Raw genomic sequence first — 54,409 nt, forward strand, 5'->3', positions numbered from 1 at the left:
GCCAGCAGCAGCGTGAACAGGAAGCCGACGGTGCCCGCCGCCAGCAGCGCCGCTCGCACCGCCTCGGCCGAGGGTGCCCGGACCCACAGCACCCAGCCCGCGCCCGGCACCGCGCGCCGGGCCGAAACCTGCCCGGCCGGGATCGGCGGCAGCGGCGCAAAGCGCAACTGCGGCGCGCTGGACAGGATCACCTGCCCGGCCGCGTCCGTGACCAGCGTGGTCTCGGCCGCCTGCGCCCAGCCCTGCTCCATCGCGTCGAATTCCACCTTCACCACGATGACGCCCAGGGGCTCGCCCATCTGCGGCACGTCGTGGGACAGGTAGAGCCCCGGCCGCCGGCTGACGGTGCCAAGCGCGAATTGGGTCGCCTCGCCGCGAAGCAGCGCCTCGCTGAAATAGCTGCGAAAGCTGTAGTCCGAGCCGACGAAACTGTCGGGATCGTGCCAGTTCGAGGCGGCGATGGCGACGCCGTCGCGATCGAGCAGATAGATCACCGCGCTGCTGGTCTGCTCCTGCAACCGTTCCAGCTTTTGCGACACGCGCGAGACATTGGCCGGCGACGGCTCGGCCAGTGCCTGCAGCACGGCGGCATCGTCGGACAGGACCGTGGCCACGGCGCGCTGCTTGGCCAGCACGCTTTCCAGCGTCTGCACCCGGCTTTGCGCGCTGATCTCCAGCCGCTCGGTCAGGGCGCGGGCGGCATTGCCATGGGCCAGCCGAAAGGCCAGCGCCAAGGCCGCCAGCATGGCCAGCGCCACGGTCGCCGCGACCAGCAGCCGCCACAGCATCGGGCCGGGCCTTGCGCCTTGCGAATCGGTTGTGGCGGCCATGCTTCCCCTGGCGGACGGACGTTGTGCGGGTTTCCACACTAGCAGATCCGCCCTGTGTGGAAAACCACACGGATTTGCTCGGCCGCTGGCGACAAAAAGCCATGATTACAACGCATTGCTGTCATGCGCCCGGTTTTTTGGCGCCAGGGCCCGCGAATTTATCATGGCGGTCACATCACCGTCATACGCAGGTTGGAGGAGGCCCCATGCACATCGACACCACGGCCGCGCCGGTCGCTCACGCACCGCGGCCCTTTTACAGACATCTCTATTTCCAGGTTCTGTGCGCCATCGCCGCCGGCGCGCTGATCGGGCATTTCTATCCCGAAACGGGCGAGGCGCTGAAGCCCCTGGGCGACGCCTTCATCAAGCTGGTCAAGATGATCATCGCCCCGGTCATCTTCCTGACCATCGTCACCGGCCTTGCCGGCATGGGCACGCTGAAGGGCGTGGGCTCGGTCGTCGGCAAGGCTTTCGGCTATTTCCTGACCTTCTCGACCCTGGCGCTGATCGTCGGGCTGATCACCGCCAACGTCATCCGCCCCGGCGCCGGCATGAACATCGACCCGGCGACGCTGGATGCCAGCAAGGTCGCGGACTATGCCGCCAAGGCGCATGACTCCTCGCTGACCGGGTTTGTCATGGACATCATCCCGTCCACGATGACCTCGGCCTTCGTCGAGGGCAACATCCTGCAAGTCCTGTTCATCGCCATCCTGTTCGGCATCGGCCTGATCCTGATCGGCGACAAGGGCAAGCCGGTCGTGGCGCTGTTCGAGGCGATCAGCCACGCCGTCTTCCGCATGGTCGACATCCTGATGAAGGCCGCGCCCATTGGTGCCTTCGGGGCCTTCGCCTTTACCATCGGCAAATACGGCATCGCCTCGGTGGTGAACCTGGCGACGCTGGTCGGCACCTTCTACCTGACCTCGGCGCTGTTCGTCGTCGTGATCCTGGGCACGGTCTGCATGCTCAACGGCTTTTCCATCTTCCGGCTGATCTCCTATCTCAAGGCCGAGATCCTGCTGGTGCTGGGCACCTCCTCCTCGGAATCGGCACTGCCCTCGCTGATGGAGAAGATGGAGAAGGCCGGCTGCAAGCGCTCCGTCGTCGGGCTGGTCGTGCCCACCGGCTACAGCTTCAACCTGGACGGCACCAACATCTACATGACGCTGGCGGCGCTGTTCATCGCCCAGGCGACGAATACCGACCTGACGCTGCAACAGCAGATCCTGCTGCTGCTGGTCGCCATGCTGTCGTCGAAGGGCGCGGCGGGCGTCACCGGGGCGGGCTTCATCACCCTGGCCGCGACGCTGTCGGTGGTGCCGACCGTGCCGGTCGCCGGCATGGCGCTGATCCTGGGCGTGGACCGCTTCATGTCGGAATGCCGCTCGATCACCAATTTCATCGGCAATGCGGTGGCGACCGTGGTCGTCAGCCGCTGGGAAGGCGCGCTGGACCGCGACCAGTTCGACCGCGTGCTGGCCGGCGAGGCGGGGGGCCAGGTCGCCCCGATCCACGACCTGCACGGCGCCCCCGCCGGGCTGCGCCTGAACGAGGCCAGCGCCGACTGACCCGCCGCGACTGCAACAAGGGGCGCCCCGCCGCGGGCGCCCTTTTTCCGTTCAGGGCGGCGGGGCCGTCGTCTCGCGCAGCATCAGCCGCGGCGCCAGCAGGGTCACGGGGGGGATCTCGCGCCCGGCGATGCGGTCCAGGATGATCCGCGCCGCCTTGCGGCCGATCTCGCGCTTGGGCTGGCGGATGGTGGTCAGCGCCGGGGACAGGTGCGAGACCAGCTCGATGTCGTCGAAGCCGACGATGGACAGGTCGCGCGGCACATGATGCCCTGCGCGCTGAAGCCCGGACATGAAGGCGCAGGCCATCTCGTCGGAAAAGGCAAAGATCCCGGTCGGCCGGTCGGCCGGTGCCAGCGCCTGCCAGGCCAGCGCCGCCTGCTGGCCGGATTGCATGGTGAAGTCGCCGGGAAACTCGGTGATCCGCGCCCCGCCCGCGGCCTCATGCGCGCCCTGCCGGCGCGCCTTGTGCAGCACGTTGCCGGGCGGGCCGCCGATCACGCCGATATGGGCGTGGCCAAGCGCGCGCAGATGCGCAACGGCCAGCCGCCCGCCCTCGCGATTGTCCAGCATCACGCGGGGCAGGTCAGCGCCCTCGATCCATTCGCAGGCGGTGACGACCGGCGGCAGGTCCGCCCGCCCCGCCAGGTCGCCAAAGGGCGCCAGCCCGTCCAGCAGGATGATCCCGTCCGCGCGCGAGGGGTCCAGGAAACGGTCCAGCCGGGTATGGCGGCCGCTGTCCTCCAGCGTGTCGGCGACCAGCAGGTCATAGCCGGCGGCGGCCAGTTCGCGCCCCATCCCGTCCAGGATCTTGGCAAAGAAGGGATTGCCCAGGTTCGGCACCAGCGCCACGACGCAGCCGGTCCGCTGCTTGCGCAGGTTCCGCGCGGCGTGGTTCATGCGATAGCCGGTCTCGGCCACGGCCTGCATCACCGCCTCGCGCGTGGCCTTGGCCACCACCGCCGGATTGGACAGCACCCGGCTGACGGTCGAGGCCGACACGCCCGCGCGCCTTGCGACATCCGACAATCTGGCCCGTCCGGGCGGGATCTGGCTTTCCATCGCCAAAGGTTACGCGCCCCGCGCGATGCGGTGCAAGAAAATGTTTGCAATCGATTGCAGAGCGGTGCAGCCTGACCCTTGGGGAGAGAGGGGATCATGCAGACCATCAAGGGACCGGCGCTGTTTCTGGCGCAGTTCATCGGCGATACGGCGCCTTTCGACAGCTGGGACGGCATCACCCGCTGGGCGGCCGATTGCGGCTATCTGGGCGTGCAGGTGCCGACCAGCGACCCGCGCATGCTGGACCTGGCGCGGGCCGGGGAGTCGCAGGACTACCGCGACGAATTCCTGGGCATCGCCCGGCAGAACGGCGTCGAAGTGACCGAGCTTTCGACGCATCTGCAAGGCCAGCTCGTCGCCGTGCATCCGGCCTATGACGCCGGTTTCGACGCCTTCGCGCCGCCGGCCCTGCGCGGCAATCCCCCCGCGCGGCAGGAATGGGCGGTCGATCAGGTCGCCCGCGCCATCCGGGTCAGCCGGCTGCTGGGCCTGGACCGGATGGCGACGTTCTCGGGCGCCCTGGCCTGGCCCTACCTCTACCCCTGGCCGCAGCGCGCGCCGGGGCTTGTCGAGGCGGCGTTCGACACGCTGGCCGCGCGCTGGCGCCCGCTGCTGGACCTGGCCGAGGATCACGGCATCGACCTTTGCTATGAGATCCATCCGGGCGAGGATCTGCATGACGGCGCGACCTTCGAGATGTTCCTGGACCGGATCGGCGGCCACGCGCGGGCGAACATGCTTTACGATCCCTCGCATTATGTCCTGCAACAGCTTGATTACCTTCAGAACATCGACCTCTATCACGACCGCATCCGCATGTTCCACGTCAAGGATGCCGAGTTCCGCCCGACCGGCCGGCAGGGCGTCTATGGCGGCTATCAGCCCTGGGCGGATCGCGCCGGCCGCTTCCGCAGCCCCGGCGACGGGCAGGTCGATTTCCGCAGCGTGTTTTCCAAGCTGACGCAATACGGTTTCGACGGCTGGGCGGTGGTCGAATGGGAATGCGCGCTGAAACACCCCGAGGACGGAGCACGGGAAGGCGCGCGTTTCGTGCGCGACCATGTCATCCGCGTGACACCCCATGCCTTCGACGATTTCGCCGCCAGCCGCGTGGACCGCGCGGCCATCGACAGGGCGCTGGGGCTATGAGGCCGGTTCGCCTGGGCATGGTCGGCGGCGGCAGCGGCGCCTTTATCGGCGCCATCCACCGCATCGCCGCGCGCATGGACGGGCGCTTCGCGCTGGTCGCGGGCGCGCTGTCCTCGGACCCTGCCCGCGCGGCGGCCAGCGCGGCCGAGCTGGGCATCCGCAGCTATGGCGATTTCGCCGAGATGGCGCGGGCCGAGGCGGCGCGCGAGGACGGGATCGAGGCGGTCAGCATCGTCACCCCGAACCACCTGCATGCCGCCCCCGCCGCAGCCTTCCTGCGCGCCGGCATCCATGTGATCTGCGACAAGCCGCTGGCGGCCACGCCCGAACAGGCGCACGAGATCGCCGAGGCCGCGCAGGCCAGCGGTGCGCGGTTTTTCCTGACCCACAACTACTGCGCCATGCCCATGGTGCGCGAGGCTCGCGCGCTGGTGGCCGAGGGCGCGTTGGGCGACATCCGGGTGGTGCAGGCCGAATATCTGCAAGGCTGGCTGGCCGACCCGGCCAAGGGCAAGCAGGCCGAATGGCGCACCGATCCCGCCCGCGCCGGGGCCGGCGCCATCGGCGACATCGGCACCCATGCCTGGCAGCTTGCGCAATTCGTCACCGGCCAGACGCCCGCGTCCCTGTCGGCGGAACTCTCCAGCATGGTGCCGGGCCGCGCGGTCGACGACGATGCCCGCATCGCGCTGCGCTACGGCTCGGGCACGCGGGGCGGCATCTGGGTCAGCCAGGTCGCCGTCGGCCAGGAAAACGGGCTGTCGCTGCGGGTCTTTGGCACCAAGGCGGCGCTGGAATGGCGCCTGCCCGACCCCGAGCGGCTGATCCTGTCGCCCAAGGACGGCCCGGCCCGCGTCCTGACGCGGGCGCAGGACCGCAGCGCCTCATATCGCACCCCGCCCGGCCACCCCGAGGGCTACCTGGAAGGTTTCGCCAATCTATACCGTGATATAGCGTCGATCATTCAAGGAGATTCCAGCCTTGCAGACCGCGTGCCGGGGCTGGATGCCGGGCTGTCGGGCATGGGTTTCATCGCCGCCGCACAGGCGTCCTCGGCACGGGGCGGCGCATGGGTCGAGGTCGGGCCATGACCGTTCTGGCGCTCGACAACGTCTCGAAACGCTTCGGCCCGATCAAGGTCCTGCACGGCGTCGACCTGGCGCTGGAGCCGGGCGAGGTCCATGCCCTGATCGGCGAGAACGGCGCCGGCAAATCCACCATCATGAAGATCCTGGGCGGTTTCCTGGACCCGACCTCGGGCCAGGTGCTGCTGGACGGCCAGCCCGTCCGCTTCGCCAGCGGCCCCGAGGCCGAGGCGCAGGGCATCGTCGTCATCCACCAGGAGTTCAACCTTGCCCCCGACCTGACCGTGGCGGCGAACGTGTTCCTGGGGCGCGAACCCGGCGGCTGGCGGCTGGACCATGCCGCCATGCGGGACGCCACCGCCGCGCTGCTCAAGCGGCTGGACACCCGCATCGACCCCGATGCGCGCATCCGCGACCTGTCCGTGCCCGACCGCCAGATGGTCGAGATCGCCAAGGCCCTGTCGCGCAAGGCCCGCGTGCTGATCATGGACGAACCCAGCGCCGTGCTGACCCATCGCGAGGTCGGCTCGCTTTACCAGCAGATCGACCGGCTTCGGGCCGAGGGGGTGGCGATCCTTTACTGCTCGCACCGGCTGGAGGAGGTGGCGCATCTGGCCGACCGCATCACCGTGCTGCGCGACGGCCGCGTGGTGCGCCAGGCGCTGCGCGGCGAGCTGACCGAGGACGGCATGGCCACCGCCATGGTCGGGCGCGAGTTGCAGGATTTCTACCCGCCCAAGGGCCAGCCGGGCGACGCGCCTGCGCTGGAGGTGCGGGGTCTTTCGGTGCCCGGCCGGGTCCGCGACGTCAGCTTTACCCTGCGCCGCGGCGAGGTGCTGGGCATCGCCGGCCTCGTCGGCTCGGGGCGCACCGAACTGGCCGAGGGGCTGGTCGGCCTGCGCGCATCGCAGGGCGAGATCCGGGTCGAGGGCCGGCCGGTCGCCATCCGCAGCCTGCGCGACGCCTTTGCCGCCGGCCTCGCCTATCTGACCGAGGACCGCAAGGAAGCCGGCCTGCTGCTCGACAAGGGGCTGCGCGAGAACCTGACGCTGGCCACGCTGGAGCGCTTCGGCACCTGGCGGCTGGACACCAAGGCCGAGGACGCCGCGCTGGACAGCGCCACGCGCGAATTCGACATCCGCGCCCCACGCCGCGACATGCCGGCCGGAAAGCTTTCCGGCGGAAACCAGCAGAAACTGTTGCTGGCCAAGGTTATGCTCCCAGATCCTCGAATCATTCTTATCGATGAGCCGACGCGCGGCATCGACGTGGGCACCAAGCGCCAGATCTATGCCTTCATCCGCAAGCTCGCCGCCGAGGGCCGCAGCCTGATCGTCATCAGCAGCGAGATGACCGAGGTGATCGGCCTTGCCGACCGCGTGCTGGTCATGCGCGAGGGGCGGCTGGCCGGCGAACTCGACGGCGAGGACATGACCGAAGACCGCATCGTCCGCCTGGCCATGGGTGTGACCGGAGAAGCCGCATGAAACTCGACCTGCATACCCTTGGCCCGCTTGTCGCCCTGGTCGCCCTGGTGATCCTGGGCGCGGTCCTGAACAGCGCCTTCCTGGCGCCGGCGAACATCACCAACGTGCTGGCGCGCTCGGCCTTCATCGGGCTGATCGCGGTCGGCATGACCTTCGTCATCACCGCGGGCGGGCTGGACCTGTCTGTGGGGTCCATGGCCGCCTTTCTGGCCGGGATCACCATCATCGCCATGAACGCCGCCCTGCCCGGCCTGGGCAGCAACTGGGGCACGATCCTGCTGGGCATGGGCGTCGCGGTCCTGGGCGGCATCGCCGCGGGCTACCTGAACGGCGCGCTTGTCACCAAGGCGCGGATCGAGCCCTTCATCGTCACGCTGGGCACCATGGGCATCTTCCGCTCGCTGGTGACATGGCTGGCCGACGGCGGCACGCTGAGCCTCGACTACGGGCTGCGCACGCTCTACCGGCCGGTCTATTACGGCGGCATCGGCTGGATCACCTGGCCGATCATCGTCTTTGCCATCGTCGCGGTCCTGGGCGAATGGACCATGCGCCATTCCCGCTTTGGCCGACATGTCGAGGCCATCGGCTCGAACGACCGCGTCGCGCGCTATTCGGCCATCGACGTGAACCGGATGCGGCTTCTGACCTATGTGCTGCTGGGCGTGCTGGTCGGGCTGGCCGTGGTGCTTTACGTGCCGCGCCTCGGCTCGGCCTCGGGCTCGACCGGGGTTCTGTGGGAGCTTGAGGCCATCGCCGCGGTCATCATCGGCGGCACGGCGCTGAAAGGCGGGCGCGGCCGGGTCTGGGGCACGGTGGTCGGCGTGCTGATCCTGTCGCTGATCGACAACATCCTGAATCTGGCCGACCTGGTCAGCCCCTATCTGAACGGGGCGATCCAGGGGGTCATCATCGTTCTTGCTGTCGTCTTGCAGCGGGAGAAACGCACCGCCGAGGAGCGGTGACTGGGGAGGAAGCAACAGATGAAACGCAGAAGCCTGATGAAAGCCGCCGCGCTGATGGCCGCGATGGGGATCGCCGCCCCCGCCGTCGCGCAGGAGGCCGAGAAGAAGATCATCGGCGTGTCGATCCCGTCGGCCACGCATGGGTTCATGGGCGGGCTGAACTGGCACGCGCAGGACACGATCAAGCGGCTGGGCGCAACCTATCCCAACCTTGAATTCGTGCTGTCCACCGCCGGCGATCCGGCCAAGCAGGTCAACGACATCGAGGACATGATGGCCACGCGCAACATCGACGCACTGGTGGTGCTGCCCTTCGAATCCGAGCCGCTGACCGCCCCGGTCAAGGCGGTCAAGGATGCGGGCAAGTTCGTCACCGTGGTGGACCGCGGGCTGAGCCAGGAAGGGATCGAGGATCTTTACGTCGCCGGCGACAACACCGCCTTCGGCCGCGTGGCGGGGGAATATTTCAAGGGAAACCTTGAGCCCGGCGCCAAGATCGTGGTGCTGCGCGGCATCCCGACCACGCTGGACAACGAGCGCGTCGATGCCTTCCGCGCCGCGCTGGAGGGCTCCGAGGTCGAGATCCTGGACATGCAGCACGGCAACTGGAACCGCGACGACGCCTTTGCGGTGATGCAGGACTACCTGGCGAAATACCCGCAGATCGACGCGGTCTGGGCCGCCGACGACGACATGGCCATCGGCGTGCTCGAGGCGATCTCGGCCGCGAACCGCCAGGACGAGATGTGGGTGATCGGCGGCGCCGGCATGAAGGAGATCGTCAAGCGCATCATGGAGGGCGACAAGCAGCTGCCGGTGAACGTGACCTATCCGCCGGCGCTGATTTCCTCGGCCATCGAGATGACGGCGCTGAACTTCGTGTCGAACGCGCCGATGACCGGGCGCTTCATCATCGGCAGCCAGTTGATCACGCCCGAGAACGCCGAGCAGTTCTATTATCCCGACAGCCCGTTCTGAACGGGCCGCCCGCGCAGCCCCCTTGCCTCGGCGGGGCTGCGTCCGGCGATGCGATCAGGCCACGCGGGCCCCCTGCACCCAGGCGCCGCGCAGCGCGGCGCCGCGGCCGATGCGGGCGACACGGATCACGTCGGCCCGCGTGCCGGGGGCAAGCCGGCCGCGGTCGGCCAGCCCGGTCGCCTGGGCCGGGCCCTGGGTCACGGTGGCGATGCCGCGCGCCATGTCCCCCCACAGATCGCCCAGCAGCAGCGCCGCCGACAGCAGCGACGAAGGCACGTAGTCCGAGGACAGGATGTCCAGAAGCCCCGCCTCGGCCAGGTCCGCCGCCGCGACATTGCCCGAATGGCTGCCGCCGCGGATCAGGTTCGGCGCCCCCATCATCACCCGGATGCCGTGGTCGCGGCAGGCGCGCGCGGCTTCGGCCGTGGTCGGGAACTCGGCGAAATGCGCACCATGCCCGGCCGAGACCGCGACCTGCGCCGCCGTGGTGTCGTCATGGCTGGCCAGCACCGCGCCATAGCGCCGCGCCTCGGCCACCGCCGTTTCCTCGTGCACCGCGCCCAGCCTTTCGCGCAGGGCGCGCTGGCTGGCGACATGGTCGGCAAAGCCTTCGTCCGACAGGCCGTGCTTGCCGCAGACGTAATCCTTGAGCTTGGAGATGTCGCGGAACTGCCGCTCTCCGGGCGTGTGGTCCATCAGGCTGACGATGCCGATGCGGTCCTGGGGACCGAACTTGGCCATCTCGGCCACCAGGGTTTCGGAACAGACCTCGGCCCGCAGGTGCAGGTAATGGCTGATCTTCAGCGCGCCCATGGCGCGCAGCTCCAGGATCTCGTCGGCCAGGGCGCGGGCATATTCGCCGTAATTCGCCTTGCCGTCCGACACGACCGACCCCACGCGCAGCGCGTCGAAGACCGTGGTGATGCCCACGCTGGCCAGTTCGCCGTCATGGGCCAGGATCGCCGCCTGATGCGGCCAATGCACGCGGGGGCGGGGCTGGATATGGCGCTCCAGATTGTCGGTATGCAGCTCGATCAGCCCCGGCATCACCAGATCGCCGCCGCAATCCACCGCGCCCTGGGGCACGGTCGCGCCATGGTCGATGGCGCTGATGCGGCCATCGGCCATGCGCAGCGCCCCGCGGATCACCTCGCGGGGCAGAACGAGCGTGGCGTTTGCAAGGATCGTCTCGGTCATCTTCTGTCGTCCTGTCTTGCGTCCGGGTCCATGGACGGGCTGAATGCCAGCGCCGTGTCACAAGCCTGTGACACGCCAGCGATAAGAGCCTGCGCATGGACATGATGAAGCGTTACGCCGTCTATTACGCCCCGCCCGAGGGCGCATTCGCCAGCCGCGCCAGCGCCTGGCTGGGCTGGGATGCCGCCGCGGGCCAGCCGCTGGACCCGCCCGACCTGGGCCTGCCGGCCGCCGAGATCACCCGCGATCCGCGCAAATACGGCTTTCATGGCACGCTGAAGCCGCCCTTCCGGCTGGCCGAGGGCCGGGATGCCGACGAATTGCACCGCGCCGTGGCGGGGCTGGCCCGGCGGCTTTCGCCCGTCACCCTGCCTGGCCTGCGGCTCGCCAGCCTGGGCGGTTTCCTGGCGCTGGTGCCCGAGGGCGACGCAGCACCGCTGCAAGCCCTGGCCGCGACGGTGGTGGCGGCGCTCGACGGCCTGCGCGCGCCCCTGACCGAGGCCGAGATCGCCCGCCGCCGCCCCGATCGCCTGACCCCGCGCCAGCGCGAATTGCTGCGGCTTTGGGGCTATCCCTATGTCATGGAGGAATTCCGTTTCCACCTGACCCTGACCGACCGGCTGGAGGAACCGCTGGCCACCCAGGCGGCGCAGATCCTGGATGCGCATTTCGCCCCGGTCCTGCCCCGGCCCTTTCGCATCGCCGACCTGTGCCTGTTCGGCGAGGCCGAGGACGGGCGCTTTCGCCTGCTGCATCGCTATACCCTTTCCGGCTGAAGCGCGGCCAGAAAGCGCGCGAGCCCCTGTTCGGGCGTGCCGTCGTTCACCACCACCCGCGGCACGATGCCCGGCGGCAGCGGAAAGCCCGCCCGCGCCAGCCGCGCCGCCTGGTCCGCGCCGCTTTCGCGCCCGCGCCCGGCCAGCCGCCGCGCCAGCACCTCGGGCGGCGCCGTCACCAGCAGCACCGCCAGGTCGGGGAACCGCGCCTGCGCCTCGGCCAGCACGGCGCGGCTGGCGTTGATGAGCAGCGTGCCCTGCCCGGCCAAGGCCTCGGCCGGGATGCCGTAGCCCAGCCCATGCGCGCGCCAATGCAGGGCGAATGCGCCGGCCTGCCGGCGGGCGGCAAACTCGGCCTCGGTCACGCCCTCGAAATCCTCGCCGCCGGCCTCGGCCGGGCGGGTAACGACGCGGCGGGCGGCGCGGATGTCGGGCCGCGCGGCGCAGGCCAGCGCCATCAGCGTGTCCTTGCCCGCGCCCGAGGGGCCGACCACGGCAACCAGCCGCCGGCTCATGCTGCCAGCCCCGGCGTGAAGCCGGTCACGTCGACCAGCCGGTCGCAGACCCGGTCCCGCGCGCGCTCGTCGTGAAAGATGCCCAGGATCGCCGCGCCGCGGGCCTTGGCCTCCTGGATCAGGCACAGCACCACCTCGCGGTTCTGCGCATCCAGGCTGGCGGTCGGCTCGTCCAGCAGCAGGGCCGGATAGTCATGGGCAAAGCCGCGGGCGATGTTCACGCGCTGCTGCTCGCCGCCCGAGAAGGTGGTGGGCGACAGCCGCCACAGCCGCTCGGGGATGTTCAGCCGCGCCAGCAGATCGGCGGCGCGCGCCCGCGCCGCCTGGGGGGCGATGCCCAGCCGCAACAGCGGCTCGGCCACAACCTCCAGCGTGGGCACGCGCGGCACGACGCGCAGGAACTGGCTGACATGGCCCAGGACCGCGCGGCGCAGCGCCAGGATCTGGCGCGGCTCAGCCGTGACCACGTCGACCCCGCCGATGCGGATCGACCCGCCCCCGGCCAGGTAGTTGCCATAGACCATGCGCATCAGCGTCGATTTCCCGGCGCCCGAGCGGCCGACCAGCCCGACGCATTCGCCAGGGCCCACGCGCAGATGCCCGCCCGCCATCACCGGGATCGCCACCCCGCCCTGGTTGTGCAGGGTAAAGCTTTTCGAAAGGTTCCGGATCTCGATCATGGTTCACACCTGCAGGACAGAGGACACGAGAAGCTGGGTATAGGCGTGCTGGGGATCGTCCAGCACCTGGTCGGTCAGCCCGGTTTCCACCACCCTGCCCGACTTCATCACCATCAGCCGGTCGGCGAGCAGCCGCACCACCGCCAGGTCATGGGTGACGATCACCACCGACAGGCCAAGGTCGCGCACCAGCCCGCGCAGCAGGTCCAGCAGCCGCGCCTGCACGCTGACGTCAAGCCCGCCGGTGGGTTCGTCCATGAACACCAGCCGCGGCCCCGTCACCAGGTTGCGCGCGATCTGCAAGCGCTGCTGCATGCCCCCGGAAAAGGCCGAGGGGCGGTCGTCGATGCGGTCCGCCGCGATCTCGACCCGGCCCAGCCAGTCGGTGGCGCTGTCGCGGATGGCGGCATAGTTGCGCGCGCCCACGGCCATCAGCCGCTCGCCGACATTGCCGCCGGCGGAAACGCCCATGCGCAGCCCGTCGCGCGGGTTCTGGTGGACATACGCCCAGTCGCCGCGCAAGAGCCGGCGCCGCTCGGCTTCCGAGAATGCCAGCACATCGGCACCGTCGAACAGGATCCGCCCCTGGTCCGGGCGCTGGTGCCCGGCCAGGCAGGACAGCAGCGTCGATTTCCCCGAGCCGCTTTCGCCGACGATGCCCAGCACCTCGCCGGGGTAAAGGTCGAAGCCGACATCGGCGCAGCCGATCCGCGGGCCGTAGCGTTTCGTCAAGCCCTGCACCGACAGCAGCGGTGCGGCGGTGATGGCGTTCTGCATCAGGGTCATGGCGCGTCTCCTTGCGGCGACAGGCGGCCGCGATGCCCCTGCGCCTGGCGCGCGGCGCAGAAATCGGTGTCGGAACAGACGAACATGCGCGTGCCGCGGTCGTCGGTGATGACCTCGTCCAGATAGCTGCTGCCCGAGCCGCACAGGTCGCATGCGTGATCGGCCTTGGAGGCCGTGAAGGGGTGGTCCTCGAAATCCAGGCTGACCACATCGGAATAAGGCGGCAGGGCATAGATCCGCGCCTCGCGCCCGGCGCCGAACAGCTGGATCGCCGGATTGCCGGCCAGCTTCGGGTTGTCGAACTTCGGGATCGGCGAAGGGTCCATGACATAGCGCCCCTCGACCCTGACCGGATAGGCATAGGCGGTCGCGATCTCGCCATGCCGGGCGATGTCCTCGTAAAGCTTGACGTGCATCAGCCCGTATTCCTCAAGCTCGTGCATCTTGCGCGTCTCGGTCTCGCGCGGTTCCAGGAAGCGCAGGGGTTCGGGGATCGGCACCTGGTAGACCAGGATCTGCCCCTCGGCCAGCGGCTGTTCGGGGATGCGGTGGCGGGTCTGGATCACCGTGGCGTCAGTCGTGCGCTCGGTGGTTGCGACCCCCGCCGTGCGCTGGAAGAAGCGGCGGATCGACACCGCGTTGGTGGTGTCGTCGGCGCCCTGGTCGATGACCTTCAGCCGGTCGTCCGGGGTCAGGCAGGCCGCCGTCACCTGCACGCCGCCGGTGCCCCAGCCATAGGGCATCGGCATCTCGCGGCTGGCGAAGGGCACCTGGTAGCCGGGGATCGCCAGCGCCTTCAACAGCGCGCGGCGGATCATCCGCTTGGTCTGTTCGTCCAGATAGGCGAAATTATAGGCTTGGTCGGTCATTCCGCCGCCTCCTGCATCTGCATCGCCTCGCGCCGCATGCGCCGGACCAGTTCCAGTTCGGCCTGGAAATCGACGTAATGCGGCAGCTTGATATGTTCGAGGAAACCCGTCGACTGGATGTTGTCGCAATGGCTTAGCACGAATTCCTCATCCTGGGCCGGGGCGCCGGTGAAATCCTCGCCCAGTTCCTGCCAGCGCAGGGCGCGGTCCACCAGCGACATGGAAATCGCCTTGCGCTCGGACTGGCCCATGACCAGGCCATAGCCGCGGGTGAATTGCGGCGGCTCGGTGCGGGAGCCCTTGAACTGGTTCACCGTGTCGCATTCGGTCAGCTCGACCTCGCCGATCTCGACGGCAAAGCCCAGCTCGGGCAGATCGACCTGAACCGCGACGCGGCCGATGCGCAATTCACCGACGAAGGCATGGGTGCGGCCGTAGCCGCGCTGCGTCGAATAGGCCAGCGACAGGGTGAACCCCTCGTCCGCCCGCGCCAGCGCCTGCAGGCGCAGCGCGCGCGAGGCCGGCAGTTCCAGCGGCTGGCGCGTCAGGTCGGGGGCGGGCGTGTCGTCCGCCGGCTGCCCCTCGATCAGCCCGTCGCGGTCCAGCAGGCCGGTGACATGCGGCACCGGCTCGTCCCGCGCAGGCGCCTGGGGCGCGGGCGGCGCCTCGCCCTCGGCGGCCAGCGCGAAATCCAGCAGGCGGTGGGTATAGTCGAAGGTCGGCCCCAGCACCTGCCCGCCCGGCAGATCCTTGAAGGTGGCCGAGACGCGGCGATCGACCGCCATCGCCGCCGTGTCGACCGGGCGCGAGGCGCCGAAACGCGGCAAGGTGGTGCGATAGGCGCGGATCAGGAACACCGCCTCGATCAGGTCGCCGCGCGCCTGCTTGATCGCGAGCGCGGCCAGGTCGGGATCGTAGAGCGAGCCCTCGGCCATCACCCGGTTCACCGCCAGCGCCATCTGCTCGCGGATCTGGGCCACGGTCAGCTCGGGGATGGCGGGGTCGCCGCGGCGTTCCTCGGCCAGCCAGGCATGGGCGGCGTCGATGGCGCGCTCGCCCCCTTTGACGGCGACATACATCAGGCGTCCTCCACGATGGTGCTGCGCGGCAGGGCGGCAAGGCGCGCGCCGCAGGTCAGGATGCAATCGAAGCCCAGCGGGAACAGCGCCCGGTTGGCGCGGAAGGCGGCGGTCTCGGGCAGGGACAGCCGCGCCTCGGTTTCGATGCCGGGACCGGTCAGGCAGGCGCCCTCGGGCTCCAGCCGGTCCATCTCGACGATCAGCGTGGCCGAGCGGTCGGGATAGGACGGCTCGCCGATGCGGAAGCGGCCGATGGGGTGCAGCGCCTGCCATGTGCCAAGCGCGAATTGCGCCTGTTCGGCCGCGACCAGCGGGGCGCCGGTGTGAAAGCCGATCCAGCCCCGCAGCGCCTCGCAATCCGCCGCACCCGCCAGATGCAGAGGCGTGGTGGCATCGGTCAGGGTCAAGAGCGCCACCCCGGCCGCGACCGAGAGGGGCGCGGGCGGCCGGGCGCCCTCGACGGCAAGGATGCGGCCGGGGCGCGCCATGGCCTCCAGGAGAGCGCGGAAGGCATGGGCGGATTGGGTCGAGGGGTCGGCGAAGCCGCCGGTCAGGATGGCGTTCATGCGTCCTCTCCGCGCAGCATGGTGAAGAATTCGACGCGGGTCGCGGCGGCCTTGGCGGCGCGGCTGGCGCGGGCCTGGGCGGCCTCGGCCCGCAGGGGGGCCAGCACCTGCGCCTCGATCCGCGGCGCGGCCCCGGTCTGCATCAGCGCATCGGCCAGGGCGGCGCGGGCGGCATGGGCCTTGTCGCGGCCCTGCACGCAGGCATGGCCCACCGCGCCCTCGGCCAGCCGGACCGAGCAGCGGGTCACGGTCATCTCGCCCAGGTTGAAGGGCGCGCCGGTGCCGCCGATGCGGCCCTGCACCATGACGGTGCCGATTTCGGGCGCGCGCAGCATCTCATGCGCAGGCAGGTCGGAGAGCAGCGCCGCCAGCCGCCCCGGCGGCGCCTTGGCCAAGGCCGAGATCCAGTTGCGGCGCAGGGCGGTTTCAGATGGGGATGGTTGGGACATTCCGGGCCTCGACAAGCTTGCGGGTTTGTCTAGATTCCTATACAACTAGACAAGTGATAGCCCGCCCGCCGATTCTGCTCAAGGGGCGGCATCGTGAATTTTTGGTGACGGAGGCGACATGGCCCGCAGTCCGATCTGGAAATCCATCGCCGACACGTTGGCGGCCGAGATCGCCGAGGGGCATTACCGCCCCGGCGACAAGCTGCCCTCCGAGGCGGTGCTGGCCGCGCGGTTCGGCGTCAACCGCCATACCCTGCGCCATGCGCTGGCGGCGCTGGCCGAGGCGGGGACGCTGCGCTCGCGCCGCGGCGCCGGGGTCTTCGTCGCGGCGCGGCCCACGGATTACCCGCTGGGCCTGCGGGTGCGGTTTCACCAGAACATCACCGCCTCGGGACGCACGCCCTCGCGCCGGCTGACGCTGGCCGAGACGCGCGCCGCCAATGCCGAAGAGGCCGAGGCGCTGCACCTTGCCCCCGGCAGCCCGGTGCATGTGGTCGAGGGCGTGTCGCTGGTCGATGGCCAGCCGGTGGCGGCGTTCCGCTCGGTCTTCGATGCCGGGCGTTTCCCGGAACTGCTGCGGCATGTGGCGGCGATCCCTTCGGTCACGGCGGCGCTGGCGGAATGCGGGCTCAAGGACTACACCCGCGCCTCGACCCGGCTGACGGCAGAGCTTGCGCCCGCGGTGATGGCGCTGGCGCTGGAGGTGGCTGAGGGCGCGCCGGTGCTGCGCTCGGTCGCGGTGAACGTGGATGCGGGCGGCGTGCCGGTCGAATACGGCACCACCTGGTTCGCCGGCGACCGGGTGACGCTGACCCTGCGCCCCGAGGACGGCGGCCAGGGCGTCGGCACCTTGCCGTCCACCGGAAAGGCCCCGCGCAACTCATAGCCGCCCGCCAGCCCATGCGATGGGCAGGCCGCCGCGAACGCAGTCCCCGGCGGCGGAGATTTGCAGCGGCTGCGCCAGCCCTGCGCTTGCTCTGCAACGGGCTCGATCGATTGCCCCTAGCCCACGGCCCGGCGGTAAAGGTGCCATGTTGCGTGGCCGAGGATCGGCAGCACGATGATCAGCCCGGCAAAAAGCGGGATCATCCCCAGCACCAGCGCGCCGGCGACGATCAGCCCCCAAAGCGCCGTCGCGCCAGGGTTGCGGCGCGCGACGGCAAGCGAGGTCGCCAGCGCCACCGGCACCCCCACCGGGCGGTCGATCAGCATCGGGAACGACACCAGGCTGACGCACAGCACCACGGCGGCAAAGACGAAGCCGACGCCGATCCCGGCAAGGATCATCGCCCAGCCCGCGCCGGTGGTGAAGCTGTCGCGCAGCAGGACGAGCAGGCTGTCATAGGGCCCCGGCCCCAGGGTGACGACCCAGATCGCATGCGCGGCAAGCAGCCAGCAGGCGAAGATCACCGCGAGCAGCAAGCCCAGCATCAGCACCGGCCCAAGCACCCGGCCGGTCAGCGTCGCCAGCACCGCGCCCCAATTCGTATCCTCGCCCCGCTCGCGCCGCCGGCTCATCTCGTAAAGGCCGATCGCCGCGACAGGTCCGATCAAGGGAAAGCCCGCGGCCAGCGGGAACAGCAGATGCACCTGCCCCGCGTTGAACGCCCAGGCGGCAAGGACGAAGCCGATCACCGGATAGAGCGCCACCGCGGTGATCACGTCGGTGCGCAGCGCGGCGAAGTCCTCGACGCCCTTGCGAAGCGCCGCGCGGATGTCGCCCCAGCCGATCTGGTTGACCGTGGGCACGGCTCTTTCGTGGCTGCCGATCCCGTCCACCGCCGCCCCGGCGCTGCGGCCTATGCCGGCCAGCCTCTGCGCGCTCCAGCTCAGCGGGTTTCCAATCGTCTCTCGGTGCATGGCTGCATCCTCCCTTCCTGGAGGGCCCGCGATAGGGCGAGGCGTCAGCCGGGGAATCCGGCCCCCCGCCCGCGAACATGCCGGGCCGAACCGTCCTCGACGGATAGTCTAGCAGATACAGCGCAAGGTTGCACTCGGGGAATCGCGTGCCTTGTCCCTTGCCGCCACCCCGTCGCCGAGGGAGAGGCCGCCGCGCTCAGGGCATGGTGTCCATGGCGACCTGCCGCCGCACCGGGCGAAAGGCGGCCTGACGGCGGGTGCAGGATCGGATGGCGGTCGCTCGCCCAGGCACGGCAGCGCGTGGGCCGGCGGCGTCATCCCTGAGAAACCGGCTGACGCCGAGGCCGAATTCGGGATGACGTTGCCGCCCCTGCTCCTTCAGGCACCGCATGGGGCTGCGGTCAGAAAGTCCTTCAAGGCGATGTCGAAGCGCGGCGCCGATTCCCGGTTCACGATATGCCGCCCCGGCAGGGACAGGTGACGCCCGCAGCGCACCGCTTTGGCGATCATGGCCAGTTCGGCGGGCGGGCAGACCGGATCGTCGTCGCCGGAAATCGCCAGCAGCGGATTGGCGATCTGGGGAAGGCGGTCGCGAAGATCCGCGCTGGCAAGCGCGGCGCAGCATCCCACATAGCCATCGACCGAGGTGGCGGCGAAACCGTCCAGGATCGCCTTGACCGTGGCAGGATGGGTCGCGCGAAAGCCGGGCGTGAACCAGCGTTCCGCAGTCGCGGGAACAAGACCGCCAAGGCCGTTTGCCCGGACCTCGTCGATGCGGGCATGCCAGCTTTCGGCGGTGCCGATCCGGGCGGCCGTCGCGCAAAGAACCATGCGCCCAAGCCGCGCGCCGGCGTGGATGCCCAGCCATTGCCCGGTCAGCCCGCCGATGGACAGGCCGCAGAAATGGCTGCGCCTGATGGACAGCGCGTCCCACAGCGCGATCACGTCGCCGCCCAGATCGGCCAGGCCATAGGGCGGCACCGGCGCGCCGGACCTGCCATGGCCGCGGCGATCATAGCGCAGGATGCGGAAATCCTGGGAAAGGCTGGCGACCTGGGCGTCCCACATGTGCAGGTCGGTGCCCAGGGAATTGCAGAAGGTCAGCCATGGCTTCTTCCCTGCCGCGCCGTCGATGCAATAGTGAAGCCGGTGGGTGGGCAGGTCCAGATAGGGCATGGTCGGCCTTTCATGCGGATTTGGACGCGCGGCCGGAACCGCGCGCCTGTTTGCGGTGATGCTCAGGCGGCGGCAAGCCGCGTCGCGTCGCGGGCGCGCCCGTTGGCAAGCGCAAAGACCAGCATCGCCAGGGCCGAGAGCGCCGCCGGGATCGCGAAGAGCATGAAGTTCTGCTCCAGCGGCAGTTCCCGCGCCAGCAGCACCCCGCCCAGCGTCGGCCCGACGATGGCGCCGATCCGGCCCACGCCCGAGGCCCAGCCAAGGCCCGTCGAACGGACCGACAGGTTGTAAAGCTGCGCCACGCTGGCATAAAGCAGGATCTGCGTGCCGATAGTCGTCGCACCCGCGACGAAGACCAGCAGGAACAAGAGCCCCGGCGCCGGGTTGAAGCCGATCAGCGCAATCGAGACCGCCGCCGCGGCAAAGAAGCCCACCACGACCTTGGGCAGGCCGAAGCGGTCGCCCAGGCGTCCGCCCATGATCGCCCCCGCCATGCCGCCGAAGTTCAGCGAGAACAGCGACAGCAGGCTGGCCCGTTCGGCATAGCCGGCCTCTTGCAGCACCTTGGGCAGCCAGGACGACAGCAGATAGACCAGCAGCAGGCAGCAGAAGAAGGACAGCCACAGCATCAGCGTGCGCAGCGTCCGGCCGTGGCGGAACAGCTCCGCCACCGATGCCGATGCGCCCTTGGCCTCGGCAAAGACCAGCCGGTCCTCGGGGGCCAGCGGCGTGGCCGGGTCGATGCGGGCAAAGATGCGCCGCGCCTCGTCCTGCTTGCCCTGGCGGATCAGGAAGCCCAGCGATTCCGGCAGTTTCCACAGGACCAGCGGCAACATCAGCAGCGGCACGGCGGCGATGAAGAACATCGGCCTCCAGCCGAAGCTGGGGATCAGGCCGATGCCCAGGCCCGCCGCGACCATGCCGCCGACCGAATAGCCCGAAAACATCAGCGCGACCATGGTGCCGCGCAACCGCCTGGGCGCATATTCGTTCATCAGCGCCACCGCGTTCGGCATCAGCCCGCCGCAGCCCAGGCCCGCGATGAAGCGGAAGACCTTGAACTGCTCGGGCGAGTTGGCAAAGCCCGTCAGCACGGTGGCCGAGGTGAACAGCACGAAGCTGATCGCCACCCCCTTCTTGCGGCCGATCCGGTCGGCCAGCGGGCCAAGGATCAGGGCGCCGAACATCATCCCGAACAGCGCCCAGGCCTGCAGCGCGCCCGCCTGCGGCTTGGTCAGCCCCCATTCCGCGATCAGTGTGGGCAGCACCGTGCCCGCCACGAACACGTCGTATCCATCGACCACCAGCAGCGCGCCGCAAAGCGCGACCACCCTCCATTGAAAGCTGCCGAACGGGCCTTGGTCGATGGCCTCGTTCACGTCTATGCTGCGCATTCCTTGTCTCCTCCCTGTCTCGTCGTTGAAATCGCGGTCAGCCGCTGTCGCCCCCCGCGACGGGCAGGACCGAGCCGGTGATGTAGGACGCCTCGTCCGAGGCCAGGAACAGGATCGGCGCGGCCTGTTCGTCGATGCTGCCGTAGCGGCGCATGAAGGCGGATTGCCTGACCTGGTCCACGACCTCGGCCATCCAGCGCCGTTCGTCGGCGCTGTCGCCATCGGCATTGCGCGGGACGCGGCGCGGCGGCGCCTCGGTCCCGCCGGGGGCGGTCGCCACCACGCGGATGTTCTGCGCCGCCATCTCCATCGCCAGGGATTGCGTGATCGCGTTGACGCCGCCCTTGGCCGCCGAATAGGGCACGCGGTGGATGCCGCGCGTCGCGTTCGACGAAACGTTGACGATGGTGCCGCCGCCGCGCGCCAGCAGATGCGGCAGGACCGCATGGCAGCAATACAGCGTCGGCATCAGCGACCGGCGGATCTCGGCGTCGATCTGGGCCGGTTCGAATTCGGCAAAGGGCCGCATCCGTATGGCGCCGCCGACATTGTTGATCAGGATGTCGATGCCGCCGAAGGTGCGGGCCGCATGGCGCATCGCCGCATCGGCGCCGTCCCAGGTTTCCAGGTCGGCGGTGAAGGCCGCGGCACTGCCGCCCGCTTCCGCCGCCACCTCGGCCACGAAATCGGCACGGTCCACGAAGAGCACCCGCCCCCCTTCGGCCGCCGCGCGCAGGGCGACGGCGCGGCCGATGCCCTGCGCGGCCCCGGTCACGACCAGCACCTTGCCCGCAAAGCGACCGGCAAAGACGGCCCCGCTCATGCGATGGCCTTCAGCGGCGCGTTGGGGGTGAACTTCTCGTAATGGAAGCTGGCGGGCTGTACGCCCTGCCCGTCCAGGTAATGCCGCACGGCATCGACCATGGGCGGGGGTCCGCAAAGATAGACATCGACCCCGCCGGCGGCCAGCATGTCCTCGGGCATGTGCTGCGTCACCCAGCCCCTGCGGGGATGGCCGGATGCGGGATCCGCCACCACGGTCGCAAAGGTGAAGTTCGGTAGGCGGCCGGCATAGGCGGCCAGCTCATCGACCAGCACCAGATCCTGATCGCGCGTCACGCCATAGACCAGGTGGATCTGGCGCCGCGACCCGGCCCGCGCCAGAACCTCCAGCATCGACAGGAAGGGCGCCAGGCCGGTGCCGCCCGCCAGGAACAGCAGCGGGCCGTCGCCGTCGCGCAGGTAGAAGCTGCCCATCGGCCCGGTCAGGTCCAGCCGGTCGCCCGGCTTCGCGCGCGCCAGCCAGTTGCCCATCAGCCCGCCGGGGATCTTCTTGATCAGGAAGCCCAGGCTGCGCCCGCCCGGAGCGGAGCTGAAGGAATAGGACCGATGATCGCCGCTGCCCGGCACGGCGATGTTGACATATTGCCCCGGCAGGAAGGCGGGCGCCTGCGCCTCGTCGTCCACCGCCAGCTCCAGCACCACGGCGGCGTCCTGATGCGGCTCGATCCGGGTCACGGTGGCGGCGAAGACCTGCTGGCCGGTCTTGCAGGCCAGCGAGGTCGTCGGCACCGACAGCACGCAATCCGAGGACGGCACCATCTGGCAGGTCAGGACCAGCCCCTCGGCGGCCTCGTCCTCGGTCAGGGCGTCGTCGATATAGTCGTCGCCCATGTCATAGGCGCCGCTTTCGGCGCGGCACTTGCAGGTGCCGCAAACACCGTCCGAACAGTCCATCGGCAGGTTGATCTTGTTGCGGAACGCGGCGTCGAGAACCTTCTCGCCCGGCTTGCAATCGACGAAGCGGGTGATCCCGTCCTCGAAATTCAATGCGATGCGATAGCACATGGTCGCCTCCTCCTTGCGGTTGTGCTGGGACGGGTCAGACGTGGTAGACGTCGATGACCTGGCGGATGTAGTCGTTCTTCAGGACGATCTTCTTGGCGGCGATGACCAGCCCGCCGCCGTCCCTGCGCAGGGTCACGAAGATGGTGCCGAAGAACTGGTCGGTGACCTTGTAGCGGTGGTTCAGCGTGTGGAAGTTGTAGCGCACGTCCACCTCGGAGCCGCGGTCCTCGACCACCTCGACGTTCAGGACGGCGTGGCTGGTGCGCGGCTCGGGGGTGGATGCGCCCGAACGCTCGGTCTTGATGCGAAAGACGCGATCCTCCAGCCCCTCGCGGTTCGGGTAGTAGATCAGCGAGATCTGGGATTGCGGATCCTCGGTGATCTGGTCGTTGTCGTCCCAGGCGGGCATCCAGTAGGGCGCATCGGGGGCATAGCAGGTCAGCCATTCGTCCCATTGTCGGTCGTCGAGCAGGCGCGCCTCGCGATAGAGGAAGGCGCAAATGGCATTGTAGTCCAGGCGGGTTGCGGTGTGATCCAGGCTCATGCCGCCTCTCCCTGCTTCTCGGCCGCGAGCGCGCTGCGCATGACCTCGGCCCAGTATTCGTGCTGGCAGACGAAAAGCCCCTCGTCCTCGCTGCGTTCGCCCGACAGCAGCGGCTTCAGCCCCATGCGCCGGGCATTCTCGTCCGGCCCGTCGATCCACAGCGGCGCGCCGCGCGACATGTCGTTCCACAGCGCCAGCGTGCCGGCGTAAGCGGTCTGGCAGGCGCGGAATTCCTCGAGATCGTCCGAGGTGCCCATGCCCGAGACGTTGAAGAAATCCTCGTATTGGCGGATGCGGTGGGCGCGGTCCTCGGCGGACTCGCCCTTGGGGGCGAAGCAGAAGATGGTGACTTCGGTCTTGTCCACGCCCAGCGGGCGCACGACGCGGATCTGGGTGCTGAACTGGTCCATCAGGAACACGTTCGGATAGAGGCACAGGTTCCGGGTCTGGTTGACGATGAAGCCGGCCTTCTCCTCGCCCAGGCGGGCGGCGATTTCCTCGCGGCGGTTCCAGACCGGGCGGACCTCGGGGTTCCTGGTGTTGGTCCACAGCAGGATATGGCCGTTCTCGAAGCCATAGACGCCGGCGACCGACTTCGACCAGCTGTTGGCATCGACCGCCTTGGTGCCGGTCTCGCTGCGCCGGTCCATGGTGGTGGCATAGTTCCAATGCACCGAGCTGACATGGTAGCCGTCGCAGCCGTTCTCCATCTGCAGCTTCCAGTTGCCGTCGTAGATGTAGGAGGAATTGCCGCGCAGCACCTCCAGCCCCTCGGGGGCCTGGTCGACGATCTGGTCGATGATGACCTTGGTCTCGCCCAGGAAATCCTCGAGCGAGGCCACATCGGGATTGAGGCTGCCGAACAGGAAGCCGCGATAGCTTTCGAAGCGCGCCACGCGGGTCAGGTCGTGCGAGCCGTCCTTGCCGAACTGCTCGGGATATTGCGTGGTCTTGGCGTCCTTGACCTTCAGAAGCTTGCCGGTGTTCGAAAAGGTCCAGCCGTGGAACGGACAGGTGAAGCTGCCCTTGTTGCCCTGCTTGCGGCGGCACAGCATCGCGCCCTTGTGGGCGCAGGCGTTGATGACCGCGTTCAGCGCGCCGGTCTTGTCACGGGTGATGACGATGGGCTGGCGACCGATCCAGGTGGTGTAATAGTCGTTGATTTCGGGGATCTGGCTTTCATGCGCCAGATAGACCCAGTTGCCTTCGAAGATGTGCTTCATTTCCAGCGCGAACAGATCTTCGTTGGTGAAGATGTCGCGGCGGCAGCGGTAGAGGCCGGCCTCCTTGTCGTCCTGCACGGCAACGGCCAGCAGTTGTTCCAGATCGCGTGCCTTTTCGATGATCGCGGACATGAGTTCTCTCCCCAGGGGGAGGCACGTTTCGCGCGCCAGCCCCTGCCAATGTCGGTGATGAAAGGTGGGTTCGGGCCGGGCGGCCGCCCCCCGTCCGAGGGGCCGCCCGAAGACGCGGGTCAGGCGACGGCGCGGCGGCGCTGTTCGTTGACCTGGTTGTCCACGCCGTCGATCAGCGCGGTCAGGTGGATGTCGAACTGGATCTCGGCGAAGGGGCCGTTGAGGTTGTTGGCGTGGATGCTGGCCTCGTCCGTGCGCTCGACGACCTTCGGCACCAGCCCCTCGCGGGTCGCATAGGCGAAGTCGTCGTCGATCAGCGGATCGCCCTCGATGTTGATCTGCGTGGTCAGCTTGCGGTGGCTGTCGGCGCTGATGAAGAAATGGATATGCGCCGGGCGCTGGCCGTGGCGGCCCAGGGCGGACAGCAGCTTTTCCGTCGGGCTGCCGGGCGGCACGCCATAGCCGCTGGGCAGGATGCTCTGGAACTTGTAGCGGCCGTCCTGGTCGGCGATGATGGTGCGGCGCATGTTGAACGGCGCCTGCTTTCCGGTCGGGTCGAAATGCGAATAGAAGCCGCGGGTATCGCAATGCCACACCTCGACCTTGGCGCCGGGCAGCGGCTTGCCGTCCGCGCCATGCACGGTGCCATGCATGATCAGCGTGTGCCCGTCGGCATCCGTGCCGTCGTCCAGCCGCGCAAAGCCCACCGATTCCGGGGCGCCGGCGACGTAAAGCGGGCCCTCGATGGTGCGCGGCGTCGGATTGTCGATCCCCAGCGCGGCGTCGATGGCGTCGAGCCGTTCGTCCAGGAAATGGTCGACGCCGAGTCCGGGCGAGATCAGCCCCGCCTGCCCGGCCGCGCCCAGATCGTTCAGCCAGGCCACGCCCGTCCAGTATTCGTCGGGGGTGATGTCCAGGTCGTCGATGGCCTTGAACAGGTCGGACATCAGCCGGTGGATGATCTGCTTCATGCGCGGGTTGCCGCTGTCGCTGTTCTGCCCGCTGAGTTCGCGCAGGAACGCCTGCACGTCGGGCCGGTCGAAAATCTTGACAGTCATGGTCTCTCCTCCTGGATTCTCGTGGAAACTGGGACGGGTCGGCTCCTCCGCCGGCCCTTTGGGAATGATGGCTCTAGCGGTCGTCCTCGCGGATCGAGGACGGGTGGCGCAGCAGCGGCGTCACCTCGATCCTCATGAAGGGAAACAGCGGCAGGCCCGACAGGATCTCGTGCAGCTCGGCATTGTCCCGGACGTCGAGGATGCTGAAATTCGCGTATTCGCCCGCGATGCGCCAGATGTGCCGCCACTTGCCGCTGGCCTGCAGCGCCTGCGAATAGGCCTTTTCCCGCGCGATGATCTCGGCCGCCTCGTCGGCGGGCAGGTCGCGGGGGATGTTCACATCCATCCGAACATGGAACAGCATCGTCATCCTCCTTGGCCGGCGGGGCGGGTCTTGCGGTGCAGGCCGTCGCGGGCAAAGAACGCCACGCGGTCGTCATCCAGCTGGATGCCGAGCCCCGGCCCGGACGGAACCGTCAGCGCGAAGTCGCTGTAATCCAGCGGCTCGCGCAGGATCTCCTCGGTCAGAAGAAGCGGCCCGAACAGTTCCGTGCCCCATTGCAGGTTCGCGAAGGTCGAGAAGGCATGGGCCGAGGCGATGCTGCCCACCGCGCCTTCCAGCATGGTGCCGCCGTAAAGGCCGATCCCGGCGGCATCGGCGATGGCCGCCACCCGCAGCGCGTTGAAGCAGCCGCCGCATTGCTCGATCTTGACGGCAAAGACATCGGCGCCATGCACCCTGGCGAGCTCGAAGGCCGATTCCGGGCCCGAGAGCGATTCATCGGCCATCAGCGCCGTGGGAAAGCGGCGCACCAGCCGCCCCAGCCCCGCGGCCGTGGCCACAGGCTGCTCGACCAGCTCGCAGCCGGCATCGGCCAGCGCCGCCATGCCATGGGCCGCCTCGGTCTCGTTCCAGGCCATGTTCACGTCGACCCGCACCGCGGCGCGGTCGCCAAGCGCGCGCTTGATCGCCGCGACATGGGCGATGTCGTCGCGGATGTCGCGGGCGCCGATCTTCAGCTTGAAGATGCGGTGGCGGCGCAGGTCCAGCATACGCTCGGCCTCGGCGATGTCGGTCGCGGTATCGCCCGAGGCCAGCGTCCAGGCCACCGCCAGCCGGTCGCGGCGCCGGCCGCCCAAAAGCTCGCTGACCGGCAGGCCCAGCCGCTTGCCATGCGCATCCAGAAGCGCGGTTTCGACGGCGCTCTTGGCAAAGCGGTTTTCCTTGACCGCCTTGCCGATGCGCGCCATCAGCGCCTGGATGCGGGTCGCGTCCTGGCCCAGCATCACCGCCGCGAAATAGGTGTCGATCGCCAGCTTCATGCTTTCGGGGCTTTCGCCGCCATAGGCCAGCCCGCCGATCGTCGTGCCTTCGCCGATGCCGACCACGCCGTCGCTGCAATGCAGCTTGACCAGCATCAGGGTCTGGCCGTTCATCGTGGCGACCGACAGCTTGTGCGGCCGGATGGTGGGCAGGTCGACCAGGATGGTCTCGACCCGGTCGATGACCGGGCTGACGGCGTTGGTCGGGGCAAGGGGTGCGAATGTCTGGTTCATGCCGGCAAGATTGCGGCCGGCCATGCCTTTCGTCCAACACCGTTTGGGTTTGATACTATACTTTGAAGGTATTATACTGCGAATTATCCCGCATTTCAGCGGGTTGATCCGCCGCCAAATACCCAGGACGCGCGCAAGATTCGTCTGGCAGACAGGAGGGGGTTTCCATGGATTTGCGGCAGTTGCGCTATTTCGCCGCCGTCGCGCGCGAGCGCAACTTTACCCGCGCAGCCGAAAGCCTGCACATCGCCCAGCCGCCGTTGAGCCGGCAGATCCAGCTGCTCGAGGAAGAGCTGGGCGTCGTCCTGATCATCCGCAAGAGCCGGCCGATCAAGCTGACCGATGCCGGGCGCCTGTTCTATGAACAGGCCCTGCAGGTGCTGGGGCGGGTCGACCAGATGAAGGACGCGACGCGGCGGGTGGGCATGAACCGCAACCGGGTGCTGTCCATCGGCTTCGTGGCCTCGACGCTTTATGGCGGCCTTCCGTCGCTGATCAGGAAGCTGCGCCAGAACGCGCCCGAGCTGGATATCCAGCTGCTCGAAATGCTGTCGATCCAGCAGATACCGGCGCTGAAGGAAGGCCGCATCGACATCGGCTTCGGCCGCCTGAAGCACAGCGACCCGAATGTCGTCAGCACGCTCATGCGCGAGGAACGCCTTGTCGTCGCGCTGCCCGAGGGCACGCCCCTGGCCCAGGACGACGCGCCGCTGCCGCTTGCCGCCGTCGCCGGCCAGAAGCTGATCGTCTACCCCAAGGAGCCGCGCCCCAGCTATGCCGACCAGGTCCTGAGCCTGCTTCAGGACGAGGACATCCGTCCCTCCGAGGTGCTGGAGGTCCGGGAGATCCAGACCGCCCTTGGCCTGGTCGCCGCGGATTCGGGCGTCTGCATCATACCGTCGTCGGCCCGGCAGATGCGGTCCGACGTGCAGTATCGCCTTATCGACAGCCCGCGGGCGGTGTCCCCGGTGATCCTTTACCACCGCGCGGGCGATGCGTCGCGCCATCTCGACCTGGTCAAGCGGCTGATTGGCGACATGTATGCCGAAAAACCGGCCTGGCTTGAAGCCAACAACCTTCGCCCGCCACCTTCGGAAGGCCGCAGGCCCAACCGCGCGTAAGGCCATGCGCCGGGTTCGCCCTGGGGTGCCTGCCCTCACGCGGGGACGCAAGCAGGACTGGGGCCGGGGTGCGGTTTCTGCCGCCTTCCCGCCTTGCGCGTTGATCGACGGCGCTAGCCCTTGATGAGCCTGCGGCGCAGCCAGCCCGAGAAGCTGTCCATCGCCATCACCATCAGCACGATCAGCACCATGTAATAGGCCACGTCCTCCCAGTCCTTCTGGGTCTGGATCGCCTGCGTCAGCAACAGGCCGATGCCGCCGCCGACGATGGCGCCGATCACCGTGGCGCCGCGCGTGTTCGATTCCAGGAAATACAGCACCTGCGACAGCAGCACCGGCGTCACCTGCGGGATCACCCCGAACCGCGCCCGCTGCACGGCGCTCGCGCCGGTCGAGCGGATGCCCTCGACCTGCTTTTCGTCGATGTTTTCCAGCGCTTCCGAGAACATCTTGCCAAAGCTGCCGGTATCGGTCAGCAGGATGGCCAGCGCCCCGGTCATCGGGCCGGGGCCGAAGGCGCGGGCCAGCACGATGGTCCAGATCAGCCCGTCAACGCCGCGGATGAAGTCGAAGACCCGGCGCAGGCCAAAGCGCAGCGCGCCAAAGGGCATCATGTTGCGCGCCGCCATGAAGCCCAGCGGCAGCGCGACCAGCGCCGCGCCGAAGGTGCCCAGGAAGGCCATCAGCACCGTCTCGAACATGGCCCAGATCACGTCGCCGTGCCGCCACATGGCGTTCGTCCAGAAGTCCCGCGCCATGGCGGCGACATTGGGCAGGCCGGGATCGACGCGCGGCCCCCAAAGCGCGCTGGCGGCGATCTCGGGCCAGCTCATGTAGTGGAACGGGCTGTCGAGGGTAAAGAAGAACAGCGCCCAGCCCGGCTGGTAGCGAAAGGTCTCGACCTTGGAGCGGGTATAGGCGAAGCGCCCGGCCGGGGTGGTGACGCTGACCCGGCTGTCCGAGGCGTTGATCCAGTCGGGCAGCGGCTGGGGCGCGGTCAGGTGCAGCCCGCCGTCCTGGGGGCGGATGTCGATCAGCCCATAGCCCGGCACCTCGTAGCGCGCGCCCTGCGCGTCATAGGTGACGACATGGCCCTGGCCCAGGTCGATGCGGGTGGCGTCGCCCTGGGTGGCGATCCAGCCCGGCAGGCGGTCCGGCGGATAGGTGCCCTTGGCCTCGCCGTCGATGGCGACGCGCAAGGCGCCCGAGCGGTTGTCCCGCGTCACATGGGTCTTGTGCTGCCAGAAATCCGACAGCAGCACCGCGGCATTGTCCATCCGCGCCCGCCCGGCCAGCCCGGCGATGTCGAAGGCCATGGCGGCATAGGCCAGGTAGGCCAGGATCGCCAGCGGCACCGCAAAGGCCGCCAGCCGGCGGCGGGCGAAACGGGCCAGCACGGTATCGGCCAGGGCGGGGGAAAGCGTGGCAGCGGTCATGGTTCAGCCCCTTACCAGCCTGCTGCGTGCATGGTCCGACAGCCGGTCGATGGCGACGATGGCGACGAAAAGCAGCGCAAAGATCGCCACCACCTCGTCATAGCGGCCCATGCCCCATTGCATCGCCAGCTTCAGGTCGTAGCCGATGCCGCCCGCACCGACGAAGCCCAGGATGGCGCTGGCGCGCAGGTTGATCTCGAACCGCATCAGCGCATAGGACAGCCAGTTCGGCGCCACCTGCGGCAGGACGCCCAGCCCGACCTGCTGGCCCCAGCCGGCGCCGACCGAGGCAAGCCCCTCGACCGGCTTCAGGTCGGCATTCTCGGCCACTTCGGAAAACAGCTTGCCGAGCGCGCCGGCGGTATGCAGCGAGATGGCGATGACCGCCGGCACCGGCCCGCCGCCGAGGATATAGATCAGCACCAGCGCGACCACGATCTCGGGCACGGCGCGCAGCGCGTCCATCAGCCGGCGAAACAGCCCCGTCAGCCGCGGCCAGCGCGCCAGCCCGCGCGTGGACAGAAGCGCCAGCCCCATCGCCATCAGCCCGCCCATGAGCGTCGAGACGGCGGCGATGTTCAGCGTCTCGACCAGCGAGGGCAGATGCTCGGCCAGCAGGCCGGGCAGGTTCGTGCGCTTCTGCCATGCCTCGGCCAGCACCTCCGAGGGGAAGGCCAGCAGCATCGGCAGCCCGTCGACGAAGCCGCCGGCATTGCGGCTTTCGGCCAGCCGGAACCCGGCCGCCATCATGGCGACGAAGATCACCAGCAAGAGCCCGCCGTAAAGGCGGCGGCGGCGCGTCAGTTCCAGATAGGCGTCGCGGATGTCGTCCGGGGCAAGGGCGGCCATGAAGATCCTGCGGATGAAATGCGGATGCCGCGCCCCCTGGGGGACGCGGCCGGGGGGGGTGCTTTACTGCGCCGTTTCCTGCAACTTGCGCGCGGCGACCACGCCCAGATAGGCGTCATGCGTCACCGGCACGAAATCCATGGCCTCGCCATGGGCGACGCCATAGGCGCAGTCCTTGTCGGTCTCGTGCAGGTCGGCGGTCAGTTGCGTGACCTTGTCCTTGACCTCTTGCGGCAGGGCCTTGCGCAGCACCATCGGCCCTTCCGGGATCAGCTTGGACTTCCAGATCTCGACCAGGTCGTTCATCTCGACCAGCCCGGCATCGGCGGCCTTGCGGAAGGCGCCCGAGTTATAGCCGTCCTCCCAGTCGCCCAGACCGTCGGCCCAGCTGACGCCGGCGTCGAAATCGCCGTTGGCGACGCCGATGATCGCCTGCTCGTGCCCGCCCGCGAAACGGACCTGGCCGAAGAAATCCTCCAGCTTGCCATGGGTCTCGGCCAGCTCGGCCCCCGGCACCAGGTAGCCCGAGGTCGAGTTCGGCTCGGCAAAGGCGAAGGACTTGCCCCTGGCGTCCTCGATCGAGGCGATGCCGCTGTCCTTGCGGGCGAAGCCGATGGCGTAATAGCCGGTCGAGCCGTCCATGTTCTGCTTGGTCAGCACCGGCTCGACCGCCTCGGGATCGGTCAGGTGGATCTTGGCATAGCCCGAGGCGCCCAGCCAGGCCATGTCCAGCGTCCCGCCCAGCAGGCCCTGGATGACGCCGTCGTAATCGGCGGGGGTAAAGACCTTGACCGGCACGCCCAGCTGGGCCTCGATGGCGGCGCGGTAGCATTCGTTCGAGGTCATGCGGTCCTGCGCGTTCTCGCCGCCCATGATCCCGAGGTTGAAGCCGGTGATCGGCTGGGCCGAGGCGGCCGAGATCAGGCCGGAGGTCAGGGCGGTGGCGGCGGCAAGCGCCAGGGCAAGCGGTTTCATGGTCTCTCCATGGGTTGCGGTATTGCGGGAAGCGTCAGGCCATCAACCGCGCGGCATAGGCCGCATCGGCGATGGCATCGGCGGGAATGGCGGTCGAGGTCGCGGCCTCGTTGAAGCTGTGGTCGGCGCCATAGATGTCGCGGGCGACGCCGGTCGAAAGCTGCGCCGGCGTGCCGTCGAAGACGATGCGCCCGTCGCGCATGCCGATCACCCGGTCGCAATAGCGCCGCGCGGTGTCCAGCGTGTGCAGGTTGGCGATGACCATGCGCCCGTCCTCGACATTGATGCGCTTGAGCGTGTTCATGACGATCTGCGCGTTCATCGGGTCGAGGCTGGCGATGGGCTCGTCCGCCAGGATGATCCTGGGGTCTTGCATCAGCGCGCGGGCGATGGCCACGCGCTGCTGCTGGCCGCCCGACAGCGCCTCGGCCCGCTTGGGCGCCTGTTCGGCGATGCCCAGCCGGTCCAGGATCTCCAGCGCGCGCAGGATGTCGGCGCGCGGCCACAGGTTGAACAGCGTGGCCAGCGCCGGGCGGCGGTTCAGCAACCCGTGCAGCACGTTCGAGACCACGTCCATGCGCGGCACCAGGTTGAACTGCTGGAAGATCATCGCGCATTGGCTTTGCCAGGCGCGGCGGTCGCGGCCGCGCAGCGCCAGGATGTCGCGCCCGTCCACGCAGATCCGCCCGGCCGAGGCGTCGGTCAGCCGGTTCATCATCCGCAGGAAGGTCGATTTCCCCGCCCCCGAGCGGCCGATGATGCCGACGAAGGCCGGTCCGTCCACGGCAAAGCTGATGTCGTCCACCGCGGCACGCCCGGAAAAGACGCGGGTGACGTTCTGAACTGCAAGCAAGGCGGCCCTCCATGAGCGGTTGGGGCGCTGATAGCCGGGATCGGTGACGGAATTGGCGCAGTCCGGTGAAGCTTTCTTGACGCCCGCGCCGCCCTTTCCCGAGCGTTTTTCACAGGACGCAAAATCCAAATCCGAGCGTTCGGATCAGGATCAGAACGCCAAGTAATTCTGTCAACTATATGTTTTTACAAGATTATTTCTTGACCTTCGGCGAATCGGCCTCTATATCCTTGCCAAGGTCGCCAGCCAGCCGAAAGCCAGCCAGCAACCAAGACATGCCCGCCAGACAGGAGCAACAGCCATGACCAAAACCGCCTGCAACGCCTGCGCGTTCTACGAGGATCACGTCGCCAACTCCGCCAGCACGCTGTCCGATTCCGGCCTGTGCCGCGCCAACCCGCCCGTCAACCAAAGGGACGCGGACACCAGGGGTTATTGGCCGGTCGTCAAGTCGAACGACTGGTGCGGCCAGTTCGCCACCACCTTCGCGGCCGAATAACCTTTCGCCGCACCGACGCAGGAAAGGCAGCCTCCGGGCTGCCTTTGGCGTTTATCCAACCCGAATCAGAGGGTTGCGGCAAAACCCTCGAGGAACTTGCGCAGCTGCGCGCGCGTCTTGTCGTCGGTCAGGTTGCCCTGGTCGTCGAAGAGCGATTCCGCGCGCGAGACCATCAGCCGCCCCTCGGTCCACAGCGCGGCCTTGAGCGTGCGCAGCACCGGCAGCCAATGGCTTTGCGCCAGGATGGTGCCGAAACCGCCGGGCGAGACGCCGATCACCGCCACCGGCTTGCCCACGAACATCGCCAGCCCCTCGCCGCGCGACATCCAGTCGATGGCGTTCTTGAACACGCCCGGCACGCCGTTGTTGTATTCCGGCGTCACCATCAGCAACCCGTCCGCCGCCGCAAGCTGCGCTTGCAGGGCGCGCACCGGCTGGGGCAGGCCCACCTCGGCCTCCAGATCGCCGTCGTAGAGCGGCACCTCGCGGATCGAGCCGATCTGGACGCGCACCCCCTCGGGCGCCAGGTCGGCCGCGGCGCGCAGCAGCCCGGCGTTGAACGAGGCGCGCCGCAGGCTGCCACTGAGGCCCAGGATCGTCTTGGTCATCGCTGTTTCCTTTCCTGCCTGCCGAGGGTTGCGCGGAACGGCGCCGGCTGTCGCCCAACGCCGCAGGCGCGGAAATCGACGCGATGCCCGGCAAGATTTTTCACGCCATGCCGGGACGGGGCGGATATTGCAGGCCGCGTTCGGTGACGATGGCGGCCAGCCGGATGTCGTGGGGTTGTGGATAGATCGTCGCCAGCCGGGCCGCCTGCAAGCCGACCCCGATCGCCAGCGGCTGCCGCGCGGCCAGCGTGCGGTCGAAATAGCCGCCGCCATAGCCCAGCCGATAGCCCGCGCCGTCCCAGCCGACCAGCGGGGCCAGCACCACCTCGGGCGCCACCGTCTCGGCGCTGGCCGGCACCGGGATGTTCCAATGCCCCCGCCGCATCGCCGCGCCGGGATGCCAGGGGCGAAAGACCAGCGGGCTCGCCGGGCGCACGACCTCCGGCAGGGCCGGGATGGCGCCCCGTTCGTGCAGGCGGGCCAGCCAGGGGCGCAGGTCGGGTTCCGACCGGATCGGCCAATAGCCGGCGATCACCCGGCCGCGGGGATCGGGCAGATGCGCGGCCAGCACCTCGTCCAGGGCCCTGGCGATGGCCGCGGCGGCGGCCTGGCGCGCGGCGATGCTCAGGCCCGCGCGGTGGGCCAGCAATTCCTCGCGCCGCGCCTTGCGCCAGCGCGCCACGTCGCGCGCCTGCTTTGCATCGACCGCCAGCGGGTCGAAGTAATCCGGCGCGATCCGCGCGGCCTGGCAGGGGGGCGAGCCGCCCTGCTCGTCCCCAGCGGCCCCGCCCGGTCCCGCGGTGGAAGGCTGCATCCTGGTCATGCGCGGCAGGGTAGCACGGGACCGAGCGCCGCCAAAGCCCGTGCGCAAGAATCGGCGTGACAGCGCGCCGCGCAGCGGTTATGGATGGCCCATGTCGCATCGAATGCCCTGCACCATTTCGTTTTATTGGTTCCGCTGTCCCCAGCGGAGCCGGGTGTAGCGCGAACGCGATACTGACCCCCAAGCCGCTGGCCCAAGACCGGCGGCTTTTTCAGTTCCATGCGCTTCCGGTCCGGCCTCTTGCAGAAAGTAGAGAGCCATGCCCATCCAGACCGAGAACCTGCATATCGCCACCCTGCGACCCCTGCCCGCCCCGGCCGCCCTGGCCGAATCGCTGCCGCGGGACGAGGCGGTGTCGCGCACCGTCGCCGACAGCCGCGCCGCCATCCGCGCCATCCTGGCCGGGCGCGACGACCGGCTGCTGGTGGTTGCCGGCCCCTGTTCGATCCATGACGTCCCGGCGGCGCTGGATTACGCCGCGCGCCTGGCCGAGCTGCGCCGCGCGCTGTCCGACCGGCTGGAAATCGTCATGCGGGTCTATTTCGAAAAGCCGCGCACGACCGTCGGCTGGAAGGGGCTGATCAACGACCCGCATCTGGATGGCTCGGACCGGATCGAGGACGGGCTGCCCCTGGCCCGCCGCCTGCTGCTGGAGATCAACCGCATGGGCCTGCCGGCGGCGACCGAGTTCCTGGACCCGATCCTGCCGCAGTATTTCGCCGACCTGATCGCCTGGGGCGCCATCGGCGCGCGCACCACGGAAAGCCAGATCCACCGCCAGCTGGCCTCGGGCCTGTCCTGCCCGGTCGGGTTCAAGAACGGCACCGATGGCGGGGTGCAGGTGGCGCTGGACGCGATCCGCTCGGCCGCGCGGCCGCACAGCTTCCCGGCGATCACCGCCCAGGGGGCGGCGGCCATCGCCACCACCACGGGCAACGATGCCTGCCATGTCGTGCTGCGCGGCGGCCATGACGGGCCGAATTACGACGCCGGGCATGTCGCGGCGGTGGCGGCGGCTGCGGCCAAGGCCGGCGTCGAGCCCGGCATCGTCATCGACGCGAGCCACGCCAACAGCGGCAAGGATCCGGCGCGCCAGCCGGCGGTGATTGCCGATGTCGCGGCGCAGATCCGCGCGGGCGAGGCGCGCATCCGCGGCGTCATGCTGGAAAGCAACCTGGTGGCGGGGCGGCAGGATCTGCAGCCCGGCCAGGTGCCGGTCTATGGCCAGAGCATCACCGACGGCTGCCTGGGCTGGGAAGAAAGCCGCGCGCTGCTGCTGGATCTGGCCGGGGCCGCCGCCACGCGCCTGCGCCGCGCCGCCTGACGCGGGCGTCGCCGGACGCTCAATGCCTGACGAGGGCATCGTCTGACGAGGACATCGCGTGGCGGCGGCGAAATCGCAAGGTTTTGCGTCGCACCGATCCGGGCATGGCAGGGGCCGCATGGTTTCAAGCGGCCCCTGCCCTGTCCAGCCCCGGCCCCCGCCGCTTCAGCCGCGGATGCCGGTCGCGAACATCGGCCCGCCGCGCCAGCGCGGAAAGCCGTAGCCGTGGATCTCGACCAGATCGATGTCGGCGGGAGTTTGCGCGACGCCCTCGTCCAGGATCGCCTGCCCCTCGGCCGCCATCTCGGCGACCAGATGTGCGGAGATCGCCTCGCGGTCCATCGCCGCGCCGGGGGTGATCGCGCCCGCCAGCAGCGCGGCCACCAGGGCCGAGGGCTGCGGGCGCCGCTCGCCCGGCGCATAGTCATACCAGCCGCCGCCGGTCTTTTGCCCCTTGCGGCCGGCGCGGACCAGGATGTCGCCCAGCGTCTCGGGCACCGCCTGCCCCGCCGCCCGCGCGCCCTCGCGTTGCAGGAAGGCGATGTCGAGCCCGCCCAGATCCTGCGCCTCGAACGGGCCCATGGCAAAGCCATGGCCGCGCATGGCGGCGTCGATCTCGGCAATCGCCACGCCCTGGCGGACCAGCGCCTCGGCCGCCGCGCGATAGCGCTTCAGGATGCGGTTGCCGATGAAGCCCTCGCAGATGCCGGCGCGGACCGGGATCTTCTTCAGCAGCCGTGCCAGGGCAAAGCCGGTGGCCAGCGTGCGCTCCGAGGTTTGGGGCACGGGCACGATCTCCAGGAGCTTCATCACATTGGCCGGGCTGAAGAAATGCAGGCCGATGAAACGCTCGGGGCCGGGCAGCCCCCCGGCGATGGCGCGCGGGTCGAGATAGGAGGTATTGGTCGCCAGCACCGCATCCGGCCGGCAGACCTGGGCGAGCCGGTCGAAGACGGCGCGCTTGACCCCGATCTCTTCGAACACCGCCTCGATGACCAGATCGGCATCGGCCAGCAGGGCGTAGTCGGTGGTCCCGGTGACGCCGGCCAGCCGGTCGGCGGCCTGCGCCTGGGTCAGCTTGCCGCGCCGGACGGCGCCGTCGAAGATGCCGCGCAGGTTGGCCATGCCGCGTGCCACCGCCTCGTCGTCGCGTTCGACCAGCACCACCGGCAGGCCGGCGTCGCGCAGGGCAGCGGCGATGCCCGCGCCCATGGTGCCGCCGCCGACCACCGCCGCGCGGCGCAGGGGCAAGGGCTCGACATCGCGCAGGGCGGCCGGGCGCGGCGCGGCGCGCTCGGCGAAGAAGACGTGACGCAGCGCCGCCGCCTGTTCCGAGCTGCGCAGCTCCAGGAAGGTCTCGCGCTCGAAGGCCATGGCCTCGGCAAAGCTTGCCTCGGCCGCCTTGCGCAGGCAGGCCAGCGCCCGCAGCGGCGCGGCGGCGCCCTTGGCGGCCTTGGCGACGGCCTTTTCCTGCTCGGCCCAGAAGGCCGGGTCGGGCGCGGCGACGGGGCGGGCCGAGCTCGGCTGGGGCAAGGGCCGGGTCAGCGCGTGGCGGGCAAAGGCCACGGCGCCTTCCAGCAGATCGCCCTGGATCACCGCATCGACCAGCCCGGCCTCGGCGGCTTGCGCCGCCCGCAGGGGCCGGCCCGAAGTCACCAGTTCGACCGCGGCCGGAACGCCCACCAGGCGCGGCGTGCGCACCGTGCCCGAAGCGCCGGGAACGATGCCCAGGCTCACCTCGGGCAGGCCCAGCGAGGCACCCTGCGCGGCCACCCGGAAGCGGCAGCCCATCGCCACCTCGAGCCCGCCGCCAAGCGCCGAGCCGTGGATCGCCGCGACCCAGGGCTTCGCGGCCGCCTCGATCCGGTCCACCAGGTCGGGCAGGTGCGGCGGAACAGGCGGCTTGCCGAATTCGGTCACGTCCGCGCCGGCGATGAAGGTGCGGCCGGCGCAGACCAGGACCACCGCCGCGACCGAGCCGTCGGCGTCCAGCGTCTCCACCGCGTCCCACAGCCCCTGCCGCAGCGCCGCGGACAGCGCGTTGACGGGCGGGTTGTCCACGGTCACGGTGGCGATTTCCCCTTGGCGGGCGATGGTTACGGTCATTTCCTCATATCCCCAGATAGGCTTCGCGGATGCGCGGATCGGCGATCAGCTCCTCGGCCGGACCCTGCATGGTGATCTGGCCGGTTTCCATGACATAGCCGCGGTCGGCGATCTTCAGCGCGCCGAAGGCGTTCTGCTCGACCAGCAGCACGGTCACGCCGAGCGCCTTGAGCCCGCTGACCACGTCGAAGATCTGCTGGACGATGATCGGCGCCAGGCCCATCGAGGGCTCGTCCAGAAGCAGGCAGGACGGACGGCCCATCAGCGCCCGCGCCATGGCCAGCATCTGCTGCTGGCCGCCCGACAGGCCCCCGGCGGCAAGGTTGCGCTTCTGCTTCAGGATCGGGAACATCTGGAAGGCGTCTTCCATGTCCTTTTCCACCCGCTCGTCGCTGTAGAGGAAGGCGCCGAGGCGCAGGTTCTCCTCGACCGTCAGGTTGGTGAAGATCTGCCGCCCCTCGGGCGATTGCGCCAGGCCCCGCGCCAGCCGCCGATAGGCCGGCACCGGGGCCAGCGGCTCGCCGCGGAAGGTGATGGTGCCGGCCGAGACCGGCTGCACCCCCGACAGGCAGCGCAGCAGCGTGGTCTTGCCCGCGCCATTGGCGCCGACCACGGTGACGATCTCGCCGGAATCGACATGCAGGTCGATGCCGTGCAAGACCTCGATGCGCCCGTAGCGCGAGCGCAAGCCCTCAACCGTCAGCATCGGCACCCTCCTCGGTTCCCAGATAGGCGGCGATCACCGCCGGGTTGCGGCTGACCTCGGCCGGCGCGCCCTCGGCGATCTTTTCGCCATGGTCCAGCACGACGATATGGCTGGAAATGCGCATGACCATCTTCATGTCATGCTCGACCAGCAGGATGGCGGTGCCGGAGGCGGCGACCTCGGCGATCAGGTGGTCGATCTCCTCGGTCTCGACGGCGTTGCAGCCCGCCGCCGGCTCGTCGAGCAGCAGCACCTTGGGCCGCATCGCCAGCGCCCGCGCGATCTCGAGCCGCTTGAGCGAGCCATAGGACAGGTTCCCCGCCTCGCGGTCCGCCGCGCGCTCCAGCCCGACGCGGGCCAGCAGTTCGCGCGCGCCCGCCTCGGCCGCGCGGGCCCGGCGGCGCGAGGATGGCAGGTGCAGGAGATCCGCCAGCACCGGCCCCCTTTCCTGCAGGTGAAAGCCCGAGATGGCGTTTTCCAGCACCGTCATGTTCTGGAAGATCTGCAGGTTCTGGAAGGTGCGCGACATGCCGCGGCTTGCCAGACGGAACGGCGCCATGCCGGTCACGTCCTCGCCCTCCAGCACGACGCGGCCCGATCCGGGCTGGTAGACGCCCGAGATCATGTTGAACAGCGTGGTCTTGCCGGCGCCGTTCGGGCCGATGACCGAGACGATCTCGCCCGGCTCGACCTTGAAGCTGACATCATGCACGGCCTTGATGCCGCCGAAGCTGATGCCCAGACCCTCGACCGAAAGCAGCGTCATTCGCCCCTCCCCCGCAGCTTGCGCAGGATCGAGGGCAAGAGCCCCTCCCGCAGGAAGATCATCACCAGCATCATCACCAGGCCCAGGACGAGCTGTTCGTATTCGGCAAAGACGGTCAGCACCTGCGGCAGCAGCGTCAGGATGCCGGCGCCGAAGATCGCGCCCAGCACCGAGCCGGCGCCGCCCAGGACGGCCATCGTCACCATCTCGATCGAATGCATGAAGCCGGCGACGTCGGGGGTGATGAACTTGTTCTGAAGCGCCACCAGCGAGCCCGCGACCGAGGCATAGACGGCCGAGATGACGAAGGCCTGCAGCTTGACCCGCGCGACATCGATGCCCACGGTGCCCGCGGCGATTTCCGAGCCGTGCAGCGCCCGCAGCGCCCGGCCGCTGGGGCTTTGATAGAGGTTCAGCGCGATCCAGGCGCCGATCAGCAGCACGATGCCGCAGAAGAAATACCAGAACTGGCCGTTGGTCAGGTCCAGCCCCCAGTCTTTCAAGAGCCCGCGCAAGCCCAGTTCGGGCACTGCGATGCCGTCCGGCCCGCCGGTCAGCTGGCGTTCGTTGTTCAGCACCATGGCGACCAGGATGCCGAAGCCCAGCGTGGCGACGGCCAGGTAATAGCCCTTGAGCCGCAGGATCGGCCGCCCGACCAGATAGGCCAGCACGCCCGAGATCACCGCGCCCAGCACCACCGCCAGCGACGGATGCAGGCCCAGATGCGTGGGCGCCAAGGCGCAGGCATAGCCGCCGATGCCGGCGAAACCGGCATGGCCCAGGCTGATCTGTCCGGCATAGCCGGTCAGGATCACGATCCCGGTCACGGCCAGCCCGTTGACGAAGATCAGCGCGCCGACGCGGTAGTAGTAGCCCGAGGGAAAGAAGAACGGCGTCACCGCGATCAGCGCGGCCAGCACCAGCAGCGTGGCGGATTTGGCGGTCAGTCTCGGCATCACACCCGCTCCGTCGATTTGCGGCCGAACAGGCCCTGCGGCATGAAGAACAGCACCAGCAGGATCACGACGAAGGCCGCGGCCTCCTTGTAGGTCGAGGACAGGTAGCCCGCGGTCAGCGCCTCGATCAGCCCGATCAGGAAACCGCCGGCCAGCGCACCCTTGGGATTGCCCATGCCGCCCAGCATGGCGCCGGCAAAGCCTTTCAGCGCGAAGCCGATGCCGACGCTATAGGCGGTCAGGGTGATCGGCGTCGCCAAGACCCCGGCCAGCGCGCCGATCCCGGCCGACAGCGCAAAGGACAGCGTCATGACGAAATTGGTGTTGATGCCGACCAGCTGCGCCGCCAGCCGGTTGTTCGAGGTGGCCAGCACCGCCCGGCCCAGGAGCGTGCGGGTGAAGAACAGCCACAGCCCGGCAAAGACCACCAGCGCGCCGCCGATCACCCACAGGCTTTGCGGCTGGATCGTCGCGCCGCCGATGCGCAGCGGCGTGTCGCCGGAAAAGGCCGGGAAGCTGTGGATCTGCTTGTCGAAGACCAGCTGCGCCGCGCCCTGCAGAAAGACCGAGGCGCCGATGGTGATGATGATGAGCGAGACGACGGGCGCGCCGCGCGCCGGCTCGATCGCCAGCTTGTTGATCGCGACCCCCAGGGCTGCGGTCGCCAGGATGGCGACCAGCGCCGCCAGCGGCAGCGGCAGCCCGGCGGCATGGGCGAACCATGTGACCATGCCGCCCAGCATGACGAACTCGCCCTGGGCGAAGTTCACCACGTCCGAGGCGTTGTAGATGATGGTGAAACCCAGGGCGACCAGCGCATAGACCGCGCCCACCGTCAGCCCTGAAAACAGGAATTGCAGAAGTTCAGACATGCCGAGGCTCTCTGGCTGGGCTCTCCCGAGCGGGCGGAAGCGGTCCCCAGGGCGGGGACCGCGCGGGGTCATTCGACGATGGACCAGCTGCCGTCCTTGACCTCCAGCATGCGGAAGGCCGACAGGTCCAGCCCCAGATGGTCCTCGGGCGACATGGTGTAGATGCCGGTCGTGCCCGCCAGCCCCGAGGTCTGCTCCAGCGCGTCGCGGATCGCGGCGGGTTCCGCGGAACCGGCGCGCGTCACCGCATCGACCAGCAGGGCGAAGCCGTCATGGGCATAGCCGCCGAAGGTGCCGACCGGCTCGTTGAACTTGCCCTCGAAGGCGGCCTTGTAGGCCGTCACCACCGGCTTTTGCGGATCGTCCTCGGCCAAGAGGTCCGCGACGAGCAGCGCGGTGCCGGGCAGGCGCACGCCCTCGGCCGCTTCCTTGCCGGCAAGCTCGATGAACCCGTCCGAGGCGACGCCATGCGACTGGTAGAGCGGCAGCTCGATGCCCAGCTGGCGATAGTTGCGCGTCACGATGGACGGGCCCTGGCCGAAGCCGGGGTTCAGCACCGCCTGCACGCCATCGGTGTTGCGGATCTTGGTCAGCTGCGCCGTCATGTCGGCGTCCTTGGGGTCATAGGTCTCGTCCGCGGCGATCTCGATGCCGTATTCGCCGACCACGTCCTTGCATTGCGCCTGCATCGAGGCGCCGAAGCCGTCGGTGCCCGAGATCATGCCGATCTTCTGGATGCCGCTTTTCTGCATGTCCTCGAAGATCTTCTGGCAGGCCATGCGGTCGGTATGCGGGGTCTTGAAGGTAAAGGGCTTGACCGGCTGGATGATGTCGATGGCGCCGGCCAGCGAGATGAAGGGGATCTCGGCGTCCTCGGCCACGGCCAGGATCGACATCGAGGTGCCGGTGGTGGTGCCGCCGATGATGGCCTGCACCTCGTCGTCCTCGATCAGCCGGGTGGCGAAGGTGCGCGCCTTGTTGGCGTCGCCGCCGTCGTCGTAAAGCACCAGCGCGATCTCTTCGCCGTTGATGCCGCCCTTGGCGTTCAGCTCCTCGACCAGCATTTGCAGGGTCTTGGCCTCGGGGTCGCCGAGGAAGGCGGCGGGGCCGGTCGCGGAAACCGAGGCGCCGATCCTGATCTCGGCGCTGGCGGCAGAGGCCAGGCCAAGCGCGATCAGCGCGGCCGGAACGGTCGTCGTCAGGGTCTTTTTCATGATGTGTCTCCTCCCAGAGAACCAGTTTACAGGGTCAGGCCGCCGCAGGCCGGCGCCACATGGCGCGCCGGAACCGGCTGGCGACGAAGGCGGTGTCGGTCAGGCAGGCATTGCCGGCCGGGTTGGCGCCGGTGACGTGGAAATCGCTGAAGGCAGCCGATTGGTTGACATAGATATTGCCGGTCAGGTTCACCGACAGGTTGACGCCGGCCGCGGCAAAGGCCTGCGCGGCGCGGGCGATGCGCGCCTCGTCCCGGTCGTAGAGCGCGGCGGTGATCGCGCCCTTGCACCGCGCCAGCTCGGCGGCCCGCGCAATGGCGGCATCGGCATCCTTCACCGCGACGACGAAGGCGACGGGGCCGAAGCATTCCCGCTCGCAGGCCGGATCGCCGTCCCGCAGCGCCAAGAGCAGCGGGGTGGCGGTCCGCCCCTGCCCCACGGGCGCCGAATCGCGCAGCACCCGGCCCAGGCCGCGCGCCTGCTGCACCCGCTCCAGCGTCGCCTGGTTGGCGATGGCGCCGCAGATGCCCGCCGCGCGGGCCGGGTCGGCCAGCAGGGCGTCGATGGAGCCGGCCAGCGCCAGCCCGACCTCGTCGAAGCTCTTGCGGCCCTGGTCGGTGTCGATGCCGCCTTCCGGGACATAGATGTTCTGCGGCGCGGTGCACATCTGCCCGGAATAAAGCGCCAGCGAAAAGGCCAGGTTGTCGCACATGCCGGCGAAGTCGTCGGTCGCGGCGATGGTGACGGTGTTCACCCCCGCCTCTTCGGTGAACAGCTGCGCCTGCGTCGCGTGGCTGCGCAGCCAGTCGCCGAAAGCGGCCGAGCCGGTATAGTCGATCAGCCGCACCGCCGGATCGGTGGCGAGTTCCTGGGTGATCTCGGCCCCGCGCTCGTCCACGGCCAGCAGCACCGAATCGGCGGGCAGGCCGGCCTCGGCCAGCACCTCGCGCAAGACCCGCACGGTCAGCGCCAGCGGCAGGATGGCGGCGGGATGCGGCTTGACGATCACCGGGTTGCCGGTGGCGAGGCTGGCAAAGATCCCGGAATAGCTGTTCCAGGTCGGGAAGGTGTTGCAGCCGATGGCCAGCGACAGGCCCGCGGGCACGATCGACCAGTGCTTTTCCAGCAGGATCGGCGCCGCCTTGCCCTGAGGCTTTTCCCAGCGCGCCTGCGGGGCAAAGCGCGTCATCTCGTCCCAGGCCATCGCCACGGCCTCGAGCCCGCGGTCCTGGGCATGCGGCCCGCCCGCCTGGAAGGCCATGGCAAAGGCCTGGCCGGTGGTGTGCATGGTGGCCTGGCCGATAAGGAAGCTCATGCGGTTGAGCCGCACCAGCGCCTCGAGGCAGGCGCCCACCCGCGCCTCGGGGCTGGCCGCCGCCAGCGCCGGCTGCGCCGCCTGCGCCGCGGCGATCAGCGTCGCGGCATCGGCGGCCGGATAGGTGATCCCCAGCGCGCCGCCAAAGGGCGAGACCTCGGCACCCAGCCGGCGCTGATTCGGATGCCCAGGCAGTTCGAAGGCGGCATTGCGCAGCGCCGCGAAGCCGGTTTCGCCGTCCTGGCGCGCCGTTTCCCCATAGATCTTGCCGCTTGGAATCTCGGGGAACGGGCTCCAGAATGCGCGCTGGCGGACAGCGTCCAGCGCGGCGTCCAGCATCGGCCGATGGCGGTCGAAAAATTCTGTCACGGCGTTCCCCCTCATTTGCCAGATTATCATTGACCGGCCGGTCGGTTTATGCAACAAAAATTTTCAGGGAGCCCCAGAAGCCGGGGCATGGGAGTTTTACCGATGACGGAAACCGTCCTGACGGCCTTGGCCGATGGCGTGCTGACGCTGACGCTCAATCGCCCCGACAAGCTGAATTCCTTCAACAAGGACATGCACCTGGCGCTGCATGCCGGCCTGCAAAGGGCGCATGACGATGCCGCGGTGCGCGCGGTGCTGCTGACCGGCGCCGGCCGCGGCTTCTGCGCCGGCCAGGACCTGGGCGACCGCGACCCGCGCAACGGCGGCGAGGCGCCCGACCTGGGCCATACGCTGGAAGCCTATTACAACCCCTCGGTGCGGCTGATCCGTTCGCTGGCCAAGCCGGTGGTCTGCGCGGTGAACGGCGTGGCCGCCGGCGCCGGTGCGAACATCGCCATCGCCTGCGACATCGTGCTGGCGGCGAAATCGGCGAAATTCGTCCAGGCCTTCGCCAAGATCGGGCTGGTGCCGGATGCCGGCGGCTCCTGGTCGCTGACCCGCATCCTGGGCGAGCCGCGCGCCAAGGCGCTGACCCTGACGGCCGAGCCGCTGGGTGCGGAAAAGGCGGCCGAATGGGGCCTGATCTGGAAGACCGTCGAGGACGCGGCGCTGATGGACGAGGCCACGGCGCTGGCGAAATCGCTGGCGGCCGGCCCGACGCTGGGGCTGGGCCTGACCAAGCAGATGATCCAGGCCTCGGCCGGCAACAGCCTGGAAGAGCAGCTCGACCTGGAGCGCGACTGCCAGCGGCGGGCCGGCCACAGCGCCGATTATGCCGAAGGCGTCGCCGCCTTCCTGGAAAAGCGCAAGCCGGAGTTCAGGGGACAATGAACGACACGACCGGGAAACCCGCCGCGCAGATGACCCCGCAGGAACTGGCCGAAGCCTCGGCCAGGGCGATGTGGAACGACGATTCCGCCAGCCAGCGGCTGGGCATGAGCCTGGACCATATCGCACCGGGCGAGGCCACGCTGTCCATGACCATCACCGAGGCCATGTCGAACGGCCACGGCAATTGCCACGGCGGCTATATCTTTACCCTGGCCGACAGCGCCTTCGCCTTTGCCTGCAACAGCTACAACCAGCTGGTCGTCGCGCAGCATTGCTCGATCACCTACCTGCTGCCGGGCCGCATCGGCGACCGCCTGACGGCAACGGCGCGCGAGGTGTCGCGCCGCGGCCGCTCGGGCATCTACGACATCCGCATCACCAACCAGGACGGTGCGCATGTGGCCGAGTTCCGCGGCCATTCCCGCACCGTCAAAGGCACCCATCTGCCGGTCGAAGCCTGACCGCAACCCATCGCAAGGGGAGGAATCCATGCACCCATTGGCGCCCGAAAGGAAAGAGCTGGACCCGATCGAGATCGCCTCGCGCGACGAGATCGAGGCCCTGCAATTCCACCGCATGAAGCGGTCGCTGAAGCACGCCTTCGAAAATTCGCCCTTCTATCGCAACCGCTTCATCGAACATGACGCCCATCCCGAGGATCTGAAGTCCCTCAGGGACATCGCGAAATTCCCCTTCACCACCAAGCAGGACCTGCGCGACACCTATCCCTTCGGCATGTTCGCCGTGCCGCAGTCCAGGCTGGTGCGCATCCACGGCTCGTCCGGCACCACCGGCAAGCCGACCGTCGTGGGCTATACCCAGGCCGACATCGACCATTGGGCGAACCTGATCGCGCGCTCGATCCGCGCCGCGGGCGGGCGTCCGGGCGACATCCTGCACAATGCCTATGGCTACGGGCTGTTCACCGGCGGTCTCGGCGCGCATTACGGCGCCGAGCGGCTGGGCTGCACCGTGGTCCCGATCTCGGGCGGCATGACCGAGCGGCAGGTGACGCTGATCGACGACTTCAAGCCGCGCATCATCATGGTGACGCCCAGCTACATGCTGTCGATCCTGGACGAGTTCCGCCGCCAGGGCCTGGACCCGCGCGAGTCCTCGTTGCAGATCGGCATCTTCGGCGCCGAGCCCTGGACCAATGCCATGCGGCAGGAGATCGAGGAAGCCTTCGACATGCACGCCGTCGACATCTACGGCCTCAGCGAGGTCATGGGCCCCGGCGTCGCCATGGAATGCGTCGAGACCAAGGACGGGCTGCATATCTGGGAGGACCATTTCTATCCCGAGATCATCGACCCGGCGACGGGCGAGGTGCTGCCCGACGGCGAGATCGGCGAGCTGGTCTTTACCACGCTGACCAAGGAAGGGCTGCCGATGGTGCGCTACCGCACCCGCGACCTGACCCGCCTGCTGCCCGGCACCGCCCGCTCGATGCGGCGGATCGAGAAGATCACCGGCCGCAGCGACGACATGATCATCCTGCGCGGCGTCAACGTCTTCCCGACCCAGATCGAAGAGCAGATCCTGAAATGCAAGGGCCTGGCGCCGCATTTCCAGATCGAGCTGACCCGCTCGGGCCGGATGGACAGCATGGTCGTGCATGTCGAATGCACCGCCGAGATGGCCGAGGATTCCGCCCGCGCCCATTCCGCCAAGGAACTGGCGCATCACATAAAAAGCGTGGTCGGCGTCTCGACCCGGATCGAGGTCAAGGATCCCAACGCCATTGCCCGTTCCGAAGGCAAGGCCAAGCGGGTGCTTGACAATCGGCCCAAGACATGATGCCGCAACGCGGCAACCAATATGACGCGCGGTCGCAAACCCGCTAAGTCGTTGGGGGGCCGTGCGCCCCCTTGTTTTTCTCGCCTCCCGACCGCGGGCGAACAAATGATCTGATGAGGAATGGCATGGCTCGGACACGGGCAGCGGATTTCGAGGAAAAGCAACGCGGCCTTCTGGACAAGGCGGCCGAGGTCTTTGCCGATCTGGGCATGGAAAAGGCATCCATGGCGCAGATCGCCACCCACAGCCAGGTCTCCAAGGCGCTGCTTTACCACTACTATCCCAGCAAGGACGCGCTGATCTTCGCCATCATCATCACCCATCTGGAAGAGCTGGAAGCCGCCATCGAAGAGGCGGACGACCCGACCCTGCCGCCGCAGCAGCGCCTGCGCCGGCTGGTCGGCACGGTGCTGGAGCGCTATCGCGGCGCGGACAACCAGCACAAGGTGCAGCTGAACGCCACCCCTGCCCTGGGCGACGAGCAGAAGGCCGAGATCCTGGGCGTCGAGCGCCGCATCGTCAAGCGCTTCGCCGCCGTCCTGCGCGAGATCAACCCCGACCTGGACGATCCGCAGCGCCCCCTGCTGACCCCCGTGACCATGTCGCTGTTCGGGATGATGAACTGGGTCTACATGTGGTTCCGCGACGGCGGCCGCATCACGCGCGAGGATTACGCCGACGTGGCGACCACCCTGATCCTGGAAGGGATCAAGGCGGTCCGCTGAAGCCCCCCGCGCGGTGTCCCAGGGCGGATCGACATTCAGGATTTCCTTGGGTGGAATGGAGCGGTTCACTGGACATCCCGAGATGACACGAGGTTCAGGATGGCCACGAAGCGCTCGGCGTTGAGCCACGCCCAACGGGAGAGGATCGCGTCGCATCTGCCCGGAAAGGCAGGCGATCCGGGCCGGACCGGGAATGATAGCCGTCTGTTTGCGAACGACAGAAACCGCATCGAACGCGGCTTCGACAGACCCAGACACTTCCGCCGTTTCGCGACCCGCTACCACCGCAGGACCATCCCCTTCAATGGCTGCGACCTTCTCGCAGCCACCAGCAACTGGTTAAGGGGAATGGCGATTGCGGGGGCTAGGCGGACAGCGGTGCCGCCCTGGCCGACAGCGCGGCCAGCGCATCGCGCGGCGACAGCAGCAGCAACAGCCCGCGCCTGCCGCCGTTGATCGCCACCTCGTCAAAGCCCATGGCCTCGGCCTCGAAGGCCACCGGCACCGGGCGGCGCTGGCCGAAGGGGCTGATGCCGCCGGTATGATAGCCGGTCAGCCGCTCGGCCTTGGCGGGCGGCATCATCGTCGCCGACTTGCCGCCGAATGCCGCCGCCACCCGCTTCATCGACAGGCTGCGATCGCCGGGCAGGACCGCGCAGGCGGGACGGCCGTCCACCTCGACCATCAGCGTCTTGAGCAGGCGGGCGGGCGGCAGGCCGATGGCCTCGGCCGCTTGCAGCGCCACGCGCTCGGACCCCGGATCATAGCGGTATTCGACCGGGCGAAAGGCCACCTGCGCCCGAAGCAGGAATTGCGTGGCCGGGGTGGCGCCGCTCATTCCGCGGGCCTTTCCGGCGGCGGCGGGCGAAAGCCCATCTCGCGGTCGATCCAGGCCATCAGCAGGTCGACGATCTGCGCCTGCTGCGCGGCATCCAGCGCCCGGCCGCGCGGGATGCCGTGCCATTTCTGCAGGCAAGAGCGGCAGCAGCAGGCGGTGGCGTGCTGGGCGATGAAGACCGGATGGCCGCGCATCGGGGTCTGGCGGCCGTCGTTCGGCGGCGCGGCCGGCGCCAGCCGCGCGGCGATGAAGTCGCGCGCATGGGCGGCGACGGTCTCGCGCCCCCTGGCGTCGGCATAGCTCCGCTCCTTCCGGCCAAGGCGAAAGCGGCTGCGAAAGGCGGACCGGGCCAGCCGGCCCAGGATCTGGTCCTGATCGGTCATGCCCAGGACATAGCCGTCCCGGCGCGCCGCGGAAAGCCCCGCCTAGCCCGCCTTGGCCAGAACCAGAAAGGTCATCATGCCCAGGGGCGGCAGGGTGCGGCGTTCCTCGAGGACCAGCGATTCCTGGCCCAGCACCCGCTCGATGCGGAAATCGGAATGCCAGCCGATGGTGTTGGCCAGGGGGGCGAAGATCCGCTCGACCGCCGCCATGGCGCCGCGGTCGCGCGCGAAATGGTTGGTGATGACCACCTTGCCGCCCGGCTTGCAGACCCGCGCGATCTCGGCCATCACCCGCTCGGGCTCGGGCACCACCGACAGGACGTGCATCGCCGTCACCGTGTCGAAATGGTTGTCGGGGAAATCCAGCGCCCGCGCATCCATCTGCCGCAGCGCCTGCACCTGCTTCAGCCCCAGCCGCTGCACCTTGGCGACGGCCTTGTCCAGCATCTCGCGGCTGAAGTCGATGCCCGTGACCTGCATGTGCGGGCCGTAATGCTCCAGCGACAGGCCGGTGCCGACCCCCACCTCCAGCACCGAGCCGCCGCGGCGGTTGATGTAGTCCACCGCCCGGCGCCGGCCCATGTTGGTCGCCGCCCCGAAGGTCCGGTCGTAGACCGGCGCCCAGCGTGAATACGAGGCTTGGATGGATTTGATGTCCATGGCCGTTCCTATCGGTTTGAGGGTCGTTCCCGGTCGATCCAGGCCCAGATGACCATGACGACATAACCCAAGCACAACGCGATCAGCGTCACCCAGGCGAAGGTCAGCAATGCCGCCCCGACAAAGGCCACGCCGACCAGGAAGAACTTGACGTTCTCGCGCGAGATCCGGGTGGTCTTGAAGGACCAGGTCGGGATGCGGCTGATCAGCAGCAGCCCCACCAGGACCATGTGCAGGCAGATCAGTATCGCCGGCAGCATCGGCCGGTCGGCGAAGGCGAAGGACAGATACATCGGCAGCATCACCAGCAGCGCCCCGGCGGGCGAGGGGATGCCCTCGAAATAGGCGCTGTCGCGCTGCGTATCCTCGGACTTGGCCGAGACGTTGAAGCGCGCCAGCCGGATCACGCAGCAGACGGCGAAAAGCAGCACGCAGATCCAGCCCAGGCCGCGAGAGTCCCGCAGCGCCCAGAAATACAGGATCAGCGGCGGGGCAACGCCGAAATTCAGGAAATCCGCCAGCGAATCCAGCTCGGCCCCCATCTTGCTGGAGGAGCCCAGCAGCCGCGCGATCCGCCCGTCGATGCCGTCCAGGATGCCCGCGGCGATGATCAGCAGCGCCGCCGGCATGTAGTCGCCCTGCACGCCGAAGCGGATGGCGGTCAGCCCGGCGCAAACCGCGACGATGGTCAGCACGTTGGGCAAGAGCTGGACCAGCGAAAATTCGGTCTGCGGGCCGGTGGGTTGGTCCATCACGCCTCCGCCTGCCCGGCCGGCGCCAGTTCGGCGATGACCGATTCGCCCGCGACCATGGTCTGGCCGATCTCGACCAGCGGCACCACGCCCGGCGGCAGATAGACATCCAGCCGCGAGCCGAATCGGATCAGCCCGAAGCGTTCGCCCCGGCCCAGCCGGTCGCCGGGCTTGACGAAGCAGACGATGCGGCGCGCGACCAGCCCGGCGATCTGCACCACCGCCAGGTCGCGCCCGTCCGCCATGCGGATGCGCAGCCCGTTTCTTTCGTTGTCGACGCTGGCCTTGTCCAGCGAGGCGTTGAAGAACTTGCCCGGTCGATAGGCGACCGCCACCACCTCGCCCGCCACGGGGCTGCGGTTCACATGGCAGTTGAAGACGCTCATGAACACGCTGACGCGGGTCAGCGGGGTGTCGGCCATGCCCAGCTCGGCCGGCGGCACCGCCGGCTCGATCAGCGAGACGACGCCGTCCGCCGGGCTGATGACCAGTCCGGGCCGCGCCGGCGTCACCCGTTCGGGGTCGCGGAAGAAGTAATAGCACCAGACGGTCAGCCCGACCCCGATCCAGCCCAGCGGCTCCCATATCAGGAACAGCAGCAGGGTGGCGGCGGCAAAGGCCGCCACGAAGCGGATGCCCTCGCGGTGCATGGGCTTGATGAAGGTGTCGCGCATGCGCATCTGGCATTCCCCATGGGCTGATCGGCGCCGCCAGTCATAATGCGATTGAAACCGCACGCAATAGCGCAGCCTGCCATACATGTTGTCCCTGGCGCGCGGTCCTTGCCGCAGGGGCATCCGGCCGCCCCAGGGCGCAGGCCCCGGTCGCGGGGCCCGCCTCAGGATGTCACGCCCGCCGGCCGATGCCCAGCAGCTGGTAGAGCGCCAGCGCCGCAAAGGTCGAGGTGCCGATGCCGCCCAGCGAGAAATTGCCGATGTTCACGGTGAAATCCCCCGCCCCCATGATCAGCGCCACACCCACGGTGAACAGGTTGCGCGGGTCCGAGAAATCGACCTTGTTGTCCACCCAGATCCGGGCCATGGCCGAGGCGATCAGGCCAAAGACCGACACCGCCAGCCCCGCCAGCACCGGCGCCGGGATGGTTTGCAGCACGGCGCCGAACTTGGGCGAGAGCCCCAGGAAGATCGCGATCGCCGCCGCCATGGGAAAGATCAGCGTGGAATAGACGCGGGTCATGGCCATGACGCCGATGTTCTCGGCATAGGTGGTGACGCCGGTGCCGCCGCCCGCGCCGGCCAGCATGGTGGCCAGCCCGTCGCCCAAGAAGCCCCGGCCGATATAGCGGTCCATGCTCTGCCCGGTGATCGCGCCCAGGGCCTTGATATGGCCCAGGTTCTCGGCCACCAGCACGATGGCGACCGGGGCGATCAGGCTGATCGCCGACCATTCGAAGCGCGGCGCGGTAAAGTTCGGCACCCCGAACCAGGGCGCGGCGGCGACGGCGGCGAAGTCGATGCCCGGCACCAGCCCCAGCCCGTTGCCAAGGACCAGCACCATCCCATAGCCGAAGAGCAGCGCGACCAGCACCGCGATCCGCCGCGTGGCTTGCCGGCCATAGACCGAGACCATGGCCATGCACAGCACGGTCGCCAGTGCGATGCTCAGATGCGCGTGGCTGCCGGCCAGCTGCTTGACCGCCACCGGCGCCAGGTTCAGCCCGATGGACATGCCGATGGCGCCCGTCACCGCCGGCGGCATCAGCTTTTCCACCCAGCCCGCGCCGATGGCCATCACCACCAGCCCGATCAGCGCATAGACGAGGCCGGCGGCGATGATGCCGCCAAGCGCCACGGCGATATTGGGGTTCGGCCCGCCGCCGGCAAAGCCGGTCGCCGCCATGATGACGGCGATGAAGGCAAAGGACGAGCCCAGATAGCTGGGCACCCGCCCGCCGGTGACGGCAAAGAACAGCAGCGTGCCGATGCCGGAAAAGAACACCGCGACATTGGGATCGAAGCCCATGATCAGCGGCGCCAGGATGGTCGAGCCGGACATCGCCAGCAAATGTTGCAGGCTCATCGGCACCGCCTGGGTCAGCGGCAGCTTTTCATCGGGAAGCACCGTGGCGCCCGCGGCGGGGCGCCAGTCAGGAAAATAGCCCATCACGTCTCTCGGATTCGGTTCGATGGACCGGCTTGTGGGCGGGTTTGCGCAAAAAGGCCAGTGGCAACCGCGCAATGGCGCAAATGCCCTGCCTTGCCGGGCGCTGCGACCAAGTGCCGCGCAAGTAAAATGCGAGCCATCTGGCATATTGATACATTCATAGGATCGAATATGAATACATCCAACATCTGGCTCGGGTAACTGGGAACGCCGCCCCGACCGTCTTGTGCTTACCTGTAGGACGCCTGCGTGCTGCGGCTGGCTTGACGGTCGTTGCAGGCTCGGGCGGGTGTCAGCGCATGTGGCCGCAGAACCGGAAACCACGCTCCGGGGCCGGCCGCAAAAGGTCACGGAGGAGGCCGAATGACAGGACGAGACGATTTCCGACCCTCTCGCAGGGGAGTGTTGAGCTTTGCCCTTGCCGGCGCGGTGACGGCGGGACTGGGGGTTCGCGCCGCCCAGGCCAGCAGGATCGCGACGAAAGCCAGGATCATCATCATCGGCGCCGGCGCCGGCGGCACCGCCTTGGCCAACCGCCTGGTGCAGCGGCTGGACGGGGCGCAGATCACCCTGATCGATCCCAGGGCGCAGCATCTTTACCAGCCCGGCCTGTCGCTGGTCGCCGCGGGGCTGAAGCCGGCCAATTACGTGGTGTCCAAGACGACCGACTGGCTGCCCTCGGGCGTGACGCTGATCGCCGAGGCGGCGGCTGCCATCGACCCCCTGGCCAAGACCGTCTCGACCGAAAAGGGGCAAAAGCTCGACTACGACTTCCTGGTGGTGGCGCCGGGCCTGGTGCTGGATCACGGCGCGATCCAGGGCTTTTCGCTGGACATGGTGGGCAAGGACGGGATCGGCGCGCTTTATGCCGGGCCGGAATATGCGGCCAAGACCTGGCAGGCGGCGTCGAAATTCACCGAGGAAGGCGGCATCGGCCTGTTCGCCCGCCCCGAGACCGAGATGAAATGCGCCGGCGCACCGCTGAAGCATACCTTCCTGCTGGACGACATCGCCAGCCGCGGCGGCGCCAAGGGCAAGTACGAGATGCATTACACCTGCCCGCAGACGGCGCTGTTCTCGGTGCCGATCGTCGCGGAAAAGGTGCGCATGCTGTTCGCCGAGCGTGGCGTCGCCACCTATTACGGCCATACGCTGAAATCCATCGACCCCGGCCGCAAGACGGCGCGGTTCGAAACCGCCGCCCCCGACCCGGCGACGGGCGAGATGGTCAAGTCCACCACCGAGATGCCCTATGACTACCTGCACGTCATCCCGCCGCAGCGCGCGCCCGAGGTGATCCGGCAGTCGGGGCTTTCCTGGGCCGACAAATGGACCGACCAGGGCTGGGTCGAATGCGACATGAAGACCCTGCGCCATCTGCGCTACCCGGAGATCTTCGCGCTTGGCGACGTGGCGGGCGTGCCCAAGGGCAAGACCGCGGCTTCGGTGAAATGGCAGGTTCCGGTGATCGAGGACCATCTGGTCGCCGCCCTGCAGGGGCGCGAGGGGACCGAGATCTATGACGGCTACACCTCCTGCCCGCTCATCACCCGCGTCGGCCGGGCGATGCTGGTCGAGTTCGACTATCACAACAACCTGGTGCCCTCGTTCCCCGGCGTGATCGCCCCGCTGGAAGAGCTGTGGATCAGCTGGTTGATGAAAGAGGTGGCGCTGAAGGCCACCTATAACGCCATGCTGCGCGGCCGGGCCTGACGAAAGGGGAAGCAACATGAAAGAACTGACATTCGGCACCCTGATCGCGGTCTTCGAGGAAATCTTCGGCCGCGGCCTGTTCTGGACCATGGTCGCGCTCGCCCTGCTGGTCACGGCGGCCTATCTTTACGTGCTGATCCGCGACCGGGCGATGTCGATGCGCAAATTCCTCTGGGCGCAGCTGTCCATGCCCTTCGGTGCGATTCTGGCGGTGATCTTCGTCCAGCAGATGACGCATTCCGGCCTGCGCGACATCGGCGGGCCGATCGACGTGATCGTGCTTCTGGGCGTGGCGGTGCTGGGCGCGGTCGGCAGCGCCATCCTGGTCTATACCGTCCAGTCGCTGCTGCGGCCTCCGCGGTCCGGGCAGAATCCCTGATCCGGGGCGCAAGTGCAGGGTGGTCGGGCTCCGGGACCGCCCTGCGCTTGCGCGCAGGCTCGTCAGAAGGCCTGCACCAGCATCCAGCCCACCGATAGCGCCAGGATCAGGGCCATGCCGCGGTTGAACGCCCGCAGCCGGCCCTGTCCGAACCGTGCCCCGCCCCAGGCCCATGCGGCCAGCGAGGCCCAGCAGATCCCGCCGAAAAGCGCGGCGAAGACCACCAGCCCCGCCGCCGGCTCGGCCAGCGGCATCACGAAGGTCGAAAGCGAGGACAGCGCCGCCAGCCAGGCCTTGGGGTTCAGGCCCTGCACCAGCGCGCCGGACCAGAAGCCGGGCGCGGCTTGCCCCGCCGGATCGCGCCATGCGACCCGGCCGTCGTCGCGCAGCAGGCGCCATGCCAGCCACAGCAGATAGGCCGCGCCGGCCAGCGTCATGGGCCGGGACAGCGCCAGGATCCAGGTCGTTCCCGCCAGCAGGCCGGCACCAAAGCCCAGCAGCAGCACCAGGAAG

At 68.8% G+C, this 54,409-nt stretch carries 57 protein-coding genes (1 of these 57 cut by a window edge); 17 read left to right on the plus strand and 40 right to left on the minus strand.

Annotated elements, in window-relative coordinates; all coding sequences use genetic code 11:
* Positions 1-830 (minus strand): cache domain-containing protein (locus FE811_RS07995; RefSeq protein WP_255469690.1); only part of this gene is annotated, 830 nt, incomplete at its 3' end.
* 206 nt (positions 831-1,036) lie between these two features.
* Between FE811_RS07995 and FE811_RS08000 the strand changes: the two genes are divergently transcribed.
* The gene (locus FE811_RS08000; RefSeq protein ID WP_140847011.1) at positions 1,037-2,404 is read left to right on the plus strand and encodes a dicarboxylate/amino acid:cation symporter; all 1,368 of its coding nucleotides are present in this window, start codon (positions 1,037-1,039) and stop codon (positions 2,402-2,404) included.
* Positions 2,405-2,455: 51 nt separating this feature from the next.
* Here FE811_RS08000 and FE811_RS08005 read toward each other — a convergent pair whose 3' ends face one another.
* Positions 2,456-3,466 carry a LacI family DNA-binding transcriptional regulator gene (locus tag FE811_RS08005; RefSeq protein ID WP_140847014.1) on the minus strand — a complete coding sequence of 337 codons (1,011 nt, stop codon included), beginning with the start codon at positions 3,464-3,466 and terminating at the stop codon, positions 2,456-2,458.
* Between the two features lie 96 nt (positions 3,467-3,562).
* Here FE811_RS08005 and FE811_RS08010 point away from each other — a divergent pair, with 96 nt between their 5' ends.
* The 5 genes from FE811_RS08010 to FE811_RS08030 are packed head-to-tail and all read left to right on the plus strand — an operon-like array spanning position 3,563 to position 9,130.
* Complete coding sequence (locus tag FE811_RS08010; RefSeq protein ID WP_140847017.1) at positions 3,563-4,615, plus strand: sugar phosphate isomerase/epimerase; 1,053 nt, start codon at positions 3,563-3,565, stop codon at positions 4,613-4,615.
* A complete protein-coding gene (locus FE811_RS08015) occupies positions 4,612-5,706 on the plus strand; it encodes a Gfo/Idh/MocA family protein (protein WP_140847020.1) in 1,095 nt (364 codons plus the stop codon). The genes FE811_RS08010 and FE811_RS08015 overlap by 4 nt, the downstream gene beginning before the upstream one ends.
* Positions 5,703-7,187, plus strand: coding sequence for a sugar ABC transporter ATP-binding protein (locus FE811_RS08020; protein ID WP_140847022.1), 1,485 nt, complete (start codon positions 5,703-5,705; stop codon positions 7,185-7,187). Before FE811_RS08015 ends, FE811_RS08020 begins: the two co-directional genes overlap by 4 nt.
* Positions 7,184-8,152, plus strand: coding sequence for an ABC transporter permease (locus FE811_RS08025; RefSeq protein WP_140847025.1), 969 nt, complete (start codon positions 7,184-7,186; stop codon positions 8,150-8,152). Before FE811_RS08020 ends, FE811_RS08025 begins: the two co-directional genes overlap by 4 nt.
* A gap of 18 nt (positions 8,153-8,170) precedes the next feature.
* Positions 8,171-9,130: an ABC transporter substrate-binding protein gene (locus tag FE811_RS08030; protein WP_072462644.1), complete on the plus strand. Its 960-nt coding sequence runs from the start codon at positions 8,171-8,173 to the stop codon at positions 9,128-9,130.
* A gap of 54 nt (positions 9,131-9,184) precedes the next feature.
* On the opposite strand, the gene FE811_RS08035 is transcribed toward FE811_RS08030, so the two are convergent.
* Positions 9,185-10,327, minus strand: a complete 1,143-nt coding sequence (locus FE811_RS08035) for an alpha-D-ribose 1-methylphosphonate 5-triphosphate diphosphatase (protein WP_140847028.1) — start codon at positions 10,325-10,327, stop codon at positions 9,185-9,187.
* Positions 10,328-10,422: 95 nt separating this feature from the next.
* Here FE811_RS08035 and FE811_RS08040 point away from each other — a divergent pair, with 95 nt between their 5' ends.
* Positions 10,423-11,103: a DUF1045 domain-containing protein gene (locus FE811_RS08040; protein ID WP_140847030.1), complete on the plus strand. Its 681-nt coding sequence runs from the start codon at positions 10,423-10,425 to the stop codon at positions 11,101-11,103.
* Here the strand turns inward: FE811_RS08040 and phnN are convergent.
* From phnN to phnG, 7 genes are read right to left on the minus strand one after another with little or no spacing between them, the layout of a single operon-like run.
* Entirely contained in the window at positions 11,085-11,618 is a 534-nt protein-coding gene (gene phnN, locus FE811_RS08045) for a phosphonate metabolism protein/1,5-bisphosphokinase (PRPP-forming) PhnN (protein ID WP_140847033.1), read from the minus strand. The genes FE811_RS08040 and phnN overlap by 19 nt on opposite strands.
* The gene (gene phnL / locus FE811_RS08050; RefSeq protein ID WP_140847036.1) at positions 11,615-12,298 is read right to left on the minus strand and encodes a phosphonate C-P lyase system protein PhnL; all 684 of its coding nucleotides are present in this window, start codon (positions 12,296-12,298) and stop codon (positions 11,615-11,617) included. Before phnL ends, phnN begins: the two co-directional genes overlap by 4 nt.
* A gap of 3 nt (positions 12,299-12,301) precedes the next feature.
* Positions 12,302-13,084 carry a phosphonate C-P lyase system protein PhnK gene (gene phnK, locus FE811_RS08055; RefSeq protein WP_036755308.1) on the minus strand — a complete coding sequence of 261 codons (783 nt, stop codon included), beginning with the start codon at positions 13,082-13,084 and terminating at the stop codon, positions 12,302-12,304.
* Complete coding sequence (locus tag FE811_RS08060) at positions 13,081-13,953, minus strand: alpha-D-ribose 1-methylphosphonate 5-phosphate C-P-lyase PhnJ (RefSeq protein WP_140847041.1); 873 nt, start codon at positions 13,951-13,953, stop codon at positions 13,081-13,083. The genes phnK and FE811_RS08060 overlap by 4 nt, the downstream gene beginning before the upstream one ends.
* Complete coding sequence (locus FE811_RS08065) at positions 13,950-15,032, minus strand: carbon-phosphorus lyase complex subunit PhnI (RefSeq protein ID WP_140847044.1); 1,083 nt, start codon at positions 15,030-15,032, stop codon at positions 13,950-13,952. The genes FE811_RS08060 and FE811_RS08065 overlap by 4 nt, the downstream gene beginning before the upstream one ends.
* Positions 15,032-15,598 (minus strand): phosphonate C-P lyase system protein PhnH, encoded by a 567-nt coding sequence (gene phnH / locus FE811_RS08070; protein WP_140847046.1) that lies wholly within the window; start codon positions 15,596-15,598, stop codon positions 15,032-15,034. The genes FE811_RS08065 and phnH overlap by 1 nt, the downstream gene beginning before the upstream one ends.
* Positions 15,595-16,047 (minus strand): phosphonate C-P lyase system protein PhnG, encoded by a 453-nt coding sequence (gene phnG, locus FE811_RS08075; protein ID WP_140847051.1) that lies wholly within the window; start codon positions 16,045-16,047, stop codon positions 15,595-15,597. The genes phnH and phnG overlap by 4 nt, the downstream gene beginning before the upstream one ends.
* 118 nt (positions 16,048-16,165) lie before the next feature.
* Between phnG and phnF the strand changes: the two genes are divergently transcribed.
* Positions 16,166-16,933 (plus strand): phosphonate metabolism transcriptional regulator PhnF, encoded by a 768-nt coding sequence (phnF, locus tag FE811_RS08080; RefSeq protein WP_140847054.1) that lies wholly within the window; start codon positions 16,166-16,168, stop codon positions 16,931-16,933.
* A 116-nt stretch (positions 16,934-17,049) separates the two neighbouring features.
* Here phnF and FE811_RS08085 read toward each other — a convergent pair whose 3' ends face one another.
* The 10 genes from FE811_RS08085 to FE811_RS08130 form a co-directional block, all read right to left on the minus strand.
* On the minus strand, positions 17,050-17,907 hold the full coding sequence (locus tag FE811_RS08085; protein WP_140847057.1) for a DUF2189 domain-containing protein: 858 nt from the start codon (positions 17,905-17,907) through the stop codon (positions 17,050-17,052).
* A gap of 378 nt (positions 17,908-18,285) precedes the next feature.
* Positions 18,286-19,083 carry a 3-oxoadipate enol-lactonase gene (gene pcaD, locus FE811_RS08090; protein ID WP_140847060.1) on the minus strand — a complete coding sequence of 266 codons (798 nt, stop codon included), beginning with the start codon at positions 19,081-19,083 and terminating at the stop codon, positions 18,286-18,288.
* Positions 19,084-19,145: 62 nt separating this feature from the next.
* A complete protein-coding gene (locus FE811_RS08095) occupies positions 19,146-20,477 on the minus strand; it encodes an aromatic acid/H+ symport family MFS transporter (protein WP_140847085.1) in 1,332 nt (443 codons plus the stop codon).
* A gap of 37 nt (positions 20,478-20,514) precedes the next feature.
* Positions 20,515-21,300, minus strand: a complete 786-nt coding sequence (gene benD, locus FE811_RS08100) for a benzoate diol dehydrogenase BenD (protein ID WP_140847088.1) — start codon at positions 21,298-21,300, stop codon at positions 20,515-20,517.
* A complete protein-coding gene (gene benC, locus FE811_RS08105) occupies positions 21,297-22,325 on the minus strand; it encodes a benzoate 1,2-dioxygenase electron transfer component BenC (RefSeq protein ID WP_140847091.1) in 1,029 nt (342 codons plus the stop codon). Before benC ends, benD begins: the two co-directional genes overlap by 4 nt.
* A gap of 34 nt (positions 22,326-22,359) precedes the next feature.
* Complete coding sequence (benB, locus tag FE811_RS08110) at positions 22,360-22,869, minus strand: benzoate 1,2-dioxygenase small subunit (RefSeq protein ID WP_140847094.1); 510 nt, start codon at positions 22,867-22,869, stop codon at positions 22,360-22,362.
* Positions 22,866-24,224 carry a Rieske 2Fe-2S domain-containing protein gene (locus FE811_RS08115; RefSeq protein WP_140847096.1) on the minus strand — a complete coding sequence of 453 codons (1,359 nt, stop codon included), beginning with the start codon at positions 24,222-24,224 and terminating at the stop codon, positions 22,866-22,868. Before FE811_RS08115 ends, benB begins: the two co-directional genes overlap by 4 nt.
* Before the next feature lie 119 nt (positions 24,225-24,343).
* Positions 24,344-25,282, minus strand: a complete 939-nt coding sequence (gene catA / locus FE811_RS08120) for a catechol 1,2-dioxygenase (protein WP_140847099.1) — start codon at positions 25,280-25,282, stop codon at positions 24,344-24,346.
* 73 nt (positions 25,283-25,355) lie between these two features.
* The gene (gene catC / locus FE811_RS08125) at positions 25,356-25,646 is read right to left on the minus strand and encodes a muconolactone Delta-isomerase (RefSeq protein ID WP_036755346.1); all 291 of its coding nucleotides are present in this window, start codon (positions 25,644-25,646) and stop codon (positions 25,356-25,358) included.
* A gap of 2 nt (positions 25,647-25,648) precedes the next feature.
* Positions 25,649-26,863, minus strand: a complete 1,215-nt coding sequence (locus FE811_RS08130) for a muconate/chloromuconate family cycloisomerase (protein ID WP_305034184.1) — start codon at positions 26,861-26,863, stop codon at positions 25,649-25,651.
* A gap of 143 nt (positions 26,864-27,006) precedes the next feature.
* On the opposite strand from FE811_RS08130, the gene FE811_RS08135 reads away from it, so the two are divergent.
* Positions 27,007-27,960 carry a LysR family transcriptional regulator gene (locus tag FE811_RS08135; protein ID WP_036755349.1) on the plus strand — a complete coding sequence of 318 codons (954 nt, stop codon included), beginning with the start codon at positions 27,007-27,009 and terminating at the stop codon, positions 27,958-27,960.
* A gap of 113 nt (positions 27,961-28,073) precedes the next feature.
* On the opposite strand, the gene phnE (FE811_RS08140) is transcribed toward FE811_RS08135, so the two are convergent.
* From phnE (FE811_RS08140) to phnC, 4 genes are all read right to left on the minus strand, one after another.
* Entirely contained in the window at positions 28,074-29,396 is a 1,323-nt protein-coding gene (gene phnE, locus FE811_RS08140) for a phosphonate ABC transporter, permease protein PhnE (RefSeq protein WP_140847102.1), read from the minus strand.
* 3 nt (positions 29,397-29,399) lie between these two features.
* Positions 29,400-30,245 carry a phosphonate ABC transporter, permease protein PhnE gene (gene phnE / locus FE811_RS08145; RefSeq protein ID WP_072462622.1) on the minus strand — a complete coding sequence of 282 codons (846 nt, stop codon included), beginning with the start codon at positions 30,243-30,245 and terminating at the stop codon, positions 29,400-29,402.
* A 63-nt stretch (positions 30,246-30,308) separates the two neighbouring features.
* Complete coding sequence (gene phnD / locus FE811_RS08150) at positions 30,309-31,220, minus strand: phosphonate ABC transporter substrate-binding protein (RefSeq protein WP_036755356.1); 912 nt, start codon at positions 31,218-31,220, stop codon at positions 30,309-30,311.
* Positions 31,221-31,254: 34 nt separating this feature from the next.
* Positions 31,255-32,073 (minus strand): phosphonate ABC transporter ATP-binding protein, encoded by an 819-nt coding sequence (gene phnC, locus FE811_RS08155; protein ID WP_140847105.1) that lies wholly within the window; start codon positions 32,071-32,073, stop codon positions 31,255-31,257.
* 301 nt (positions 32,074-32,374) lie between these two features.
* On the opposite strand from phnC, the gene FE811_RS08160 reads away from it, so the two are divergent.
* Positions 32,375-32,572, plus strand: coding sequence for a hypothetical protein (locus tag FE811_RS08160; protein WP_036755362.1), 198 nt, complete (start codon positions 32,375-32,377; stop codon positions 32,570-32,572).
* A gap of 65 nt (positions 32,573-32,637) precedes the next feature.
* On the opposite strand, the gene FE811_RS08165 is transcribed toward FE811_RS08160, so the two are convergent.
* Entirely contained in the window at positions 32,638-33,180 is a 543-nt protein-coding gene (locus FE811_RS08165) for an NADPH-dependent FMN reductase (protein WP_140847108.1), read from the minus strand.
* A gap of 100 nt (positions 33,181-33,280) precedes the next feature.
* Positions 33,281-33,994: a 5-formyltetrahydrofolate cyclo-ligase gene (locus tag FE811_RS08170; protein WP_255469691.1), complete on the minus strand. Its 714-nt coding sequence runs from the start codon at positions 33,992-33,994 to the stop codon at positions 33,281-33,283.
* Positions 33,995-34,262: 268 nt separating this feature from the next.
* Here FE811_RS08170 and FE811_RS08175 point away from each other — a divergent pair, with 268 nt between their 5' ends.
* Positions 34,263-35,327 carry a 3-deoxy-7-phosphoheptulonate synthase gene (locus FE811_RS08175; RefSeq protein ID WP_140847115.1) on the plus strand — a complete coding sequence of 355 codons (1,065 nt, stop codon included), beginning with the start codon at positions 34,263-34,265 and terminating at the stop codon, positions 35,325-35,327.
* A gap of 165 nt (positions 35,328-35,492) precedes the next feature.
* On the opposite strand, the gene FE811_RS08180 is transcribed toward FE811_RS08175, so the two are convergent.
* From FE811_RS08180 to paaN, 7 genes are all read right to left on the minus strand, one after another.
* The gene (locus tag FE811_RS08180) at positions 35,493-37,433 is read right to left on the minus strand and encodes a 3-hydroxyacyl-CoA dehydrogenase NAD-binding domain-containing protein (RefSeq protein ID WP_140847121.1); all 1,941 of its coding nucleotides are present in this window, start codon (positions 37,431-37,433) and stop codon (positions 35,493-35,495) included.
* A gap of 4 nt (positions 37,434-37,437) precedes the next feature.
* A complete protein-coding gene (locus FE811_RS08185) occupies positions 37,438-38,139 on the minus strand; it encodes an ABC transporter ATP-binding protein (RefSeq protein ID WP_114537951.1) in 702 nt (233 codons plus the stop codon).
* Complete coding sequence (locus FE811_RS08190) at positions 38,126-38,905, minus strand: ABC transporter ATP-binding protein (RefSeq protein ID WP_036755371.1); 780 nt, start codon at positions 38,903-38,905, stop codon at positions 38,126-38,128. Before FE811_RS08190 ends, FE811_RS08185 begins: the two co-directional genes overlap by 14 nt.
* Positions 38,902-39,861 carry a branched-chain amino acid ABC transporter permease gene (locus FE811_RS08195; protein ID WP_072462616.1) on the minus strand — a complete coding sequence of 320 codons (960 nt, stop codon included), beginning with the start codon at positions 39,859-39,861 and terminating at the stop codon, positions 38,902-38,904. Before FE811_RS08195 ends, FE811_RS08190 begins: the two co-directional genes overlap by 4 nt.
* Positions 39,861-40,733 carry a branched-chain amino acid ABC transporter permease gene (locus tag FE811_RS08200; RefSeq protein ID WP_036755374.1) on the minus strand — a complete coding sequence of 291 codons (873 nt, stop codon included), beginning with the start codon at positions 40,731-40,733 and terminating at the stop codon, positions 39,861-39,863. The genes FE811_RS08195 and FE811_RS08200 overlap by 1 nt, the downstream gene beginning before the upstream one ends.
* A gap of 68 nt (positions 40,734-40,801) precedes the next feature.
* On the minus strand, positions 40,802-41,947 hold the full coding sequence (locus tag FE811_RS08205) for an ABC transporter substrate-binding protein (protein WP_140847124.1): 1,146 nt from the start codon (positions 41,945-41,947) through the stop codon (positions 40,802-40,804).
* A gap of 34 nt (positions 41,948-41,981) precedes the next feature.
* A complete protein-coding gene (gene paaN / locus FE811_RS08210; RefSeq protein WP_140847127.1) occupies positions 41,982-43,631 on the minus strand; it encodes a phenylacetic acid degradation protein PaaN in 1,650 nt (549 codons plus the stop codon).
* A gap of 102 nt (positions 43,632-43,733) precedes the next feature.
* Here paaN and paaG point away from each other — a divergent pair, with 102 nt between their 5' ends.
* From paaG to FE811_RS08230, 4 genes are all read left to right on the plus strand, one after another.
* Positions 43,734-44,522 (plus strand): 2-(1,2-epoxy-1,2-dihydrophenyl)acetyl-CoA isomerase PaaG, encoded by a 789-nt coding sequence (gene paaG / locus FE811_RS08215; RefSeq protein WP_140847130.1) that lies wholly within the window; start codon positions 43,734-43,736, stop codon positions 44,520-44,522.
* A gap of 29 nt (positions 44,523-44,551) precedes the next feature.
* On the plus strand, positions 44,552-44,983 hold the full coding sequence (gene paaI, locus FE811_RS08220) for a hydroxyphenylacetyl-CoA thioesterase PaaI (RefSeq protein WP_217654166.1): 432 nt from the start codon (positions 44,552-44,554) through the stop codon (positions 44,981-44,983).
* Positions 44,984-45,011: 28 nt separating this feature from the next.
* The gene (gene paaK, locus FE811_RS08225; protein WP_036755382.1) at positions 45,012-46,322 is read left to right on the plus strand and encodes a phenylacetate--CoA ligase PaaK; all 1,311 of its coding nucleotides are present in this window, start codon (positions 45,012-45,014) and stop codon (positions 46,320-46,322) included.
* Positions 46,323-46,447: 125 nt separating this feature from the next.
* Complete coding sequence (locus FE811_RS08230; RefSeq protein ID WP_036755443.1) at positions 46,448-47,047, plus strand: TetR/AcrR family transcriptional regulator; 600 nt, start codon at positions 46,448-46,450, stop codon at positions 47,045-47,047.
* 364 nt (positions 47,048-47,411) lie between these two features.
* Here FE811_RS08230 and FE811_RS08235 read toward each other — a convergent pair whose 3' ends face one another.
* From FE811_RS08235 to FE811_RS08260, 6 genes are all read right to left on the minus strand, one after another.
* A complete protein-coding gene (locus tag FE811_RS08235; RefSeq protein WP_114537948.1) occupies positions 47,412-47,885 on the minus strand; it encodes a YbaK/EbsC family protein in 474 nt (157 codons plus the stop codon).
* Positions 47,882-48,268 carry a DUF4186 domain-containing protein gene (locus FE811_RS08240; RefSeq protein WP_140847136.1) on the minus strand — a complete coding sequence of 129 codons (387 nt, stop codon included), beginning with the start codon at positions 48,266-48,268 and terminating at the stop codon, positions 47,882-47,884. The genes FE811_RS08235 and FE811_RS08240 overlap by 4 nt, the downstream gene beginning before the upstream one ends.
* A gap of 42 nt (positions 48,269-48,310) precedes the next feature.
* Positions 48,311-48,928: a class I SAM-dependent methyltransferase gene (locus FE811_RS08245; protein WP_072462608.1), complete on the minus strand. Its 618-nt coding sequence runs from the start codon at positions 48,926-48,928 to the stop codon at positions 48,311-48,313.
* A gap of 8 nt (positions 48,929-48,936) precedes the next feature.
* Complete coding sequence (gene pssA / locus FE811_RS08250; RefSeq protein ID WP_036755390.1) at positions 48,937-49,680, minus strand: CDP-diacylglycerol--serine O-phosphatidyltransferase; 744 nt, start codon at positions 49,678-49,680, stop codon at positions 48,937-48,939.
* Positions 49,680-50,360 (minus strand): phosphatidylserine decarboxylase, encoded by a 681-nt coding sequence (locus FE811_RS08255; RefSeq protein WP_140847139.1) that lies wholly within the window; start codon positions 50,358-50,360, stop codon positions 49,680-49,682. Before FE811_RS08255 ends, pssA begins: the two co-directional genes overlap by 1 nt.
* Positions 50,361-50,526: 166 nt before the next feature.
* Positions 50,527-51,804 carry a solute carrier family 23 protein gene (locus FE811_RS08260; protein ID WP_140847142.1) on the minus strand — a complete coding sequence of 426 codons (1,278 nt, stop codon included), beginning with the start codon at positions 51,802-51,804 and terminating at the stop codon, positions 50,527-50,529.
* A gap of 402 nt (positions 51,805-52,206) precedes the next feature.
* Here FE811_RS08260 and FE811_RS08265 point away from each other — a divergent pair, with 402 nt between their 5' ends.
* On the plus strand, positions 52,207-53,517 hold the full coding sequence (locus FE811_RS08265) for an FAD/NAD(P)-binding oxidoreductase (RefSeq protein ID WP_255469693.1): 1,311 nt from the start codon (positions 52,207-52,209) through the stop codon (positions 53,515-53,517).
* Between the two features lie 16 nt (positions 53,518-53,533).
* Positions 53,534-53,896: a DUF5368 domain-containing protein gene (locus FE811_RS08270; protein ID WP_036755399.1), complete on the plus strand. Its 363-nt coding sequence runs from the start codon at positions 53,534-53,536 to the stop codon at positions 53,894-53,896.
* A gap of 62 nt (positions 53,897-53,958) precedes the next feature.
* On the opposite strand, the gene FE811_RS08275 is transcribed toward FE811_RS08270, so the two are convergent.
* On the minus strand, positions 53,959-54,409 hold the 3' portion of the coding sequence (locus tag FE811_RS08275; RefSeq protein ID WP_140847145.1) for a LysE family translocator. The gene runs 149 nt beyond the window's last position; 451 of the gene's 600 nt are visible here — the last part of the coding sequence; its start codon lies beyond the right edge, outside the window; the stop codon is at positions 53,959-53,961.

The organism is Paracoccus sp. FO-3 (genome assembly GCF_006386455.1).
Classification (GTDB): Bacteria; Pseudomonadota; Alphaproteobacteria; order Rhodobacterales; family Rhodobacteraceae; genus Paracoccus; species Paracoccus versutus.

What these genes read in the sequence shown, in the direction of transcription:
- FE811_RS08180 (WP_140847121.1), bottom strand. Translation starts at nt 37,433, where the DNA reads ATGACCGTAACCATCGCCCGCCAAGGGGAAATCGCCACCGTGACCGTG.
- FE811_RS08065 (WP_140847044.1), bottom strand. Translation starts at nt 15,032, where the DNA reads ATGTATGTCGCCGTCAAAGGGGGCGAGCGCGCCATCGACGCCGCCCAT.
- FE811_RS08030 (WP_072462644.1), top strand. Translation starts at nt 8,171, where the DNA reads ATGAAACGCAGAAGCCTGATGAAAGCCGCCGCGCTGATGGCCGCGATG.
- FE811_RS08255 (WP_140847139.1), bottom strand. Translation starts at nt 50,360, where the DNA reads ATGCGCATGCGCGACACCTTCATCAAGCCCATGCACCGCGAGGGCATC.
- paaG (WP_140847130.1), top strand. Translation starts at nt 43,734, where the DNA reads ATGACGGAAACCGTCCTGACGGCCTTGGCCGATGGCGTGCTGACGCTG.
- catC (WP_036755346.1), bottom strand. Translation starts at nt 25,646, where the DNA reads ATGCTGTTCCATGTTCGGATGGATGTGAACATCCCCCGCGACCTGCCC.
- paaI (WP_217654166.1), top strand. Translation starts at nt 44,552, where the DNA reads ATGACCCCGCAGGAACTGGCCGAAGCCTCGGCCAGGGCGATGTGGAAC.
- FE811_RS08160 (WP_036755362.1), top strand. Translation starts at nt 32,375, where the DNA reads ATGACCAAAACCGCCTGCAACGCCTGCGCGTTCTACGAGGATCACGTC.
- catA (WP_140847099.1), bottom strand. Translation starts at nt 25,282, where the DNA reads ATGACTGTCAAGATTTTCGACCGGCCCGACGTGCAGGCGTTCCTGCGC.
- FE811_RS08260 (WP_140847142.1), bottom strand. Translation starts at nt 51,804, where the DNA reads ATGGGCTATTTTCCTGACTGGCGCCCCGCCGCGGGCGCCACGGTGCTT.
- benB (WP_140847094.1), bottom strand. Translation starts at nt 22,869, where the DNA reads ATGAGCCTGGATCACACCGCAACCCGCCTGGACTACAATGCCATTTGC.
- FE811_RS08235 (WP_114537948.1), bottom strand. Translation starts at nt 47,885, where the DNA reads ATGAGCGGCGCCACCCCGGCCACGCAATTCCTGCTTCGGGCGCAGGTG.
- phnE (WP_140847102.1), bottom strand. Translation starts at nt 29,396, where the DNA reads ATGACCGCTGCCACGCTTTCCCCCGCCCTGGCCGATACCGTGCTGGCC.
- FE811_RS08085 (WP_140847057.1), bottom strand. Translation starts at nt 17,907, where the DNA reads ATGCACCGAGAGACGATTGGAAACCCGCTGAGCTGGAGCGCGCAGAGG.
- FE811_RS08005 (WP_140847014.1), bottom strand. Translation starts at nt 3,466, where the DNA reads ATGGAAAGCCAGATCCCGCCCGGACGGGCCAGATTGTCGGATGTCGCA.
- FE811_RS08270 (WP_036755399.1), top strand. Translation starts at nt 53,534, where the DNA reads ATGAAAGAACTGACATTCGGCACCCTGATCGCGGTCTTCGAGGAAATC.
- phnK (WP_036755308.1), bottom strand. Translation starts at nt 13,084, where the DNA reads ATGACCCTGATGCAGAACGCCATCACCGCCGCACCGCTGCTGTCGGTG.
- FE811_RS08000 (WP_140847011.1), top strand. Translation starts at nt 1,037, where the DNA reads ATGCACATCGACACCACGGCCGCGCCGGTCGCTCACGCACCGCGGCCC.
- FE811_RS08185 (WP_114537951.1), bottom strand. Translation starts at nt 38,139, where the DNA reads ATGCTGACGGTTGAGGGCTTGCGCTCGCGCTACGGGCGCATCGAGGTC.
- FE811_RS08040 (WP_140847030.1), top strand. Translation starts at nt 10,423, where the DNA reads ATGGACATGATGAAGCGTTACGCCGTCTATTACGCCCCGCCCGAGGGC.
- phnE (WP_072462622.1), bottom strand. Translation starts at nt 30,245, where the DNA reads ATGGCCGCCCTTGCCCCGGACGACATCCGCGACGCCTATCTGGAACTG.
- phnD (WP_036755356.1), bottom strand. Translation starts at nt 31,220, where the DNA reads ATGAAACCGCTTGCCCTGGCGCTTGCCGCCGCCACCGCCCTGACCTCC.
- FE811_RS08115 (WP_140847096.1), bottom strand. Translation starts at nt 24,224, where the DNA reads ATGTCCGCGATCATCGAAAAGGCACGCGATCTGGAACAACTGCTGGCC.
- FE811_RS08205 (WP_140847124.1), bottom strand. Translation starts at nt 41,947, where the DNA reads ATGAAAAAGACCCTGACGACGACCGTTCCGGCCGCGCTGATCGCGCTT.
- phnG (WP_140847051.1), bottom strand. Translation starts at nt 16,047, where the DNA reads ATGTCCCAACCATCCCCATCTGAAACCGCCCTGCGCCGCAACTGGATC.
- FE811_RS08060 (WP_140847041.1), bottom strand. Translation starts at nt 13,953, where the DNA reads ATGACCGACCAAGCCTATAATTTCGCCTATCTGGACGAACAGACCAAG.
- FE811_RS08015 (WP_140847020.1), top strand. Translation starts at nt 4,612, where the DNA reads ATGAGGCCGGTTCGCCTGGGCATGGTCGGCGGCGGCAGCGGCGCCTTT.
- FE811_RS08010 (WP_140847017.1), top strand. Translation starts at nt 3,563, where the DNA reads ATGCAGACCATCAAGGGACCGGCGCTGTTTCTGGCGCAGTTCATCGGC.
- phnF (WP_140847054.1), top strand. Translation starts at nt 16,166, where the DNA reads ATGGCCCGCAGTCCGATCTGGAAATCCATCGCCGACACGTTGGCGGCC.
- FE811_RS08230 (WP_036755443.1), top strand. Translation starts at nt 46,448, where the DNA reads ATGGCTCGGACACGGGCAGCGGATTTCGAGGAAAAGCAACGCGGCCTT.
- FE811_RS08175 (WP_140847115.1), top strand. Translation starts at nt 34,263, where the DNA reads ATGCCCATCCAGACCGAGAACCTGCATATCGCCACCCTGCGACCCCTG.
- phnH (WP_140847046.1), bottom strand. Translation starts at nt 15,598, where the DNA reads ATGAACGCCATCCTGACCGGCGGCTTCGCCGACCCCTCGACCCAATCC.
- FE811_RS08130 (WP_305034184.1), bottom strand. Translation starts at nt 26,863, where the DNA reads ATGGCCGGCCGCAATCTTGCCGGCATGAACCAGACATTCGCACCCCTT.
- benC (WP_140847091.1), bottom strand. Translation starts at nt 22,325, where the DNA reads ATGTGCTATCGCATCGCATTGAATTTCGAGGACGGGATCACCCGCTTC.
- FE811_RS08020 (WP_140847022.1), top strand. Translation starts at nt 5,703, where the DNA reads ATGACCGTTCTGGCGCTCGACAACGTCTCGAAACGCTTCGGCCCGATC.
- FE811_RS08135 (WP_036755349.1), top strand. Translation starts at nt 27,007, where the DNA reads ATGGATTTGCGGCAGTTGCGCTATTTCGCCGCCGTCGCGCGCGAGCGC.
- FE811_RS08245 (WP_072462608.1), bottom strand. Translation starts at nt 48,928, where the DNA reads ATGGACATCAAATCCATCCAAGCCTCGTATTCACGCTGGGCGCCGGTC.
- FE811_RS08165 (WP_140847108.1), bottom strand. Translation starts at nt 33,180, where the DNA reads ATGACCAAGACGATCCTGGGCCTCAGTGGCAGCCTGCGGCGCGCCTCG.
- FE811_RS08035 (WP_140847028.1), bottom strand. Translation starts at nt 10,327, where the DNA reads ATGACCGAGACGATCCTTGCAAACGCCACGCTCGTTCTGCCCCGCGAG.
- FE811_RS08200 (WP_036755374.1), bottom strand. Translation starts at nt 40,733, where the DNA reads ATGTCTGAACTTCTGCAATTCCTGTTTTCAGGGCTGACGGTGGGCGCG.
- FE811_RS08170 (WP_255469691.1), bottom strand. Translation starts at nt 33,994, where the DNA reads ATGCAGCCTTCCACCGCGGGACCGGGCGGGGCCGCTGGGGACGAGCAG.
- FE811_RS08095 (WP_140847085.1), bottom strand. Translation starts at nt 20,477, where the DNA reads ATGCGCAGCATAGACGTGAACGAGGCCATCGACCAAGGCCCGTTCGGC.
- pssA (WP_036755390.1), bottom strand. Translation starts at nt 49,680, where the DNA reads ATGGACCAACCCACCGGCCCGCAGACCGAATTTTCGCTGGTCCAGCTC.
- benD (WP_140847088.1), bottom strand. Translation starts at nt 21,300, where the DNA reads ATGAGCGGGGCCGTCTTTGCCGGTCGCTTTGCGGGCAAGGTGCTGGTC.
- phnL (WP_140847036.1), bottom strand. Translation starts at nt 12,298, where the DNA reads ATGATCGAGATCCGGAACCTTTCGAAAAGCTTTACCCTGCACAACCAG.
- paaK (WP_036755382.1), top strand. Translation starts at nt 45,012, where the DNA reads ATGCACCCATTGGCGCCCGAAAGGAAAGAGCTGGACCCGATCGAGATC.
- FE811_RS08025 (WP_140847025.1), top strand. Translation starts at nt 7,184, where the DNA reads ATGAAACTCGACCTGCATACCCTTGGCCCGCTTGTCGCCCTGGTCGCC.
- phnN (WP_140847033.1), bottom strand. Translation starts at nt 11,618, where the DNA reads ATGAGCCGGCGGCTGGTTGCCGTGGTCGGCCCCTCGGGCGCGGGCAAG.
- FE811_RS08195 (WP_072462616.1), bottom strand. Translation starts at nt 39,861, where the DNA reads ATGCCGAGACTGACCGCCAAATCCGCCACGCTGCTGGTGCTGGCCGCG.
- FE811_RS08190 (WP_036755371.1), bottom strand. Translation starts at nt 38,905, where the DNA reads ATGACGCTGCTTTCGGTCGAGGGTCTGGGCATCAGCTTCGGCGGCATC.
- pcaD (WP_140847060.1), bottom strand. Translation starts at nt 19,083, where the DNA reads ATGCCCTATCTGGACCTGCCCACCCACCGGCTTCACTATTGCATCGAC.
- FE811_RS08240 (WP_140847136.1), bottom strand. Translation starts at nt 48,268, where the DNA reads ATGACCGATCAGGACCAGATCCTGGGCCGGCTGGCCCGGTCCGCCTTT.